Origin of the sequence: Streptomyces sp. NPDC048481 (assembly GCF_043200075.1) — a bacterium.
Lineage (GTDB): Bacteria > Actinomycetota > Actinomycetes > Streptomycetales > Streptomycetaceae > Streptomyces.
This window is the reverse complement of sequence record NZ_JBICXC010000016.1, coordinates 1-55724: the sequence shown is the minus strand read 5'-3', so window position 1 is coordinate 55724 and position 55724 is coordinate 1. Positions and strand designations below refer to the sequence as shown.

The 55724-nt window shown below is 71.9% G+C and carries 50 protein-coding genes and 3 pseudogenes (1 of these 53 running past the window's edge); 18 read left to right on the top strand and 35 right to left on the bottom strand.

The features are described 5' to 3' along the window. The 5 genes in view from purB to ACGFSH_RS32955 are tightly spaced (at most 51 nt apart) and all read right to left on the bottom strand, a layout consistent with a single transcriptional unit that may run on beyond the window. On the bottom strand, positions 1–75 hold the start of the coding sequence (purB, locus tag ACGFSH_RS32975; protein ID WP_393355005.1) for an adenylosuccinate lyase. Its footprint begins 1212 nt before the window's first position; only the first 75 of its 1287 coding nucleotides appear in the window; its start codon is at positions 73–75; its stop codon lies off the left edge, out of view. Between the two features lie 51 nt (positions 76–126). Then, a complete protein-coding gene (locus tag ACGFSH_RS32970) occupies positions 127–1620 on the bottom strand; it encodes a glutamine synthetase family protein (protein ID WP_393355003.1) in 1494 nt (497 codons plus the stop codon). Positions 1621–1647: 27 nt separating this feature from the next. Beyond that, positions 1648–3036 carry an amidase family protein gene (locus ACGFSH_RS32965; protein ID WP_329417809.1) on the bottom strand — a complete coding sequence of 463 codons (1389 nt, stop codon included), beginning with the start codon at positions 3034–3036 and terminating at the stop codon, positions 1648–1650. 11 nt (positions 3037–3047) lie between these two features. Then, positions 3048–5012, bottom strand: coding sequence for a hypothetical protein (locus ACGFSH_RS32960; protein ID WP_393355001.1), 1965 nt, complete (start codon positions 5010–5012; stop codon positions 3048–3050). Next, positions 5009–5338, bottom strand: coding sequence for a 4Fe-4S ferredoxin (locus ACGFSH_RS32955; protein WP_329417815.1), 330 nt, complete (start codon positions 5336–5338; stop codon positions 5009–5011). The genes ACGFSH_RS32960 and ACGFSH_RS32955 overlap by 4 nt, the downstream gene beginning before the upstream one ends. A 976-nt stretch (positions 5339–6314) precedes the next feature. Between ACGFSH_RS32955 and ACGFSH_RS32950 the strand changes: the two genes are divergently transcribed. Next, a complete protein-coding gene (locus tag ACGFSH_RS32950) occupies positions 6315–7397 on the top strand; it encodes a methyltransferase (RefSeq protein WP_393354999.1) in 1083 nt (360 codons plus the stop codon). Positions 7398–7493: 96 nt separating this feature from the next. Here ACGFSH_RS32950 and ACGFSH_RS32945 read toward each other — a convergent pair whose 3' ends face one another. The 8 genes from ACGFSH_RS32945 to ACGFSH_RS32910 all read right to left on the bottom strand — a co-directional run bounded on the left by ACGFSH_RS32945 (position 7494) and on the right by ACGFSH_RS32910 (position 15471). Next, the gene (locus ACGFSH_RS32945; protein WP_393354997.1) at positions 7494–9008 is read right to left on the bottom strand and encodes an FAD-dependent monooxygenase; all 1515 of its coding nucleotides are present in this window, start codon (positions 9006–9008) and stop codon (positions 7494–7496) included. Between the two features lie 59 nt (positions 9009–9067). After that, on the bottom strand, positions 9068–10570 hold the full coding sequence (locus ACGFSH_RS32940) for an FAD-dependent oxidoreductase (RefSeq protein ID WP_393354995.1): 1503 nt from the start codon (positions 10568–10570) through the stop codon (positions 9068–9070). A gap of 1 nt (position 10571) precedes the next feature. After that, on the bottom strand, positions 10572–11516 hold the full coding sequence (locus tag ACGFSH_RS32935; protein WP_393354993.1) for an aromatase/cyclase: 945 nt from the start codon (positions 11514–11516) through the stop codon (positions 10572–10574). A 124-nt stretch (positions 11517–11640) separates the two neighbouring features. Continuing rightward, on the bottom strand, positions 11641–12426 hold the full coding sequence (gene fabG / locus ACGFSH_RS32930; protein ID WP_393354991.1) for a 3-oxoacyl-ACP reductase FabG: 786 nt from the start codon (positions 12424–12426) through the stop codon (positions 11641–11643). A 15-nt stretch (positions 12427–12441) separates the two neighbouring features. Further along, positions 12442–12717, bottom strand: a complete 276-nt coding sequence (locus ACGFSH_RS32925) for a phosphopantetheine-binding protein (RefSeq protein ID WP_393354989.1) — start codon at positions 12715–12717, stop codon at positions 12442–12444. Positions 12718–12828: 111 nt separating this feature from the next. Further along, entirely contained in the window at positions 12829–13158 is a 330-nt protein-coding gene (locus tag ACGFSH_RS32920; protein ID WP_329417834.1) for a TcmI family type II polyketide cyclase, read from the bottom strand. An 82-nt stretch (positions 13159–13240) separates the two neighbouring features. Then, on the bottom strand, positions 13241–13936 hold the full coding sequence (locus ACGFSH_RS32915) for an antibiotic biosynthesis monooxygenase family protein (protein ID WP_393354987.1): 696 nt from the start codon (positions 13934–13936) through the stop codon (positions 13241–13243). A 50-nt stretch (positions 13937–13986) separates the two neighbouring features. Then, entirely contained in the window at positions 13987–15471 is a 1485-nt protein-coding gene (locus ACGFSH_RS32910; RefSeq protein WP_393354985.1) for an FAD-dependent monooxygenase, read from the bottom strand. Between the two features lie 165 nt (positions 15472–15636). On the opposite strand from ACGFSH_RS32910, the gene ACGFSH_RS32905 reads away from it, so the two are divergent. Beyond that, complete coding sequence (locus ACGFSH_RS32905) at positions 15637–16092, top strand: nuclear transport factor 2 family protein (protein WP_393354983.1); 456 nt, start codon at positions 15637–15639, stop codon at positions 16090–16092. A gap of 39 nt (positions 16093–16131) precedes the next feature. Here the strand turns inward: ACGFSH_RS32905 and ACGFSH_RS32900 are convergent, their stop codons facing one another. The 3 genes from ACGFSH_RS32900 to ACGFSH_RS32890 form a co-directional block, all read right to left on the bottom strand. After that, positions 16132–17052, bottom strand: a complete 921-nt coding sequence (locus ACGFSH_RS32900; RefSeq protein WP_393354981.1) for a phosphatase PAP2 family protein — start codon at positions 17050–17052, stop codon at positions 16132–16134. A gap of 121 nt (positions 17053–17173) precedes the next feature. After that, positions 17174–18130: a hypothetical protein gene (locus tag ACGFSH_RS32895; RefSeq protein WP_393354979.1), complete on the bottom strand. Its 957-nt coding sequence runs from the start codon at positions 18128–18130 to the stop codon at positions 17174–17176. Then, complete coding sequence (locus ACGFSH_RS32890) at positions 18127–18468, bottom strand: PadR family transcriptional regulator (protein WP_393354977.1); 342 nt, start codon at positions 18466–18468, stop codon at positions 18127–18129. The genes ACGFSH_RS32895 and ACGFSH_RS32890 overlap by 4 nt, the downstream gene beginning before the upstream one ends. A gap of 327 nt (positions 18469–18795) precedes the next feature. Between ACGFSH_RS32890 and ACGFSH_RS32885 the strand changes: the two genes are divergently transcribed. Together ACGFSH_RS32885 and ACGFSH_RS32880 are read left to right on the top strand one after the other, a co-directional pair. After that, complete coding sequence (locus ACGFSH_RS32885; protein ID WP_393354975.1) at positions 18796–19623, top strand: BTAD domain-containing putative transcriptional regulator; 828 nt, start codon at positions 18796–18798, stop codon at positions 19621–19623. A gap of 740 nt (positions 19624–20363) precedes the next feature. Then, positions 20364–21185 carry an AfsR/SARP family transcriptional regulator gene (locus ACGFSH_RS32880; RefSeq protein WP_329417855.1) on the top strand — a complete coding sequence of 274 codons (822 nt, stop codon included), beginning with the start codon at positions 20364–20366 and terminating at the stop codon, positions 21183–21185. Positions 21186–21210: 25 nt separating this feature from the next. Here the strand turns inward: ACGFSH_RS32880 and ACGFSH_RS32875 are convergent, their stop codons facing one another. Next, positions 21211–21444 carry a DUF6059 family protein gene (locus ACGFSH_RS32875; RefSeq protein WP_393354973.1) on the bottom strand — a complete coding sequence of 78 codons (234 nt, stop codon included), beginning with the start codon at positions 21442–21444 and terminating at the stop codon, positions 21211–21213. A 534-nt stretch (positions 21445–21978) separates the two neighbouring features. Between ACGFSH_RS32875 and ACGFSH_RS32870 the strand changes: the two genes are divergently transcribed. The 3 genes from ACGFSH_RS32870 to ACGFSH_RS32860 all read left to right on the top strand — a co-directional run bounded on the left by ACGFSH_RS32870 (position 21979) and on the right by ACGFSH_RS32860 (position 25952). Further along, positions 21979–22932, top strand: coding sequence for an SRPBCC family protein (locus ACGFSH_RS32870; RefSeq protein ID WP_393354971.1), 954 nt, complete (start codon positions 21979–21981; stop codon positions 22930–22932). Positions 22933–23075: 143 nt separating this feature from the next. Further along, the gene (locus ACGFSH_RS32865; protein WP_393354969.1) at positions 23076–24893 is read left to right on the top strand and encodes an acyl-CoA dehydrogenase family protein; all 1818 of its coding nucleotides are present in this window, start codon (positions 23076–23078) and stop codon (positions 24891–24893) included. Between the two features lie 96 nt (positions 24894–24989). Further along, entirely contained in the window at positions 24990–25952 is a 963-nt protein-coding gene (locus ACGFSH_RS32860) for a 4'-phosphopantetheinyl transferase family protein (RefSeq protein WP_393354967.1), read from the top strand. A gap of 51 nt (positions 25953–26003) precedes the next feature. On the opposite strand, the gene ACGFSH_RS32855 is transcribed toward ACGFSH_RS32860, so the two are convergent. After that, entirely contained in the window at positions 26004–26888 is an 885-nt protein-coding gene (locus tag ACGFSH_RS32855; protein ID WP_393354965.1) for a sigma-70 family RNA polymerase sigma factor, read from the bottom strand. 70 nt (positions 26889–26958) lie between these two features. Between ACGFSH_RS32855 and ACGFSH_RS32850 the strand changes: the two genes are divergently transcribed. After that, positions 26959–27432, top strand: coding sequence for a carboxymuconolactone decarboxylase family protein (locus ACGFSH_RS32850; protein ID WP_393354963.1), 474 nt, complete (start codon positions 26959–26961; stop codon positions 27430–27432). Between the two features lie 241 nt (positions 27433–27673). Here the strand turns inward: ACGFSH_RS32850 and ACGFSH_RS32845 are convergent, their stop codons facing one another. From ACGFSH_RS32845 to ACGFSH_RS32805, 9 genes are all read right to left on the bottom strand, one after another. Then, positions 27674–30355, bottom strand: coding sequence for an FAD/NAD(P)-binding protein (locus ACGFSH_RS32845; protein WP_393354961.1), 2682 nt, complete (start codon positions 30353–30355; stop codon positions 27674–27676). Then, on the bottom strand, positions 30355–30501 hold the full coding sequence (locus tag ACGFSH_RS32840; RefSeq protein ID WP_393354959.1) for a hypothetical protein: 147 nt from the start codon (positions 30499–30501) through the stop codon (positions 30355–30357). Before ACGFSH_RS32840 ends, ACGFSH_RS32845 begins: the two co-directional genes overlap by 1 nt. Positions 30502–30894: 393 nt before the next feature. Then, complete coding sequence (locus tag ACGFSH_RS32835) at positions 30895–32271, bottom strand: cell filamentation protein Fic (RefSeq protein ID WP_393354957.1); 1377 nt, start codon at positions 32269–32271, stop codon at positions 30895–30897. Positions 32272–32375: 104 nt separating this feature from the next. Then, positions 32376–33128 (bottom strand): alpha/beta fold hydrolase, encoded by a 753-nt coding sequence (locus ACGFSH_RS32830; protein ID WP_393354955.1) that lies wholly within the window; start codon positions 33126–33128, stop codon positions 32376–32378. Between the two features lie 42 nt (positions 33129–33170). Then, positions 33171–33728 carry a telomere-protecting terminal protein Tpg gene (gene tpg / locus ACGFSH_RS32825; RefSeq protein ID WP_393354953.1) on the bottom strand — a complete coding sequence of 186 codons (558 nt, stop codon included), beginning with the start codon at positions 33726–33728 and terminating at the stop codon, positions 33171–33173. A 3-nt stretch (positions 33729–33731) separates the two neighbouring features. Next, the gene (tap, locus tag ACGFSH_RS32820; RefSeq protein ID WP_393354951.1) at positions 33732–35915 is read right to left on the bottom strand and encodes a telomere-associated protein Tap; all 2184 of its coding nucleotides are present in this window, start codon (positions 35913–35915) and stop codon (positions 33732–33734) included. Positions 35916–35972: 57 nt separating this feature from the next. Next, a complete protein-coding gene (locus tag ACGFSH_RS32815; RefSeq protein WP_393354950.1) occupies positions 35973–38366 on the bottom strand; it encodes a Helicase associated domain protein in 2394 nt (797 codons plus the stop codon). A gap of 143 nt (positions 38367–38509) precedes the next feature. After that, the gene (locus ACGFSH_RS32810) at positions 38510–38893 is read right to left on the bottom strand and encodes a fic family toxin-antitoxin system, toxin component (protein ID WP_393354948.1); all 384 of its coding nucleotides are present in this window, start codon (positions 38891–38893) and stop codon (positions 38510–38512) included. Further along, positions 38890–39186, bottom strand: a complete 297-nt coding sequence (locus ACGFSH_RS32805; protein WP_393354946.1) for a DUF1778 domain-containing protein — start codon at positions 39184–39186, stop codon at positions 38890–38892. The genes ACGFSH_RS32810 and ACGFSH_RS32805 overlap by 4 nt, the downstream gene beginning before the upstream one ends. A 54-nt stretch (positions 39187–39240) precedes the next feature. Here ACGFSH_RS32805 and ACGFSH_RS32800 point away from each other — a divergent pair. Continuing rightward, positions 39241–39429, top strand: a pseudogene (locus ACGFSH_RS32800) (transposase); the annotation flags it as partial. Positions 39430–39717: 288 nt separating this feature from the next. Here ACGFSH_RS32800 and ACGFSH_RS32795 read toward each other — a convergent pair. The 3 genes from ACGFSH_RS32795 to ACGFSH_RS32785 all read right to left on the bottom strand — a co-directional run bounded on the left by ACGFSH_RS32795 (position 39718) and on the right by ACGFSH_RS32785 (position 43569). After that, positions 39718–40089 (bottom strand): hypothetical protein, encoded by a 372-nt coding sequence (locus ACGFSH_RS32795; protein WP_393354944.1) that lies wholly within the window; start codon positions 40087–40089, stop codon positions 39718–39720. Between the two features lie 230 nt (positions 40090–40319). Continuing rightward, positions 40320–41318, bottom strand: a complete 999-nt coding sequence (locus ACGFSH_RS32790; RefSeq protein ID WP_393354942.1) for a winged helix-turn-helix domain-containing protein — start codon at positions 41316–41318, stop codon at positions 40320–40322. A 790-nt stretch (positions 41319–42108) separates the two neighbouring features. Next, positions 42109–43569, bottom strand: a complete 1461-nt coding sequence (locus ACGFSH_RS32785) for an MFS transporter (RefSeq protein WP_393354940.1) — start codon at positions 43567–43569, stop codon at positions 42109–42111. Between the two features lie 175 nt (positions 43570–43744). Between ACGFSH_RS32785 and ACGFSH_RS32780 the strand changes: the two genes are divergently transcribed. After that, on the top strand, positions 43745–44395 hold the full coding sequence (locus tag ACGFSH_RS32780; protein WP_393355077.1) for a TetR/AcrR family transcriptional regulator: 651 nt from the start codon (positions 43745–43747) through the stop codon (positions 44393–44395). 77 nt (positions 44396–44472) lie between these two features. Here the strand turns inward: ACGFSH_RS32780 and ACGFSH_RS32775 are convergent. Next, positions 44473–45779 (bottom strand): annotated as a pseudogene (locus tag ACGFSH_RS32775) (RHS repeat-associated core domain-containing protein); the annotation flags it as partial. A 385-nt stretch (positions 45780–46164) separates the two neighbouring features. On the opposite strand from ACGFSH_RS32775, the gene ACGFSH_RS32770 reads away from it, so the two are divergent. Continuing rightward, positions 46165–46788, top strand: coding sequence for an HAD family hydrolase (locus tag ACGFSH_RS32770; RefSeq protein ID WP_393354938.1), 624 nt, complete (start codon positions 46165–46167; stop codon positions 46786–46788). Between the two features lie 80 nt (positions 46789–46868). On the opposite strand, the gene ACGFSH_RS32765 is transcribed toward ACGFSH_RS32770, so the two are convergent. After that, positions 46869–47039 carry a hypothetical protein gene (locus ACGFSH_RS32765; protein ID WP_393354936.1) on the bottom strand — a complete coding sequence of 57 codons (171 nt, stop codon included), beginning with the start codon at positions 47037–47039 and terminating at the stop codon, positions 46869–46871. A gap of 468 nt (positions 47040–47507) precedes the next feature. Between ACGFSH_RS32765 and ACGFSH_RS32760 the strand changes: the two genes are divergently transcribed. Next, positions 47508–47756 carry a DUF4913 domain-containing protein gene (locus tag ACGFSH_RS32760; protein WP_393354934.1) on the top strand — a complete coding sequence of 83 codons (249 nt, stop codon included), beginning with the start codon at positions 47508–47510 and terminating at the stop codon, positions 47754–47756. A gap of 491 nt (positions 47757–48247) precedes the next feature. Then, on the top strand, positions 48248–48649 hold the full coding sequence (locus tag ACGFSH_RS32755; protein ID WP_393355075.1) for a hypothetical protein: 402 nt from the start codon (positions 48248–48250) through the stop codon (positions 48647–48649). 11 nt (positions 48650–48660) lie between these two features. Here the strand turns inward: ACGFSH_RS32755 and ACGFSH_RS32750 are convergent, their stop codons facing one another. Further along, positions 48661–48933 carry a hypothetical protein gene (locus tag ACGFSH_RS32750; RefSeq protein ID WP_393354932.1) on the bottom strand — a complete coding sequence of 91 codons (273 nt, stop codon included), beginning with the start codon at positions 48931–48933 and terminating at the stop codon, positions 48661–48663. Positions 48934–49619: 686 nt separating this feature from the next. Between ACGFSH_RS32750 and ACGFSH_RS32745 the strand changes: the two genes are divergently transcribed. Both ACGFSH_RS32745 and ACGFSH_RS32740 read left to right on the top strand, forming a co-directional pair. Beyond that, complete coding sequence (locus ACGFSH_RS32745) at positions 49620–49958, top strand: DUF6199 family natural product biosynthesis protein (protein ID WP_393354930.1); 339 nt, start codon at positions 49620–49622, stop codon at positions 49956–49958. A 348-nt stretch (positions 49959–50306) separates the two neighbouring features. Continuing rightward, positions 50307–50720, top strand: a complete 414-nt coding sequence (locus ACGFSH_RS32740; RefSeq protein WP_393354928.1) for a hypothetical protein — start codon at positions 50307–50309, stop codon at positions 50718–50720. A 288-nt stretch (positions 50721–51008) separates the two neighbouring features. Here the strand turns inward: ACGFSH_RS32740 and ACGFSH_RS32735 are convergent, their stop codons facing one another. After that, on the bottom strand, positions 51009–51317 hold the full coding sequence (locus tag ACGFSH_RS32735) for a hypothetical protein (protein WP_393354926.1): 309 nt from the start codon (positions 51315–51317) through the stop codon (positions 51009–51011). A 257-nt stretch (positions 51318–51574) separates the two neighbouring features. Between ACGFSH_RS32735 and ACGFSH_RS32730 the strand changes: the two genes are divergently transcribed. The 3 genes from ACGFSH_RS32730 (at position 51575) to ACGFSH_RS32720 (ending at position 54499) form a co-directional block, all read left to right on the top strand. Then, complete coding sequence (locus ACGFSH_RS32730; protein WP_393354924.1) at positions 51575–52579, top strand: alpha/beta hydrolase; 1005 nt, start codon at positions 51575–51577, stop codon at positions 52577–52579. 686 nt (positions 52580–53265) lie between these two features. After that, a complete protein-coding gene (locus tag ACGFSH_RS32725; protein ID WP_393354922.1) occupies positions 53266–53742 on the top strand; it encodes a proteinase inhibitor I36 SMPI in 477 nt (158 codons plus the stop codon). Between the two features lie 538 nt (positions 53743–54280). After that, a complete protein-coding gene (locus tag ACGFSH_RS32720; protein ID WP_393354920.1) occupies positions 54281–54499 on the top strand; it encodes a nuclear transport factor 2 family protein in 219 nt (72 codons plus the stop codon). Here the strand turns inward: ACGFSH_RS32720 and ACGFSH_RS32715 are convergent. Next, positions 54484–54851 (bottom strand): annotated as a pseudogene (locus ACGFSH_RS32715) (DEAD/DEAH box helicase family protein); the annotation flags it as partial. The gene ACGFSH_RS32720 and the pseudogene ACGFSH_RS32715 overlap by 16 nt on opposite strands. Positions 54852–55724: the final 873 nt, after the last annotated feature.

Sequence of the window (55724 nt, the reverse complement as noted above, 5' to 3'; positions counted from 1 at the left end):
CCGCACCCAGGTGGCGTAGCGGGTGCGGTCGCTGAAGAGGTCCGCCATCTCGGGCAGCGTGTAACGGGCGATCATGCGAGGCCTCCGTCGGGAGTGGAACGGCACGGCACAGGGGCTCGACGCGGGTCAGTAGGCGCCGAAGTACTCACGCTGCTCCCACTCGGTGACCCGGCCGGGAGCGGGCGCCGCCTGCACGCACCAGGCCTCGTAGCGGCGCAGCTCGCTCTCCTTCAGCTTGACCAGGCAGGCGGCGAGCGGCTCGCCGAGCAGCCGGGCGGCGCGTCCGGCGCGGAACGCGTCGAGGGCCTCGCCCAGGTGCTGCGGCACCAGCCCGGCGCCGTCGGAGGGGGCGGGCGCGGCCTGGGCGGTCAGTCCCTCCAGTCCCGCGAACAGCTGCGCGGCGATGTTCAGATACGGGTTGGCGCACGGCTCGCCGATGCGGTTCTCGATGTGCGCCCCGCCGCCGTGGCCGACGACGCGCAGCATCGCGCTGCGGTCCTCCTGGCTCCAGCCGAGCCGGGTGGGCGCCAGGGCGTGCTCGGCGGCCAGCCGCCGGTAGCCGTTGACGGTGGGCACCGACAGCAGGCACAGTTCGCGCGCCCAGGACAGCAGCCCCTCCGCGTACGCCTTGCCCTGCGGGGGCAGCCCGCCGGAAGGGCCCTCGGTGCCGAACAGGTTGCCGCCCGTGGCGAGGTCGGTGACCGACTGGTTGAGGTGCCAGCCGCTGGGGTCGGCGGCGTCGAGGAGGGGCTGCGACATGAACGAGGCGTGGTGGCCGCGGCGGGCGCACCAGCTCTTGGCGACCGTGCGGAAGAGCAGCATGGCGTCGGCGGCGTCCAGCGCGGACATCGGGCTGAATGTCGTCTCGACCTGGCCGGGCCCCGACTCGTGCTCCATCGACCGCAGCGGCAGGCCGAGAGCCAGCAGGTGCAGGGCGAGCGGGTCGGTCAGGGGGGCGACGGTGTCGTAGTGCGCGTCGAGGTTGAACTGGTAGCCGGCGTTCAGGGCCGCCACGCGCGGCGCCCGCCCCTGGAGTCCGAAGCCGTTGCCGGTGTTGCCGGGCTCGTCGTCGAGACGCCGGGTCAGGTACCACTCGACCTCCAGGCCGAGGACGGCGGTGAGGCCGTGCTCGGTGTACCGCTCGACGACGCGGCGCAGCACGGCCCGCGAGGACAGCGGGTGCGGGCTGCCGTCGCGCAGGTACTCGTCGCCGATCACCCAGGCGGTGCGCGCGCCGCCGCCGGGCAGCCGCTGGAAGGTGAGCGGGTCGGGGACGAGGACGAAGTTGCCCGCGCCGGCGATCTCGTCGACGCCGATGCCGTGCTCGCCGAGGAAGTCGACGGCGACGGCGTGCCCGGTGTCGAAGACGAACGGACCGGGGCTGAAGTTCATGCCGTTGCGCAGCACGGAGCGGAACGCGGCGGCGGTGAGGGTCTTGGAGCGGGCCAGTCCGTGCGGGTCGCCGAAGACGAGGCGGACGAAGTCGAACTCGCCCAGGCTCGCCTCGATCCGCTCGGCGGCGGCGGTGCGGGCCTCGTCCCACAGCCCGTGATCGGCCACGAACGAGGGCCGCCCGACGCAGTCCTGCGCGGCGGGCGAGGACCATGACCTGACGTGCATGGGGAACGTCCTTTCCACAGCGTTGAGTTACCGGGCGGCCGCGGGCTCCAGGGCCCGCGCGGCGGGCGGCGCGAGCGTGCCGAGATCCGACTCCAGCCGTCCGGCGAGTGAGAGGACCAGGTCGTCCCCGCCGACGGGGCCGACCAGTTGCAGGCCCACCGGAAGACCGGAGCGGGTGAGTCCGGCCGGCAGCGACAGGGCGGGCTGGCCGGTCATGTTGAAGGGGTACGAGGCGGGCGCCCAGGCCAGCCACCGCAGGTCGCGCGGATCGTCCGCCCAGGGCGGGCCGACGGCGTCGGCGGCGAACGGCTCGACGGGCACGGTGGCCATGGCGAGGACGTCGTAGCGGTCCATGACGGTGCGCAGGGTGGCGCGCAGGCCCTGGCGGACCTCCTCGGCGCGGATCACGTCGGCGCCGGTGAGGGTGCGCCCGTACCGGATGACCTCCAGGCGGCCGGGGTCGGCCCACTCGTCGTCCTCGGGGCGCGCCCCGGCCGCCTCGGACGCGGCCAGGAGGTCGACGAGCGCCGGGTACAGGCGGTCGCAGCGCACCTCGACGTCCTCGACCGCATGCCCCTGACCCAGCAGGGCCAGGCGGGCCTGTCCGCCGACCCGGCGCACCTCGTCGGCGGTGCCGTCGTAGTCGATCCAGCCGATCCTGAGGCGGCGGTCGGCGCGCGGCGCGTCGAGCGAGCCGAGGCCGGAGTCGGGGTCGGCCGGATGCGGGCCGGACATGATCCGCCCGAGCAGCGCCGCGTCGGCGACGGTACGGGCCAGGGGACCCTGGTGGGCGAGCCGGTCGGCGCTGTTGGGGACGTACGGGATGCGGCCCAGGGTGGGTTTGTAGCCGACGACGCCGCAGAACGCGGCCGGGATCCGGATCGATCCGGCGCCGTCGGTGCCCAGGGCTGCGTCGCACAGGCCCGCGGCCACCGCCGCGGCGGCGCCCCCGCTGGAGCCGCCCGCGGTCAGGCGCGGATCGTAGGGGTTGCGGGTGGGCGGGGCGACGCGGCTGACCGTCGAGGCGCTCCAGCCGTACTCGGAGGTGGCGGTCTTGCCGACGACGACGGCTCCGGCGGCGCGCAGCCGGGCCACCGCGGGAGCGTCCTCGCGGGGCCGGGCGTTGGGCAGCAGCGAGCCCCGCACGGTGGGCAGGTCGCGGGTCTGGAGCAGGTCCTTCACCGACACGGTGACGCCGAGCAGCGGCAGCGTCCGCCAGGCGGCGGCGCCGAGCCGGCGGATCCGCGCGTCGGCGCGCTCCGCCGCCCGCAGCGCCTCCTCGCCCGCGACGGCGACGTACGCGTCGAGCGTGTCCCGCTCGCGGGCGGCGGTCAGGACGGCGCTCGTGTGCTCGACGGCGGACAGTTCGCCCCGCCGCAGGAGTTCCCTGGTGTGGCTGACGCCGCGGGCGGTCATTCGCTCTCCCCTCAGGACGCTCGGCGGACCTGGCCGGCCAGCGAGTCCGAGCGTGCGGGCCCTCGGCCCGTGACGGTCGCCCAGTGCCAGGCGGAGTCGAACGCGGTGACCTCCAGAGCGGACCCGGCGGCGACCAGCCGGGCGGCGAGCGAGGTTGCGCGGGCGACGAAGCCCGACACCCGGTGCGCGGCGAGCACGTCCTGCTCGCCGAACGGGTCGCCGGCGCAGCGCAGCAGCCTGAGGTCCATGAAGCCGTCGAAGCGGCGCCCGTCGACCTCGACGGCCTGCGGGGAACGCACCGAGAACCGCACGTTGTTGTTGACGTGCCCGTGATGGTGCTGGTCGGAGAAGAACGCGACGTCCGGGATGACGGGCGGCACGAAGTGGTCGCGGGCCGTCACCTCGGGCGCCTTGGGCAGGTTGCCGGCGACGAAGTGCCAGGAGTTGTACTGCATCCGCGAGGACATCGCCCAGGCGGCGTCGGCGAGCGCGGCCTCGGAGCCGCCGAAGTGCGCGGCGGCCTCGGGGCGCGGCACCACACAGCAGAAGAAGTGGGTGATGTCCCAGTCGCAGATCTCCGCCCAGTTCTCGCCGCGCAGCGCGCGCACCAGGCCGGGCAGCGAGCGCATCCCGCGGCTCATCGCGAAGTCGGCGCCGAACGCCGTGACGGCCGCGGCCACGCTCTCGTACACCAGGGACTCCAGGCCGGTGCCGAAGTCGCCGTGCGGGCGGGCGAGCCATCCGGGGTCGGCGGCCAGGTCCCGGCCGAGGCCGGCGAGCGTGTCGCCGGCCAGCGGCAGCCGGGCGCGCAGCTGCTCGACGACGGCCGACTCGCGCGCGCGGGCGACCGCTCCGGGCGGGGAGGCGACCCGCTCCACCTTGTGCATGAGCGCCCCGTGGATCTCCCGGTACAGCTGGGCGTCGCGGCTCACCGACCCGCGGCGCTCGCGCAGGGCGACGGCGAGCCGGTCGAGGTCGACGACGCGGTCCGAGGCGGGCGCGGGCACCGGCTCGCCGCCCGGCACGGCGTTGTAGGCGCGACGCACCCGCTCCAGCGTGTACGCGACGTGATCGACGGTCAGCTGGGTGCCGTTGGCCTCCTCGACCCGGCCGAACCCGGCCGAGCGGATGAGCAGCGTGAGACAGACGACGAGCTGGACGTCGTGGTCCGACCACAACTCGAGCGGCAGGCCGTGCAGGGCGCTCAGGGCGCAGTCGGGGTGCCCGGGCCACAGGGTCTTGCCGGTCAGCGTGTTGCGGCCGCGGAAGTTCGTGTACTGCGTGTCCTCCTGGTAGAGGACGAACGGGGCGGTGCGCAGGGCCGCCTCCCGGGCCTGCGCGACGAGCGCGTCACGGCCCTCGGGGCCCTGTCCGGCGAGCCAGGCGCGGCAGTCGGCGACGGAGGCGTCGCGGCGCTCGCGGGCGCGCTCCAGTTCCCGCCGGTAGGCGGCGAGGACGGCGCGGCTCCACGGCACCCGGCGCACACCGCCGACCAGGTCGCGGGGGTCGAGGGGGCGGGCGTCGGGAGTGCGCACGACGATACGGCCGCTCGCCGCGAGGCCGATCTCCCCACGGAACGCGGGCGGTTCGCCGGCACCACCGCTGCCACCGTCCCCGCCGCCACTGTCTCGTGCGCTGTCGCCGTCGTCGCCGTCGTCGCCATCGCGCCAGCTCAGACCGCACAGCGCGGTGAGGGCGGCCTGCTCGGCGGAGTTCAGGGCCCGCAGCTGGACGTCACCGGGGACGTGCCCGTCGAGGGTCAGCAGCACCTCCACGGCCGACCGCAGATCGGCCGCCCCGGCCGCGCGCCGCCAGACACGCCGGAGCAGTCCGGGAAAGCCCGCGTCGGCGCCGGTGACGCGGTCCGGGGTCGCGGTGCTCCCGGCCGGGAGGCCGAGCCGGCTGGGGCGGCGGCTGATCCGCTTTCTCGCCTGCACCGCGCGGCGGGACTCGGGGCGCCCTGCGGAGTCCTTCATGCGGCACTCTCGGCGGTCAGCTCGACGTGGTTCCACATCGCGTCGTCGGTCGGGGTCCAGTCCTCGTCGACGTAGATGCAGTCGACCGGGCACTCCAGGACGCAGGAGGGACAGCCCGAGCACAGTTCGGGGACGATCACCACGTCCAGGCCGCGGTCGAAGATCGCGCCGAACTCCGCGGGACAGCCGCGCAGGCAGCTGTCGCAGGTGATGCACTCGGACGGCTCGATGCGCCGCGGCGGCTTCTTCCAGTTGTCGGCGCGCGAACGCCGGGCGATGCGCTCGGCGCGCTCCGACAGCGCGGCAGACGAGGCAAGCTTCTTCACGGGAGTGGCCCCCTCCGGGACTCTTCTCGGCCACGGCCGAGACGGACGGAGCCCATCGTCACCGCGCCCTCTCGACTGCCCCCGGAGCGCGAGTGGGGACCGACTGGAGCTGCCCCGCCCCCGGCGGACCGCCACGTACGTCGCCCCGTAGACCGTCCCCTGTGTCCTGCCCTCGGCGGTGTAGGGGCCCCTCACCGCGGCGACCCCGGGGGGCGTCGGCGATCCGCTCCAGCGCTTCGGTCATCGCCTCCCGTGCCGCGGGCGCGGACCGCCGCTCAGGGCCGCTCCGCCCGCGGGCCACAGCAGGCCGCCGCCCAGGGCCCCGAGCCCGGCTCCGCCCGGCCCACGCGGGACGGGCATCGCCGTCCACGGTCCGCGCGGCGCAGGCATCGGCACCGCCGCCGTCGCAACAGCAGCAGTCGGCGGGCGTGGCCCGGCCGCGCCCGACTGGCCGGCAAGAGCCTGCGCGGGCGGATGGGCGAACCCCGCGCCCGCGGCCTGAAGGCACCGGAACTTCAGCGGGGCGTCGAAGGCCCGGCCGATCGGCAGCCGGGGCACGCCCTGGCGCAGCGCGCAGCCGAACGACCAGGTGCCGCCGGTGGACGGGCCCGGGGTGCGCGCCGCGCTCCTGCGGCTGCTGCACGACCCGCAGGTCCGGGCGCCCGGCCGGGCGTGCGCCCCGACGACCCGCCGCCCACGACCCACCCCGGCCCCGCCCCGTATGGGCCCCCGGCCCCGTATGGGCCCCCGGCCCGTACGGGCTCCGGCGCGCCGTGCGGCACCGGCACCGGCACCGGTACCCGCGCCGCACGGCATGGGCACCGGTGTGGCTCCAGGCGTTCGCGAGTGTGGCCCGGCCGTGCCACCGGACCCTCGTGTCCGGGGCGTGCCCGGCCGTCGCCGGCCGCGGGCGCGCCGACCTGCCCGCCGCGGGCGGACCACCCGGCCGCTCGCCGCCCACCACACGGAGGAACCCATGCCGCTGCCGCCCGCCCGTGTCGTCCGAGCCGTCGAAGGCGTGCGCACCGCCCTGCAGAGGCTGGCCCGCAAACTCGCCCCCGCACCGTTCTCGCTGCTCGAAATGGTCCAGGGCGCCATGCTCAGCCAGGCCGTCTACGCCGCCGCCGAACTGCGCGTGGCCGAGGCGCTGCGCGACGGCCCGCTGCCCGTCGCGCGGCTCGCCGGACGGGTCGGCGCCCACCCGGAGACGCTGCACCGGCTGCTGCGGCTGCTCGCCTCCAACGGGATCTTCACCGAGCGCAAGGACGGCAGCTTCGCGCTGACGCCGATGGCGGAGGCGCTCCTCGAGGACGCCCCGATGTCCATGCGCGGCATCGCGGTGCTCATGGGCCACCCCGTCCACTGGGAGGACTGGTCGCACTTCGTCGACGCGGTGCGCTCCGGCGAGCCCAGCCTGCCCAAGCTGCGCGGCATGACGGCCTTCGAGTTCCTGGAGGCCAAGCCGGAGTACGGCGAGGTGTTCATGAAGGGCATGGGCGCCATGTCCGCCACCGAGACCGAACCGCTCCTGGCCGCCTACGACTTCTCCCGGTTCGGCACGGTCGTGGACTTCTGCGCCGGGCGCGGCGAGCTGCTCGCGGGCATCCTCAGGAAGTCGCCGGGCGTGCGCGGGATCCTCGCCGACCCGCGGGTGGAGGAGAACGGCGCGGCGCGGTATCTGGCCGAGCAGCAGGTCGCCGACCGCTGCGAGGTGGTCGCCGCCGACCTGTTCGGGCCGGTGCCCGAGGGCGGGGACGTCTACGTCCTCAAGCACATCGTCCACGACTGGCCCGAGGAGAAGGCCCTGGAGATCCTGCGCAACGTCCGGGCCGCGATGCGGCCGGGCGGCACGCTGCTGCTGATGGAGATGGTCGTGCCGGACAAGGCGAACTCCGCGCACGCCTCGAAGCTGGTGGACCTGTGGCTGATGCTGCTCGTCGGCGGCAAGGAGCGCACGGCCGCGCAGTACAAGGGACTGCTGGCCGACGCCGGCTTCCGGCTGGAGCGGGTGGTGGAGACCGCGGGGGCGATCTCGGTCGTCGAGGCGAGCGTCCGGTAACGGTCCGCCGGTGGCGGTCCGCGACGACGACGAGGGGCGCCGCCCGGTGGTCCGGGCGGCGCCCCTCGTCGTGTACGTGTGCGGCCGGTGGCGCGGTCAGCGCCCGGCGGGCGTGCCGAACCAGCGGGCGAGGGCCGCGTCGAGGCCGTCGGCGCCCCCGGCCCCGGTCCAGGCGACGTGCCCGTCGGGACGCACCAGCACCGCCCCGGCGCCCGCGAACACCGCGCCGTCCGGCGCGCAGGCCGTCGCCGTGACGACGTCGACGCGGTCCGACCACGGCGCCGCCGCCTCGCGCACCCGGGCGTCGTCGGCGAGGTCCAGCAGCAGACCGCGGCCGGCGTGCAGCAGCCGGAAGGTGTCGGTCGGGCCGTCGGGAACGGTCAGCGCGGTCCTGGCCAGCCGGCGGCCGAGCAGCGGGTGCGCCCCGTCGCCGTCGTCGCCGAGGTCGTAGCGGATGTCGAGGTGGGAGACGACGCCCGCCAGGTGGCGGCGGACCACGTCGTGGCCGGTGAGTTCGGTCAGGATGCTGCGCAGCGGCTCGGCCTGGTCGCCGCCGAGGAAGACCATGCCCTGCGCGCGGGTGTTCATCAGCAGGCGGCGGCCCACCGGGTGGCGCTCGGCGTGGTACGTGTCGAGGAGCGCGTCGCCGGCGCGGCCGGTGACGACGGCGGCGAGCTTCCAGCCGAGGTTGGCGGCGTCCTGCACGCCGGTGCTCAGCCCCTGTCCGCCGGCGGGCAGGTGGATGTGGGCGGCGTCCCCGGCGAGCAGCACCCGGCCGCGCCGGTACTCGGTGGCCTGGCGGGTGGCGTCGCTGAAGAAGCTGACCCACTCGGCGCCGCCGCCGCTGATGTCCTCGCCGGTGATGTGCTCCCACGCCTTGGCGACCTCCTCGAAGGTGACCGTGTCGTCGGCGCTGCGCGCGGCGGCCCCGTGCGGGCACACGATGATGCGGTGCACGCCCTCCTTGAGCGGGGCCGCCATCACCATGCCGTTGGGCAGGGTCTCGCCGAGGTAGCGCGGCTTGAGGTCGACGCCGGTGATGTCGGCGAGGAACATGGCGCGGGTCGCCTCGGTGCCGGGGAAGCCGATCCCGGCGAGCTTGCGCACCGTGCTCTTGCCGCCGTCGCAGCCGACGAGGTAGCGGGCGCGCATGCGCCGCACGCCGTCCGGGGTGCCGACGGTGACCTCGGCGTGGTCGCCGTCCAGGAAGCCGTCGGCGAGGGCGAGGACCTCGTGGCCGTGGTGGACGACGGCGCCCAGGTCGGCGGCCCACCCGGCGAGGACCGCCTCGGTCTGGCTCTGCGGGATGCCGCGGGCGCCGAAGTGCGCGCCCTTCAGGGAGGTGAAGTCGAACTGCACGCCGCCGAAATGGCCGACGGCGCTGACCTCCAGGCTCTCGCCCTGCCCGAAGCGGGGGAGGATGCCGCGCTGGTCGAACACCTCCATGGCGCGGGCGGTGAAGCCGAGACCGCGGGACTGGCCGGTGGGCTCGGCCAGCTTGTCGAGGACGATCACCTCGGCCCCGCCCAGGCGGAGTTCGCCCGCGAGCATCAGCCCGGTCGGACCTGCCCCTACGACGATGACGTCGGCGTCCATCGTGGTGTCCTGCATGTCGTGGATCCCTCTCACTCAACTGTGGTCCGTGCTCGGTGCGGGCGGGGGGCGGCGCCTCAGGGGGACCCGAACCACCGGGCGACGGCCTCGGCGAGTCCGTCCCCGTCCCGGCCGCCGGCCCAGGCGACATGGCCGTCGGGCCGCACCAGGACGGCGGACGTGCCGTCGAGCGGCGAGCCGGGCGCCGCCTGCGCGGCGACGGTGTCGACGCGGTCGGCGGGGACGTCCACGCGCGGCGGCGGCCCGTCCAGTCCCAGGAGCAGCCCGCGCCCGGAGCGCAGCAGGTCGGCCGGGGTGCAGAGGATGTCGCCGGTGCGCAGCCGGGCGTACGGCAGCCGGGCGCCGCGCAGCGGATGCGCGGGGCCGCCGACGTCGTAGCGGACGTCGAGGCCGCTGATCATCCCGGCGAGGCGGGCGCGCGCCTCCTCGCCCGCGACGAGTTCGGCGAGGACCGTGCGCAGCGGCTCCACCTCGGGGCCGCCCAGGAGCAGCAGGGCCTGGGCGCGGATGTTGCCGAGGACGGCCGCGCCCACCGCGGCGCGCTCGGCGCCGTAGCTGTCGAGGAGGGCGGCGGGGGCGGTGCCGTCGACGGTGGCGGCGAGCTTCCAGCCCAGGTTGTAGGCGTCCTGGAGGCCGAGGTTGAGGGCCTGCCCGCCGATGGGCATCTGCCGGTGGGCGGCGTCCCCGGCGAACAGCACCCGGCCGTGCCGGTAGCTCGTCAGCAGCCGGTTCTCGTCGTCGAAGTGGTTCACCCACAGGGGCGTGCCGCCGGTGATGTCCTCGCCGGTGACCCGCTTCCAGGCGGCGGCGACCTCGTCGAAGTGCGGGTCGCCCGTGCGGGCGCGGGCCGTGGCTCCGAACTCGTGGACCATCACCCGGGTCACGCCGGCCGGGTTGCGGGCGGCGACGGCGAGACCGCCGGGAAGCCGCTCGAAGCGGCGGTCGGCAATGTCGATGCCCTCGACGTCGGCGCGCAGCAGCTCGCGGGCGGCGGGGACGCCGGGGAAGGCGGCGCCGGTCAGGGCGCGCACGGTGGAGTCCTGGCCGTCGCAGGCGACGAGGTGGCCGGCGCGCAGGGTGACGAGGGCGCCGTGGCGGTCGGTGGCGGCCGCCTCGACGTGGGAGCCGCGGTCGTCCACGGCGTGCAGGGTGTGCCCGCACCGCAGGTCGGCGCCGAGACCGAGGGCCCACTCCTCCAGCACGGACTCGGTCCTGGCCTGCGGCACCTTCCACTGGCCGGGGTAGGGGCCGGGCAGCGTCAGGTCGAGGGGGATGCCGCCGAAGTGGCCGCGCGGCTCGCGCGGCGGGCTGCCGAGGTCGGCGAGCAGTCCGCGGCTGTCGAGGAGTTCCATGGTGCGGGCGTGCAGGGTGGAGGCGCGGGACTGCGTGGTGGGGCCGTGGCGCCGCTCGACGAGCGTCACCTGGATGCCGCGCAGGGCCAGTTCACCGGCGAGGAGCAGACCGACGGGGCCCGCGCCGACGACGATCACCTGGGTGTCGACCGTCCGGGCGGGCCCGGTGGGCGCCGGCGGGTCGTTGCGGTGCGGGGCGGCGGCCATGTCAGCGGTTCCGCTCCGCGTACTCCTTGGCGTGGCCGAGGGTGGCGAGGCTGTTGGTGCTCAGCGCGCTGTGCACGTAGGCGCGGGCGTCGGCGACGGTGGCGTCGGGGCCGAGGACCGCGGCGATGTTGTCGGTGTTGAGGGTGACGGTGTGCTGGGAGCTGGCCGTCGCGCCCCCGTCGCCGCTCTCCTCGAAGGTCCACATGCCGGTGTGCAGGGTCATCAGCGCCGGCAGGGTGACCTGCTTGTAGGCGATGCGGTGGTGGCCGAGGACGACCCGGTAGGACTTGGTGGTGTGCGTCGAGCCGTCCTTGGCCCGCGTGTCCATCTCCAGCTCCTGAAGCCCCGGGGTGTCCTCGGCGAAGCGGACGCGGGCCACGTGCGGAAGCCGCTCGGTCCACCGCCCGGCCTCGTTGACGAAGGCGAACGCGTCCTTGGCCGAGCCCTCGATCCGCACGGTGTCGGTGAAGGAGAAGGTCAGCTCCTGCGCGTCGGCGGCGTGGACCCGCTCGACGTTCTCCTTCAGCGCGGCCAGCTCGCTGGTGCTGTTGCGGTCGACGGCCCGCTCGATCCACAGCAGGTCGTGCGGGTCGTCGTCGACGGCCCGGTAGTCGTGCAGCAGCCGGACACGGGAGGCGCCCTCGTCGAGCGGCTCCACGATCCAGGTCCCGCCCATGGCGGCGACCGGCGGCGCCGGCACCTCCTGGCGGAAGGTGATGCGCAGGCCCTCCGGGTCCAGGACGCGGCGCGAGGTCCACGTCTTGGGCTCGCCGTTGGCGGTGGCCCAGATGCGGATGCGCTCCTCGTCCGCCCCGCCGTCCTCCCGGTCGACGAAGATCGTGGGCGGGAAGATCCGCGGCCACTCGGTCACCTCCGCGAGGAGGCGGTAGACGGCGGCGGCGGGCGCGTTGATGGTGATCTCGTGCTCGACCTCACGAGTCGTCATGACGGCTTCTCCTCGGTGGTACCGGCGGTGCGCGGGGCGGCGGGGAGCGGGAGCTCCGGGGGGTGGGGCGGACGGACTCGGGGCGGGCCCGGAACCAGGGGCGGGCCCGGAACCCGGGACGGTCCTAGAAGTTGCCGAGTCCGCCGCAGACGTTGAGGGCCTGGGACGTGATGGACGCGGCGGTGTCGGAGGCCAGGTAGCCGACCAGGCCGGCGACCTCCTGGGGGGTGGAGTAGCGGCCGAGCGGGATCTTGGCCTGGAACTTCGCGAGGATCTCGTCCTCACTGGTGTCGTAGGCCGCCGCGTAGCCCTGGCGCACCCGCTGGGCCATCGGCGTCTCGACGTAGCCGGGGCAGACGGCGTTGACGGTGATGCCGGTCGGCGCCAGCTCGTTGCCGAGCGCCTTGGTGAAGCCGACGACGCCGTGCTTGGAGGCCGAGTAGGGGGCGCCCAGGACGACGCCCTGCTTGCCCGCGGTGGAGGCGATGTTGATGATCCGGCCGCGGTCCTTGCCGCGCATGCCGCCGGTCGTCAGCACCTCGCGGGTCATCCGGAAGACGCTGTTGAGATTGGTCTCGATGACGTCGTCCCACAGCTCGTCGGTCAGGTCGGCGGTGGGGCCGCCGCCGGAACGCCCGGCGTTGTTGACGAGGACGTCGACGGTGCCGAACGCGGCGACGGCGCTGCGCACGAACTCCTTCACGGAGCCGGCGTCGCGGACGTCGAGCCGGCAGCCGTCGACGTCCAGGCCCTCGTCGCGCAGCGCCTTCACGGTCAGCCGCACGGACTCGGCGTCGCGCGCGCCGATGAAGACCCGGTGGCCCTGCCGGGCCAGCAGGCGGGCGGCCTCCAGGCCGATCCCGCTGGTCGCCCCGGTGACGAGGGCGACCCTCGCGGTGGTGTCGGACATGGGTGTGTGCTCCCCTCAGGCGGCCTGGGCGGCGGCCAGGCGCAGCTGGGCGTTGACGGCTTCGATCAGGTCGCGCGGCGCGAGCTCGTCGCTGAGGTCGTCGTCGTCCAGGACGATGCCGTACTCGCGCTCGATGCGGCCGCCGGTCTCCAGCAGGGCGATGGACTCGTAGCCGAGCACCTCGAACGCGGTGTCCAGGATGTCTCCGCCGAGGTCGATGTTCTCGTCGGCGCCCGCGGCCTCGAGAAGGATCCGCCGGAGGTCGTCGAGGGTGAACTGAGTGCTGGCCATGGGTACTTCCTTCGGTCTCGGGGCTGGCGCCCCAGCTGATCTGTTTCGTGGTCGCGGGCACGGTGACCTGGTGTGCCGGCGGGGACGGACGGCTCGGCGCGCGCCGCCCGCTCAGGCGGTCGCCTCCCACCGGTAGAAGCGCCGGGCCATGGCGTCGGCCGGGGAACGCCAGGTCGCGGGGTCGTAGGGCTCGATGAACGGCTTCAGGTCGTCGCTGATCCGCACGAAGCGCGGGTCGTCCTTGGCGCGCTGGATCAGTTCGCCGCCGTTGTCCTCGTCGAAGTCCTGCAAGTGGAAGTACAGGCCGTTGAAGGCGAACAGCTGGCGCCGCCGGGTGCCCATGCGGTGCGGCATGTCCGTGGCGTCGAACTCGGCGAACAGCTTGGCGACGTCCGCGCTCGAACCGGGCGCCATACGGGCCACGATCAGCGTGCTGTGCATAGGTTCTCGCTCCTTGGCAGGGGTCCGTGTGTCGCGTGCGCGCCGTCGGCGCGGTCGCCGCGGGTCCGGCGGGGGGCCGTGGCTACGCGCCCGCGGCGCGGGTGTGCACCACGCGGTAGGTGTTGGAGTCGCGCTCGACCGTCAGCTCGGCGATGCGCTCGTCGTTGGCGCGACGGGCCTGCGGCTTGCTCTCGTCGGGCACGCCGTGGAACGCGTCGTAGCTCTCCTTGCTGTCCCACTGCGAGTACACGACGGCGAAGGCGCCCTCGACGAACATGGCGCGCAGCCCCTTGAAGACGCTGTGCGAGCGGTAGCCCGGAACGTCCACCAGCCACTGCTGGCCCTCGCCGAGGAGCTTGATCAGGTCGGCCTGGTCGGCCTCGCCGACCCGGTAGACCTCGATGGCGGTGTAGTCGTCGCGGTCCGGCGAGACCTCGATGCGGCCGGCCAGATCCGGGCGGGTCTGGGTGAAGGCGATCTCGTTCTGCAACAGCCGGATCGCGGTGGTGATCTCCCGGAAGACGGGCAGCGTGCGGTGCCTGAACTCCTCACCGGAGTACCGCTTCTCCAGGTCCTCGCCGCTGCGCCACTGGATCAGGTTGGCGGTGCCGGGGCTGTCCTGCCCGGCGTGCACGGTGGAGGAGATCCATCCCTCGTAGGCCGCCGCGTCGACGATCTTGCCCATCTCGGTGAGCAGCTGGGCCTGGTGCTCGGGGGTGTCGGTCGTGAACAGGTTGAGGACGGTCAGGTAGTTGTCCTCGGTGGAGATGATCGGCATGGTTCCTTCGCTTCCTCAAGGATGTGACGTGCGGTGGGCAGGGGCGCCGGTCAGTCGGCCGGGCCGAACCAGCGGCCGAGCGCCCTGGCGAGCGGCATGCCGCTCGTCCCGGCGCCGGGGCCGTCGTGCGGGCCGCCGGCCCAGGCGATGTAGCCGTCGGGGCGGACCAGGAGGCCGCCCGAGGCGGTGTCGCCCTCGGGGCCCTGGGCGGTGACGATGTCGACGCGGTCGGACCATCCGCGGGCCGCGGCGCGCAGTTCGGCGCTGTCGGCCAGGTCGAGCAGCAGACCGCGCCCGGACTCCAGCAGGGTGAGGACGCTGCGCTTGACGCCGTCGACGGTGATCTGCCGGTCCTCCAGACGGCGGCCGAGCAGCGGGTGGGGGTCGCCGCCGACGTCGTGACGGATGTCGAGCCCCGTGACCATGCCCACCAGGTGGCGCTGCACCTCCTCGTGCCGCACCAGCTCGCCGAACACCTGGCGAAGCGGGTCGACCTCGTCGCCGCCGAGGTAGAGGGTGCGCTGGGCGAGGGTGTTGGCGAGGATCCGGGCGCCGACCGGGTGGCGCTCGGCGTGGTAGGTGTCGAGCAGCCCTTCGGGGGCCCGGCCCTTGATGGCGAGGGCGAGCTTCCAGCCGAGGTTGACGGCGTCCTGGACGCCGGCGCTCATGCCCTGGGCGCCGATCGGCAGGTGGATGTGGGCGGCGTCGCCGGCGACGAAGACGCGGCCCCTGCGGTACTCGGCGGCCTGGCGGCTGACGTCGGTGGTGGAGGACACCCACAGCGGCGTGGCGCCGCTGATGTCCTCGCCGGACAGACGCCGGAAGGCCTCGGCGACCTCCTCGAAGGTGATCGGGCCGGGGGCGGTGCGCAGCGGCTGGGCGCGGTCGTAGTAGATGACGCGGGCGCGGTCCGGGCCGAGCGGCAGCACCATGACCATGCCGCCGGGCACCGGCTCCCCGCTGAACCGCGGGCGCAGCTGCACTCCGGCGACGTCGGCGAAGCGCAGTTCGACGGTGGGCGCGGTGCCGGGGAAGTCGATTCCGGCGCTGGTGCGGACCACGCTGCGGGCGCCGTCGCAGCCGACGACGTAGCGGGCGCGCAGCGTCTTCTCGCCGTCCCCGGCGACGCGGACGGTGACCCCGTCGTCGTCCTGCTCGACGCCGGTGACCTCGACGCCGCGGCGCACCTGCACACCGCGCTCGGCGACCCAGCCGGCGAGCATGCCCTCCGTCCGCGACTGGGGGATGCCGCGGGCGCCGTAGGAACCGCCGGGAAGGACACGGTAATCGAGCGGCACACCGCCGAAATGACCGAAGGGAATGACGTCCACGTCACCGAGCCGGGAAATCAGTCCGCGCTGGGCGAATTCCTCGATCGTGCGCGCGGAGAACCCGAGAGCACGCGATTCCCTGATGGGCTCGGCAAGCCGGTCGACGACCAGGGCGGAGACTCCAGCAAGACTCAACTCACCTGCGAGCATGAGTCCAGTAGGCCCTGCTCCGACTATGATCACGTCCGCGTCAAAGGTATTCATCCGCCCTCTCCCGACTGGTGTTTGACGAGTATTGCCGGGCCACGGGAGGACGGTAAAGAGAAGGTGTTACAGGCTTCGCGCAATCCGATACAGAACTCTGTCGCCAATGTCAGATCTTCGGCAGGAACCTGGTCCCGGGAGAGAGCCCGGCACCATGCTCGGGCGGTGACTTCCAACCAACTCGCCGCCTCGGCCACGGCAGCCGACGCCGCTCTGGTCGGGGAACTGCTGGGCCGTTATCTCCTCGCGCTCGACGACGACAAGCTCGACGACGCCTGGGCCCGGGGCCTGTTCACCGAGGACGCGGTCGTCACGTTCCCGATGAGCCGGCACGCGGGACGCGCCGGCCTCGCCGGCTGGCACCGCGCCTCCCTGGCCGCCTTCACCCGCACCCAGCACCTGGGGTCGCCGCCGGTGGTGACCGTCGAGGGCGACCGGGCCGTGTTCCGCGCCAACGTGCTGACCACCCACGTCCACCATCCCGGCACGGACCGCCCGCCGCTGTTCCGCGCGGGCACGCTCGCCTCCGGCGAGGCCCGCAGGACCCCGGCCGGATGGCGGCTGAACGAGCTGTCGTTCGAGGTGCTCTTCACCGAGGGCGAGCCCCCGAGCCGAACCTGAACCTGGCCCCGGCAGACCCCGAGGGGGCGGGTCGCGTGGTCAGCCCCGTGCGGGGGGCGTGCGGCGGGCGGTGCGTGCGGGCCGCCCGGCTGCGGCGTGCCGGACCAGGGCCGCACAGATGAAGCCCGCCGCCCCGGAGACCAGCGACCTGGTGAGGGTGTCGTCGCGTGCGCCGGAAGCGAGGGCGACGGCCAAGGCCACCGTCAGGGTGACGACGGTCAGCGCACGGGGGCTCCGCGTGGCGCCCGGCGCAGCGGCGGACGGCAGCAGCCAGGTCGCGAGGGCGTACCAGACACAGGCCAGCAGCGTGGCCCCCAGCACTTCACCGGGCCGGTGCCCGCCCATGGTCGCGCTGGCGGCGGCGATGCAGGCGACCCACAGCACACCGGCCGTGGCGACGTAGGGGCGTATGCGGGGGGAGACGACGAGGACGGCGGCGAGCGTCAGCGCGGCCGGGATGGAGGTGTGCCCGCTGGGGAAGCCCTGGTCGAGGAGATTGGCGGGCGCGCCCACCAGGTCGGGCCGGGGCAGGGTCGATTTCAGCACCTCGTTGCCTCCGGTCGTGAGAACGACGACCCCGAGCGCCGCGAACCCCGGCCACCAGCACCGCCGCACCAGGGTGAGGACCACGATGACGGCCAGGCCCACCATCAGGGTGGGCTTGGCGCTCAGTTCCATCGGCGGCAGGGGCGTCGAGCCGTACTCCGCTCCGGACAGGGGGTAGATCCACGCTTCTTCGCCGCCCTGTTTCCCGAGACCGAACAGGGCGTTCTCGGCCCGTTGCCCCCACGGGGTGCAGACGGCGAGCAGATACACCGTCAGGAACCCCAGGGTGTACAGCAGAGCCGGCATCCACGGCCGTGCCGGACGCGACGGGCCGGGGGAGCCGGGGGCGTCGGGGGCCTGCCCTGAGGCTCCCGCACGGTGCGCGGGCAGGGTCGGGGAATCGTGCTGAGTCATCGCTCTGGTTCTTCCGTCGAGGGGAGTCAGGTCAGGGATGTCGCGTGGCACGTCGTGTGGCACGTCGTGTGGCGCGTTGCTGCACGTCTGGCGGCACCGCGCGGCCCGCCGGGGCCCGTTCCTATTCGGGGAGTGCCTGGCCCTGCCGGCGCTGGGCGGTGATCGCCAGGGCGGGGAGGGGCGCGATCAGGAGGAGGAGAACGACCAGGTCAGGCAGGGACTGCATGAAGGCGTCCGGCCGGACGACGATCGCCTGCGTGCGGACGGCCGCGACCGCCGCGACGGGGATCAGCCAACGGTGGTCGCCCGTGGCCGCCGTCGCCACCCACGCGCCGAACAGCGCGGCCACTTCGAGGACGAACAGACCGCGCTGGAAGGCCGGACTGACGGAGATGACGTGCAGGCACCCGGCCACGAACATGGCGAGCACGACGGGGACCAGCCAGCAGTACGAGCGGCGTCGCAGACGGCCCGGCCGGCAGAGCGCCAGCACGGCGCACGCGGCGCACAGCGCCCCCGAGAGCGCCAGGTCACGGGCGGTCAGCGGGGCGCCCAGCCCGTAGTAGCTCAGGCCCGCCTTGCCCTCGCTGCCGAAGAGGGTCCGGCCGTGGGACGTGGCGCCGGCCCAGATCATGGCCGCCGCGGCCGGCAGCGCGAGCCACGCTCTGCCGCGCAGCAGGGCGACCAGGCAGGCCAGCGGCAGCAGCCCGTAGGGCAGCAGCCGTACCCGGGTGGGACCTGCGGCCCACGGGTACCAGCCGGAGAAGCGGAAGGCGATGGCCTGCTCTTCGGGGTCGATGTGCAGGGCCCAGTGCCACACATCCTGCAAGTACGGGACCAGCGCCAGCGCGGCGAGGGCCAGGGCGGCCAGGTGGATGCCGTCCAGCCACCACGGCCGCGTGATGTCGTCGACGGTGGCACGGGCGCGGGCCCGCACTCCGGAGCGCACCAGGGCGGCGACTTCCCGCGGCGGGGGCCACGAGCGGTCCGGATACGCCTCGGTCAGGCAGGCCAGCAACTCCCTGCCCTGATGGGAACGGTAGGCCCTGGGATAGGCGGCGAGCAGCAGACGGTTCATGCCGGGGCCGCTCCGGCGTTCCGCGCGCGTCCGATGACGACGGCCGCCGCCTGCTGCATCCGCAGGGCCTCCCGGCGGAGCGCCTCGGTGCCGTCCTCGGTGAGCCGGTAGTAGCGCCGCGCCCGCCCGTCCACGATCTCCTCCTGGCCGGCGGTCACCAGCCCGGCCCGCTCCATGCGCTCCAGCGCGCCGTAGAGCGTGGCGACGGCGATCCGGAGGCGCCCGTCGGTGGCCTGCTCCGCGGCCTTGATGATGCCGTAACCGTGCAGCGGACCGTCCATGAGCGCGGCGAGGATGAAGTACTGCGGTTCCGTCAGGAGCGGGTTCCGTCTCGTCATGCGACGAGAATATATCGACCCTCGATATATATCCGCCAGTCGACCACCAAGACGACGGCGTCGCGCCGCCCCGCACCCGGCCGCCGCGCCCGGATGCCCAACTGCCGCTCCGCGAAGGCCTGGAGAGCGGGGCTGGAGAGCGGGCCCGGAGGCGGCCCGCCGACGGTGGAACACGAGTGCGGACATCTCCACTTCTCATTGACAAACCGACTATGCTGTTTTTTACTCGTGCTCAAGCAAGAGCCGTGGGACCCCGTCCAAGCTTCCGAGCGACGGTCCCCATGGCATGGATCCGTACGCAACCGGCACCGGACGAAGGGGGAGACAGTGGACATCGAGGTTTTGGGCGCGCTGTCGGTACGCGAGCACGGCATCTCCGTCACACCGACGGCCCCCAAGCCGCGGCAGGTGCTGGCCCTGCTCGCCCTGCACGCGGACCGCGTGGTCCAGGTCTCCTCCCTGATCGAGGAGCTGTGGGACGACGAACCGCCGCGCAGCGCCCGCACCACGCTCCAGACGTACGTGCTGCAACTGCGCGAACTCATCGGCGAGGCGCTGACCCAGGCGGGCGAGCAGGGCGTCACCGCCAAGGACATCCTGGTCACCCTCCCCGGCGGCTACCGCCTGAACACCCGCGGCGGCCGGATCGACTTCCGCGAGTTCGAGAAGCAGGCCGGAGCGGGCTACCGGGCCATGGACGCCGACGACTTCTCCGGCGCGGCCCGGCGGCTGCGCGAGGCGCTGGCGCTGTGGACCGGCCCCGCGCTCGCCGACGTCACCGCCGGCAGCCGGATCGGCCTGGAGGTCAAGCGCCTGGACGAGGCCCGGCTGTGCGCACTGGACCAGCGCATCGAGGCCGACCTGCGCCGCGGCCGCCACCGCGAGCTGCTGTCCGAGCTGACCGTCCTGGTCAACCGGCACCGCATGCACGAGAGCCTGCACGGCCAGTTCATGGTGGCCCTGCACCGGTCCGGGCGGCGGGGCGACGCGCTCAACGTCTACCAGCGGCTGCGCACCACGCTCGTGCGCGAGCTGGGCCTGGAGCCGTCGGCGACGCTCAGCCGCCTCCAGCGCTCCATCCTGATGGCCACCCCGGAGACCGTCCCGGCGCGCGACCCGGAGATCCTCGGTCAGCCCATGGTCCGCGTGGGCTGACCACGTCCCGCCCCCTGCGCCCAACGGCCGGTACCCGAACGGCCGGAACCACCGGGCCCGCACACCCGCCGCGCCCGCACAGCCGCCGCCGGACCGCTGCCCCCTGGCGGCGGTCCCGCGCCGCGAAGGGCGAAGGACGCCCCGGGAAGGGCCCCGGGCCCGAACTTCCTCCAGGGCCGGCCCACGCCGCGGTCACCAGGCGGTGGAAGACGTCCCCGCGGGTGAAACGGCGGGTGAAACGGCGGGTGAAACGGCGGGACCAGGCCGTGCGCACCGCATTCCCTGGTGGATTCGCATTCGCATTCCCTTCCAATGACGGGCTGCGTCGGGGAAAAGTGCGCACGCCTCTCGAGCGGACTTCCGGGTTCCGTCGAGGCCGCGTCAGGCGGCAGGCGGTGCGGGACGCCAGGCCGTTGCCAGGCGGCGACGAGTTCCATGACGCGAAAAGCCGAAAGCGGGGTTCCGCTTGGCAGAAGACGGTCCGTTCTCCTTTTCCCGGCGGTCAGGCCGTATCAGGGAAATGTCGGAACGAACCGGCAGAAGGGGACCGCAAGAAGGTCACTCGATGATTCCTCGACGATATCCGAGGGCCGGATCGCGGCGGGATACGGTGCGCCTCGTACCCGCGTCGCGGGAAAGGGCGACCGGCCCCCGCGTGGCGCAATATCGACGAACCTCGGGCACCGAATCGCACACCGGATCGGAAACCGACACAGCCGTCGAGGTACGGGGAGGAAACCATGAAGATCTGTGTTCTTGGTCCACTGAGTGCCGACGTCAACGGGATGTCGATCGTCCCGACGGCCGGGAAGCCGCGTCAGATCCTGGCCCTGCTCGCCCTCTATCCGGGCCGGGTCATGCCCGTCCCCACGCTCATGGAGGAGATCTGGGGCCCCGACCTCCCCCAGAGCGCGCTCACCACCCTCCAGACCTACATACTCCAGCTGCGCCGCCGCCTCGGCACCGCCATGGGGCCCGAAGCCCCCGGCACCGCCAAGGACGTGCTCGCCACCCGGCACGGCGGGTATCTGCTCCAGATACCGGCGGACGCGGTCGACGTCCACGCCTACGAACGTCTCGTGACGGAGGGCCAGCAGGCCTTCGAGAAGGGCGACGACGAGTCGGCGGCGCGCACCTACCGCCAGGCGCTGGACCTGTGGCAGGGGCCCGCCCTGGTCGACGTACGCGTCGGGCCGGTGCTGGAGATAGAGGCGATGCGGCTGGAGGAGAGCCGGCTCGTCACCCGGGAGCGCCGCATCGACGCCGACCTGCGGCTCGGCCGGCACACCGAGGTCACCGCCGAGCTGATGGATCTGACCGCCCGTCACCCCGAGCACGAGGGACTGCACTCGCAGGCGATGGTGGCGCTGTACCGCTCCGGCCGGCAGGCCGCCGCACTGGACGTCTACCACCGGCTGCGCCGCCGTCTGGTCGAGGAGCTGGGCGTGGAGCCGTCGCCGCAGTTGCAGCGGCTGCACCAGGCGATGCTGGCCGTCGACCCCCAGCTGGACGTGATGTCCGGTCCCCGGCGCACCTCCACGTTCGACCTGTACGCGGCCTGACGACGCGGCGCCGACGCCGGGCAGGTCAGTCCGCGAGGTCCAACTCCCGGAGCAGGGCCCGTTCCAGCGGTGTCAGGGGGACATCGGGGCGCAGACGCTCCGGGTGGCCGGGCGGGGGCTCGTGCAGGACCCCGGCGGCGCCGTCCCGGGCCGCCTCGCCCGCCACGTAGGCGGCGCCGGCGGCCACCAGGCACTCCCAGAAGCAGGCCGCCAGGGCACGGGCGGCCTGTCGCACGCGCCGGGCACCGGAAAACGCCATGAGGACTCCTTCGGGCAGCGGACCGCCGTTCCCGCCCGTCAGGTTGGGTCCGTGCGCTCGTGAACCGCCTGACGTCGTCTCGAGCGCGGCACGGGCCCCGGCGGAGCCAGGAGAATCCCCCGGACCGCCCCCGCCCCCGCCCCGGACCGTCCTGCTTCGGACGCCCCCGCCCCGGACAACCCGCCCGCACACCCCGCCTGCCGACCGGAAGCCTCGTCCGGTCGGCTTTCGTGTGCCTTCGTGTGCCCAGAGGGAGAGGGGTTGGGAGTGGGCTGGGCCGCGGAGAGTCGGTCGTCGTGCTCGGGCGCGGGTCGAGCCGGCGTCGAGCGGAGAGCCGCGCGAAGGCGGGGCCGACGCGCGTGCTGGCGATTCGAGCGGGGGTCGAGCGGCCGCCGAGGTGTTCTCCACCCGATCAGGACACAGTCCATGGCGAGCCTGTACGGCCGGGCCGGTCACGGCGGCCCTGGCCGACGGGCCTTCCGGACGTCCGAGACGAGAGGGGTGTGGCCGATGTACCTCGCGCCTGTGCACCGTATGGCCCAGCACACGGAGGTGGACGCCCCGGCCGGCGTGCTCTACGGCCTGATCGCGGACGCCCTGCGCTGGCCGGTCTTCCTGCCGCCCACGGTCCACGTCGAACAGCTGGAGTTCGACGGGGAGTCGGAGCGGCTGCGGATGTGGGTCACCGCCAACGGCGAGATCAGGTCCTGGACCACGCGGCGCGTCCTGGACCCGGTGGCGCACCGCGTCGACTTCCGCCAGGAGGTGCTGCCCCGTCCGGTGACGTCCATGGGCGGCAGCTGGACGGTCGAGCCGCGGGGCCCCGAGCGGTCTCTCGTCACCCTGCACAACGACTTCGCGGTCGCCGACAACTCGCGCGCGGACGTCGACTGGGTCAAGCGGGCCACCGCCGAGAACACACGCGCCGCGCTCGACAACCTGCGGCGGCTCGCCGAGCGCTGGCGCGGCCTGGACGCACTCGTCCTGTCGTTCGAGGAGTCGGTGCGCATCGACGCGCCCGTCGAGCCGGTCTACGAGTTCCTGCACCGCTTCGGCGACCGCGGCGACGCCGTGCCCGGCGCCACGAGGATCGGCATCTGCGAACGCGGCCCCGGCGTGCAGCTGATGACCGTGGAACTGGCCGGGGCCGACGGCACGACGCGCACCACCGAGTCGGTGCGGATCGGCTTCCCGCACGCCGGACGCATCGTCTACAAGGACATCCGCGACACCGAGCAGCCCGCTCTGCTCGCCGCGCACACCGGGGAGTGGTCGGTCGAGCCCGACGTCGGGGGCACGGGCGTCACCGTCGTCGCGCGGCACCACGCCGTGCTCGACGAGGACGGGGTGCGGGAGCGGTACGGCGAGGGGGCCGAGGCGCTGCGCGTCGCGCGGGAGGCGCTGCGCGCGCGGCTCGGCCGGGAGAGCGTCGCCGCGCTGCGGATGGCCGGGGAGCACGCCGCGAGCGCACTTGCCGGCCGCGCCTGAGCCGCGCGGCCTTCCGGCCGCCACGCGCACCCCGCGCACCACGCGCACCGTGCTCACCACGCGCATCGTGCTCACCGCGTTCACCGCGTTGAACGGTCCGTCCGTCCACCACTGGCCGGACGGGCCGATGTTGGAGGTCCCACGTGAATGACAACCTGATCGCGGGCGCGGGTGCGCCCGAGGCCGCGGTGCGGCCCGCCGTCCCCCGCCACCGCGAGGTTCCCGGTGACGGCGCCGCACGGGCCCGGTACGTCGAGGACCTGCTCGGCGACCCCTTCGCCGACGACAACCCGCACGGGCAGCGGGCGCTGCTCGCCGCCGACGAGCGGCGCGAGGCGCCCGCGGCCACCGAGGACCTGCTCGACCGCTTCGGCCTGGCAGCGGAGTTCGTGCCGCGGGCGCTCGGCGGACGGCTCGCCGGCGTCGAGGACCTCGCGCAGGTGATGCGGCCGGTGTTCCGGCGGGACGTGGCGCTCGGTTTCGGCGCCGGGACGACCGCGCTGTTCGCCGCGTCCGTGGTGTGGACGGCCGGCGACGGACGGCAGCGGCGGGACACCGCGCGGCGGCTGCTCGACGGCGGCCGCATCACCATCCTGCACCGCGAGTTCGCGCACGCCAACGCGATCCTGCGCGGCGAGTACAGCGCGCGCCCCGCGCCGGGCGGCGGCTTCGTCGTGGACGGCCGCAAGGAGGTCGTCATCAACGCCGACCGGGCCGACGCCTTCGTCGCCTACGTGCGCACCGCCCCCGGCGACGGCCCGGACAGCCACTCCGTGTTCCTGCTGGAGACCGACCGGCTCCCGGCGCACGCCGTGCACCGGCTGCCGCGCACCCGCACCCACGGCATGCGCGGCGCCCACTACGCCGGACTGGACCTCGAGCACTGCCCCGTGCCCGCCGACGCCCTGGTCGGCGACCTCGGCGAGGGCATCTACCTGGCGCTGCGCACCTTCCAGGTCAGCCGGGCCGTCGTGTCCGGCGGGGCCCTGATCGGCGGGATGGACAGCGCGCTGCGCTACGCCGTGCGGGCCCTGAGCGAGTCCCGCCGCGGGCTGGTGCTGCGCGGGCGCCGGGGCCGGGTGCTGGCCGGGGTGTTCGCCGACCTGCTCGCGTGCGACAGCCTCGCCGTCGCCGGGATGCGGCTGCTCGACCTGGCCCCCGAGCACGCCCTGGTCCCCTCGGCGGCCGTCAAGTACGCCGTGTCCGCGCTGCTGCACGAGGACCTCGACGAACTCGCCGCGGTGCTCGGCGCCCGCGGCTACGAACGCTCCCCCGAGTACGGCGGCTTCCAGAAACTCGTGCGCGACCTGCCGGTGGCCGGGCTCGGACACGCCGGGACCGCCGACACCCAGGCCGTGCTCGTCCCCCATCTGCGCACCCTGGCCCACGCTGCCTGGCGCGAGGAGACCGGCCACGAGGCCCCCGCCGCGCTCTTCACACCGGGCGGCCCCAGCGCCGCACTCGACTTCCCGAGGCTCGACGCCGAGCCCCGCGACCCGCAGAGCGGCTGCGACGGGCTGCTGGCCGTGCTGCTCGGCGCCGCCGACCGGCTCGACGGCGGGCGGGACCGCGGGCCCCGGTGGGCGGCGCTCGCCGACCTGGCCCGCGCCTTCGCCGCCGAGGTGCACAGCCTCGCCGACCGGTGCGCCACGCTCTCCGGACGCGCCGGCGCCCCCGGGGAACTCGCCCCGGCCGCGTACGTCCTCGTCGACCGGTACTGCCTGCTGCTCGCCGCCGCCGCCTGTCTCGCCGTCTGCGAGAACGCGGCCCGCGACACCCCGGAGGGCTCCCTGCTCGCCGAACCCGACTGGGCGCTCCTGGCCCTGACCCGGTTCGGCCGCCGCCTGGGCCTGGAGGTGCCCGAGCCGCCGGACGGCGTCACGCAGGATCTCGCCGCCGGCCTCGTCGACCGGTACCGGCGCGGGCGCAGCTTCGACCTGTACGGAATGCGGCTCGCGTGAGCCCTCACCTGGACAGAAACGATTCGGCACCGCAGGGGACGACCCGGCAGCCCGGCGAGCACCCGGCGGGAACGACCACGGAAGGAGGCGAACGCCATGCACCCCGGTGAGTTCACGGACGGGGCCGGCGCCGGCGGGCGCGCCACGGACGACATCGACGCCCGCGACACCGTCGGCGTCCTCGCCGCCCTGGAGGGCATGAGCGCCCTCGGAGCCGTCGCCACCGCGCGCGGCTGCGCCGTCGCACCGCCCGTGCACATCCCGCGCCCCGACAGCTCCTGGCTGGGCGTCAGGGAGAACCTCCTGGACCGCGGCGCCACGGTCGCGTACGCGACCTGGACCGAATGGCTGCCCGCGGTGCTCACCACACCCCGTCTGAAGCCACTGCTCGGCCGCGACTGGAACCGCTACACCGGCACCCAGGACCCCGCGGTCCGCAGCCGGTTCGCCGCGTCCCGGCTGCTCATCAAGTACACGGCGGCGGCCGCGCTCGGCATCGGCCCCGAGGACATCGACATCGCCTACCGGCTCGGCGGCCGCCCGTACCTGCGCGGACTCGACCAGGTGGAGGTGGGCCTGACGCACACCGGCGAGCTGATGGCCGTGGGCATCAGCAGGATGGGCCGGATGGGCCTGGACGCCGAGCGCGCGGACCGCCGCTTCGACGTCGACCTGATGCGGCGCCGGATGTGCACCCCGGCGGAGAGGGCGGAGCTGGACGCGCTGCCCGCGGACCGGCGGGCGGCGTGCCTGCTGCGTCTGTGGACGCTGAAGGAGGCCTACACCAAGGCCCTCGGCCAGGGCATGCGGCTGCCGTTCACCGAGTTCGGCTTCGACCTCGCCCTCGGCGGACTGCGCACCCCCGACGGCGCGGCCGCCCTGGGCGACGAGTGGGCGTTCGCCACTCACCCCGTGCTCGGCCGCTACCTCGTCAGCGCCGCCTGCCAGGACGCAGGCCTGGACCCGGCCGGCGACACCTCGGTCGGCACCATGCTGGACCGACGCCTGCTCACGGCGATGACCCCGGCCGGGGACGACTCCCCGACGGTGGACATCTGATCTGGTACGAGGCCCCGGCTCGGACGGTGAAGCGGTCGGGCCGTCAGGCCGTCAGGCCGTCAGGCCGAGCGAGTTCAGACGGTCGGGATCGCTGAGGACGTCGAGCCCGGCGATACGGCCGCCCCGGATGGTGAACGACATGACCGACAGCGGCCGGCCCCCGCGAAACGAGACGACGCCCGGCGCGCCGTTGACCAGGACGTGCCGGGCGTCCGCCGCGAACCGGGCGAAGGCGACCGCCTGGGACGCCACGTCGGCCGCCCCGCGCCGCACAACGCTCGGCACGAGCGTGCCGCCGTCGGAGCGCGCGACCACGTCCGGCGCGAGCACCGCCAGCAGCGCCTCGAAGTCGCCGCCGCGGGAGGCGGTCAGGAAGGCGTCCAAGACGTCGCGCCTGCAGGCGACGTCCGTGTCGGCGGCCGGGGCCGCGCCCTGCACACGACGGCGGGCGCGGCTGGCGAGCTGCCGGGTGGAGACGGTCGTCCGGCCGAGGACGGGGGCGATGGCGTCGAAGGGCACGTCGAACATGTCGTGCAGGACGAAGGCGAGGCGCTCGTCCGGCGAGAGCGTCTCCAGAACGATCATCAGCGCGATGCCCACCGAGTCCGCGACCAGGATCTCCTGCTCGGGGTCCACGCCGGACGCCGAGGTGACCACCGGGTCGGGAAGCCGGACCGCACCGTCCCGCTCCGGCAGCGGATCCTCGCGCCGCGACGCCCGCGAACGCAGCATGTCCAGGCATATCCGGCCCACGACCGTGGTGAGCCAGGCCCCCAGATTGCGCACGTCGCCGGCGTCGGCGCGGCTCAGCCTCAGCCACGCCTCCTGGACGGCGTCCTCCGCCTCGGCGAGCGAGCCCAGCATCCGGTAGGCCATCGCCCGCAGCCCGGGCCGTTCCGCCTCGAAACGGTCCGCCAGAAATAAGTTCGCGCTCACCTGTCACATCCCCGCGTCCGGATCCGTCGGTCCAGTGACAGACGCTAACGGATCACCTGGAGGGCATCAGATGAACAAGGCCGCCACCACCGCCCGGATGAAGAACCCCGCCATGGTCCTGCCGGACGCCATGAAGGGCATCCAGGGCATCTACAAGGCCATGTACCAGGGCGGCGTCTCGCCGCAGATCCTGGAGCTGGTCCACCTGCGGGCCAGCCAGATCAACGGTTGCAGCGCCTGCGTGTTCGCCGGCGTGACGGGCGCGAAGAAGCACGGCGAGAGCGACGAACGCCTGCACGCCGTGGCCGCCTGGCGCGAGGCGCCCTTCTTCACCGACGAGGAGCGCGCGGCCCTGGCCCTGACCGAGGCCGCCACCCGGATCGCCGACCGCAGCGGCAAGGCCGTCCCCGACGAGGTGTGGAACGAGGCCGCCGACCACTTCAACGAGGAGCAGCTCTCCGCGCTCATCCTGATGATCAGCCTCACCAACTTCTTCAACCGCATCAACACCACGATCGAGGAGCCCGCCGGCGCCACCTGGTGACCGGAACCGGAACCGGAACCGGATCCCGCCCGCCCCGACCGCCGGCGCGCGCCGAGGGCGGCGAAACCCCACCACCGTCGCTGCGGCGGCCCGAACGCACCCCGTACGGACCGCCGCAGTTGAACGCTCACGAAGACCGAAGACCGACGACAGCCGACCGCCGCGCAGTCACCGCCCGAACACCTCACAGCCGACCCCGACGAACGGCGGACGCGCGCGGACCACGTGCTCAGCCCCTCACTCAGCTACCCACCAGCCCCCCGCGCAGCGCCCCGCTCAGCCCAGGCGCCGACTCCAGCCGCCGCCGGTCGAGCGGCGACGGGCGCCGGTCCAGCCGGGCGGCGAGCAGCCGTGCCGCCCGGTCGCACTCGCCCCCTGCGACCAGCGCGTGCAGCAGCGTCTCCTCCACCACCTCCTGCTGGGCCTTGCTCGCGCCCGTCAGCGCGACCAGGGGCAGCAGCGGCGTCAGCCGCCGTACCGCGCGAAGCCAGTCCTCCCGGACCACGTCCGCCAGCGCGTCGCACAGCGGGGCGATCACCCGCGCGAACACCAGATGGTGGTGGGCCAGCGCATGGGCGCGCAACCGCCCCAGCGCGTCGAGGTCCCCGGCCGCGGCGAAGGCCACCGCACTGTGCAGGGCGGCGAAGCCCGTCGCCGGCGCGTCGAGCCAGTGCCGTGGAGCCGCGTCCAGCAGCTCGGCCACCGGCAGCCGGCCGCTCCAGCTGTCCGTCATGCGCGCCCGCCACAGCAGCGAGGCGGAGTCGACCAGCAGCCGCCCTCCGCTCACCCGGGAAGCGGTCAGCTCGCGCCGGTAGCGGCGCATCAGCGCGGGAGGGTCGTCGAGCGACAACTCGTGCAGGGCCACGTGCCAGGCGACGTGGGAACGGTGGGCCGCCCCCTCCCCGTACCGGGCCAGCCACCCCTCCAGCCAGGCCAGACCCGCCCGGTGCTCACCGGTCTCGTAGTACACGTGCGCCCGCGCGTGGACGGCGTGCCCGGCGCGGGGCTGCGCGGCCAGCGCCCGTGAGGCCAGGGCCTCGGCCTCCTCCCAGCGCTCCTGCTCCTGCCGGACGAAGGCGAGCTGACCCAGGTACCACCAGTCGTCGCCGTACGTCCCCGACAGGCCCTCGACCAGCGCCCAGGCCTCCTCGGCGCCGGTCACCCCGTTGAAGGAGACGGTCGGCACGGCCGCGCTCACCGCCAGCGCGTCCCGCGGATGCCCGGCGATATGGCCCAGCAGGGCCGCCTTGCCCCGCTCCTCGGTACCGGTCAGGCAGGCGTCCACGGCGGCGACCAGGCCGCGTTCGCGCTCGTCCGCCCGCACGGCCGCGGCCCGGCGGGCGGACGCGAGCGCCGCGGGCGTCTCCTCGGCGCTCCCGCACGCGTGGTCGAGCAGCGCCAGCGCCGCGTGGGCGACGGCGAAGCCCGGGTCGACGCGGACGGCCTCGGCCAGCAGCGCCTCGGCGCCCAGACTGCCCGCCAGGATCCGCCCCAGCGCCCGGTCGTACAGCTCCGCCGCCTCCCGCGTGGTGCTCAGGCGCAGCCCGTAGCGGTCGGCCGGGGCGGGGGCACGGCGGTCGGCGAGCGCGTCCAGCACGGTGCCCGCGACCTCGGCGGCCTGCGCACGGATCTCCGGCATCGCCGTGGTCTCCAGCAGGTTCCCGCGGCGCGCCGCGCCCAGCGTCCACAGCCGCGCGGCCGGGACGCCGGCCGCGGGCGTCAGACGTCCGTCGGCGGCGGTGTCGAGCCCCAGACCGGCGGGACCGGTCCGCCCGTACCCGCGCTCCAGCAGGCAGCGGACCAGAGGATCCGCCGTGCCGTGCGAACCCGGCCGGGCCCCGGTGCAGTTGACGACCGCACCGACCCGCAGCCGGGTGCCGTCGCCGAGGGCCACCTCCACCGCGTCGTCCACCGGCACGGCACGCACCACCTCACCGGCGCCGATCCGCAGCAGGCCCGCCGCCAGCAGCCCGCGCAGCGCGGCAGCGGTCGCGGGAGCCATCCGGTGACGGTGCACCTCCCAGGTGCGCAGGTCCTCGTCGAGGAACCGGACCCGGTCGGCCACCGGCAGCCGCTGCCACAACGCGGCCGTCAGCGGGCGCAGACCGTCCAGGGCGGGCCGCCAGTCCCCGCAGGCCCGGCGGGTGGCGGACAGATGCCGCAGGACGCCGCGGCGCAGCGCGTCGAGACCGCGTGAACCGTCCAGGTCCGGCGGTTCGACCGGCGGAGCGGCGGCGGGCAGGTGCTCGTGCGGAAGGAGCCCGTGCCGCGACACCGCGTGCAGCACACGGTCCGGACGGGCCAGCGTGGCGGCCAGGTCGACCATGGTCAGACCGGTGCCGACGAGGAGGACGTCCCCCTCCCCGGCGAGGCCGTCGAGCGCGCCCGGAGCCCACGGATCGGCCACGAACCGCCCCGAGGCCCGCAGTTCGGGACCCGCCCAGTCGCGTGCCGTGGCGAGACCGCCCAACGCCAGCACGGCCGCGTCCACCCGCAGCTCACCACCGCCGGCGAGCCGCAGAACCGGCCCGGACCCCCGCTCGCGGACGGCGACGACACGGTCCCGCACCCGGTGCAGCCGCCCGCGCCCGCACGCGTCCACGGCGCGCTCGACGACATCGCTCAAGTACTGCCCGTACACCCGACGCGGAACGAAGTCACCGGGCGCGGCCAGCGGGTCGCGTTCCCGCAGCCAGCACAGGAAGTGCCCGGGGTCGTCGGGGAAGGCGCTCATGCGGGCGGCGGGCACGTTGAGGAGATGGCGCGGATCGGACGTGCCGTAGGCGACGCCCGGCCCGGTCCCGCTCCCCGGATCGACCAGCCACACCTCCACCGCCCGCCCGCGCCGGGCGGCCTGCCGCAGCAGCTGCACCGCCGTCAGCGATCCCGCCGCACCCGCCCCGACGACCGCTATGCGCCGCATCAGAGCCGCCCTCCCTCGACGACGGCACCGCTCACGTGGACGGCGGCGGAGGCCCCGCCCGTCACGGCATCGGCGGCGAGGGGCGCGCCCTCGGCCCGCTCCAGCTCGGGACGCCGACGACGCGGCCCCCGGTCCAGGTTGCGCATACGCACTCCTCACGCCGAACGCCGAACGGAGGCTTGTGGCCTCCCCGCCTGGCCGCATCCTCGACGGCCCCGCTGGAACCCGGGTCGAAGTCCGCTCGCGAGCCCCTCGAACCCCTCTCACCGAGCGCAACAGGACGGCCGCGACCGCCCCCGCACCGGAGCGCTGCTCCGCGTGGACGCGCGTTGAGGGCGAAACGCCCTGATCGTGGGAACCGGATGCGCGAAGCGTGGGAAGGGCGTGGAGACCCCGAGACGGCCGGCCCACGCGCGGTCGCACGGGGGCGCGCGCGGAGCACGTGCAGGGGGACGGACCGCCTGCCGCAGCACGGGCGCGGAAGCCTTCACCGGGCGGGCACCCTGCTTGCCGTCGTCAGGCGCGCAAGGCAGGGCAGGTCACCGCCTGTGGTCCTCCGCCGCGACCTTGCGCCGGGTCTGCGCGATGTGGCTCTCGACGTACCGCGTGAGGATCAGTGCGTCCTGCGGGTCGTCGGCCTGGAAGCTGACGCGACGCAGCAGACCGACCCCGTCGAGGGCGACGCCCTCGCGGGCGAGGACGAAGACGAGGGTGAGGAACGCGGACCGAGCGTTGCCGTCGTCGAAGGGATGGAAGAAGCACACGTCGAGACAGGCACGTGCGGCCCGGGCGGTGAGGGAGAGAGGCCGCTCGGTGCTCCGCGCGCTCTCGGCCAGGCAGGCGTCGAAGCGGGCCCTGGTGTCCGGGCCGATCCCGTAGCGTTCCCGGCCCCCCTTGGCGAAGGCCGGCAGATCGCGGAACGACGGCGGCCGCGGTGTGCCCAGCACGTGCTGCTGCCAGCGCTGGAGCAGCGCGAAGTCAACTCGGGAGCCGCACGCCGCGTCGGCCCGCAACAGCTCGAGGGCGGTCAGCAGACCTCGGGCGCGGGCGGGGTCCAAGGCGCCGTCGAAGGCCCGTATGTCCTCCGCCGCGCCGTCGCACGACGGGACCACCGGCTCCTCCCCTCCGCCTTCCGGAGCCGTCGGCCACGGCACGGTGCCGCGCACCGCGAGCCAGCGCTCGAGGTGGTCCGGCGCCGGCCCGGCGGACCGTGCGCCGTCGTCCGGCCGCACCGACAGGGCGAGCTGCTCCGCGACGTCGTCGACCAGCACGATGCCGGGGCCGGTCCAGCTCGCGAACCGCCCGCCGACCGCCTCGTCGACCAGCTCCTGTGCGCGGTCGGGCGCGACGCCCCAGCGGCTGAGGAACCAGGTGAGCACTTGACGGCAGTGTGCGTGCCAACCGCTGCCGCAGCCGGTGCGGTCGCTCACTTGGAGGATCAGGTTCCGGGCGGCACGCTCCCACAGGATCCGCTGGTCCTCGATGCCGGCCAGGTCCAGCGGGTACGCCTCGAACCACCCGGCGAGACTCTCCACCCATTCGCGCCATTCGCGCAGCGCCGCGACGACACGGGTGAGCGTCTCCTCAGGGGTGGTGATCGAGTCCCGGGGACAGCACCAGTTCCCGACCGGTCCTCCGTCGAAGTCGCCCTCGTCGTGCGCCCAGCGCCAGCCCACCGTCCAGCGGCCGTAGTGCTCGGCGAGGGCATGCGACATGGCTTCGGCCCAAGGCTGCCCCTCACTCCAGCTCCAGTCACTCATCGCCCGGTCACCGAAGGGAATGTCGGGGCGGCTCGGCACCCTCCGCGCCGGCCCGAGCGACCGCACCACCCGCGACGCCGACGCCCCATCGAAGCAGTGCCGGGCGGGATCAACATCGTCCCAGGTCAGAAAGCGGGGAGCCAGCTCGACAATCACCGCGCAAGCCTGCCCCTCCACCCGCCGACGCTCAACCGGATTACCGCAGGGCCCATTGCCGGGCGAAGCGGCGCCGGTCCCGTGTGCCGAAGCGCGCCGAAACGTCACCTCGGGGGGCGAAGAGGAATCTCGTCATCCGTCCGGAGCGACGGCCGTGCGGCCGGGCCGTCTCCGGGCGGCTGCAAGAACCTCATGACCACCTCCACGAACTCCGTCGGCTGGGTGTGGTGGATGAGGTGCCCGGCCGGAATGGTGACGACGCGCCCTCGAGGGACGCGGCGGGCCACCTCGGCGATGCCCTCCTGGGGGACATGGCTTCCCGGACCGCCGGCCACGGCAAGGGTCTCCGCCGTGATCCTGCTGAGATTCCCCAGCCACTCCGGATCAGGCGTGTCGATCTGCCGTCTGACGGCCAGCACCATCTCCCAGTCGAACGTCAGCTTCCCCTCCGGCCTGAGCGGTGTGGACTGCTCGCGGGGTCGTGGCACCGGGACATCCTCCAGGACGAGCCGGTCCACACGCCGCGGATACTCTGCGGCGAACAGATAGGCAACGATCCCGCCCATCGAGTGCCCCATCAGATCCACCCGGTCGAGAGCCAGGGCGTCCAGGAAACCGAGCACGTCGTCCCGCATCAGTTGCAGCGAGTAGTCCCCCGGCCAGTCGCTTCGGCCATGACCGCGAAGATCAAGGGCATGGACCCGTCGGCTGCGGGCCAGGACGGGCGCCACGACACCCCAGTCCGAAGCATCCTCGCCCAGTGCGTGCAACAGGACGAGCGGCGGAGCTTCCGGCGGACCCGAGACCTCATAGGCGAGCCGAATCCCACCGACGTCGACCGAGCGGTGATCAACCATGTCCGTAACCTAGCCGGGGGACCACCCCGGCTCGTCCTGCGGTCAGTAATCGAGGTCGAGGTAGTCGATGTCGTTGAGGGTGACGTCGCTGAGGCCGGAGGCGCGGGTCCCGCCGTCCTGGAAGTACACGTCCTTGAAGCCCTCGGCGATGATCGCGCGCAGCTCCCGGTCGCCGGACCCGGCCTCGCGCGCGTCGAACAGCCGCTGCGCGTAGGGCGGAGGGAGATGCACCGTGAGACGCCGGAACCGCCCGTCGTCGGTGGTCCCGACGGGCGCGGTGTAGCCGAACCTGGCCCTGGTCTCGACGGTGATCCCGCGAGTGGTCGCGGCCTGCTTGCGACGGCGCTTGCGCACCTGCGGCTGCCACCGCCGCCGCACGGCGGCGTCGATACGGTCCGCGATCGCCTGCGGCGGATGCCTGCGTTCACCGGTGCGGTAACGCTCCACCGACCGCTGGCTGATGCCGAGTTCCGCCGCGACGGCCCGGGTCGTCTTGAGCTGCTTGACCAGGAAGTTGATGCGGCCCTTGAGGGTCTTGGGCGGCTGGCGGGTGAAGTGCTCCTGGTCGGCGCGGTCGATGGCGTCGTCGATCTCTGCCACGGGTCACTCGCCTTCGTCGAGGACGGCGTCGCCGCCCTTGATGTGCCGGGCCGGATTGAAGCCCTTCTCCATGAGGTCGACGGCCCACAGCATCGACTGGACGCCCTCCAGCTTGGCCAGACCGGGTGTCGGACCGAGCCGGAACGCACCGGGCTGCGCCTTGCCCGAAGCGGCGTAGGGCAGGAAGTCCAGCGGACTCGGCCCCGGCGACGGGTAGACGACGCAGTCGGACAGAACGGCGAGCGGGAACAGGCCGGTCATCTTGGCCATGTTGGTCAGCTTGCGGTGCATGTTCACCCGGGCCTTGCTGATGACGGCCGCACGGATGTCGGGACGCCAGGTCGGCCGCTGCAACGCCGGCCACCGCTCACCCTGCTGGTACCGCCTGCCCTGAGGACGCTCGCGCAGCTTGCCGATCCCGCCCTTCACGGTCGCCTTGACGGCCGCGAGGACCGCCGCAAGGGCCGGATCGACCTCCTTGTGCCGCTCCATCGCGGCGAGGAACTCACGGTCGTCCAGATCCTTCGTGACGCCGAGGTCGGCGAGGGTGTCGACATAGGCGGTCTTCAGCCGGTCGTGCCACGGATCGAGATAGGCGCCGGTCTCCCGGCGCAGATAGGCCTCCACAGGACGGACGTTGAAACCCAACTCCTGCGCATAAGCCACCGTGTGCGTCTGGTACCAGGCGGGCCCCGTAGGCCGCTCCCCGCTCGGCGTGAACGGCGACGGCAGCCGCGGATCCACCTCCACGTGCGACAGATCCACCAGCCAGGACCCCGGGATCTTCGGATTGAAGGCCGGCGCGCGGAAATGGTCGGGCGCGGACAGACCGACGACCAGACGGGACGCGGCGGCCAGGAACGCGGTGTTGAGGTCGAGACCGACCGCATACGGCAGCGTGCACTCCTCGTCTCCGAGCAGATCCACCGGCCGCACCCACTGATAGGCCTCCTCGTCGAGGAACCCGCCCGTCCACCCGCTGCCCACCACCACGGGATGCTCGGGCGTCGCCTCCGGCGGTGCGGGATCCACCGGCTCCGTCCCCAGCGAACCGGGATTGTGCCCCGCCACCCAGTTCCCGCTCGCCTCGTCGCGCACCGCGCGCGTGGGCGGCCGCAACGCCGTCATCAGCTCCAGACCGGAGACGGCCGTGGAACCGCGCGGCGTGATGACACGCGTGGCGTAGACGGTCAGGGCGCGGGCGATCTCGGCCGGCTCCCGTTCCGCGACACCCGGCCAGGCCCGCTCGTCCAGAGCGCCCCACGACAGGACCGCCAACTGCACACACTGCCGCTCACGGCCCTGCACCTTGCGGTAGATCCTCGGCCAGGGACCGAACCCGCGCTGAGTGAGCCGCCACTTCGCCTTTGCCACCTCCTTGACCACCGGGTGATCCTCCGGCAGCCGCAACGACCGACGCTGCTCGTGGCCTTCCAGGCGCTCGGGGAGACCGAGCTTCACGGCGGCCGACGCGGTGAGCACGATCAGCGGATCGGAGTCCTTGCCGTTGCGGTTCAGCTTCGGTGCGCCGAGCCCCGACTCGCGCAACGTCCACTCCACGAGCTCCACCACGGTCGTCGCGGGACAGTCCAGCACGAGCCCGTCGACGCCGTAGGCGCAGCCGTCGCCGTCGAGGACGGCGAGCGGCCCGTGCGGAAACCGCGGATCGACGGCGGCCGCGTGCTGCGCCGTCCCTTTCGCGGCCGGCCGCCGTACGGTCGTGGCGGAACGCGCGCGCGCCGCCGGTGCGGGAGCCGGGGCCGGTGCGGAGGCCGGCGCGGCAGGAGCCGCGGAGCCGGGGGAGGCCACGGCGCTCCCGGACGCGGCAGCCGGAGGATCCTGGGGGACCTGGGAGCCCTGGGGGACCTGGGAGCCCTTGGGGACCTGAGGGGGCTGGGCGACCGGGGTCGACGTACCCGGCGTGAGGATGCCGGGGGCGGCGGGATACTTCGCCGCCCACCCGTTCAGCAGCCGCTGATAGGCGTCCAGACGCGGCGACTTGGGCTCGCTGCGCCCGTTCTCCCAGTTCTTCACCGACTGGGTCGTCGTCTTCAGCGCGCCGGCGAGGCGGGCCTGCGTGATACCGGCGGCCTCCCGCAGCCGGGCACGTTCCGCCGGCGGCGGCAGATGCGGCTCCTCGTTCAGCAGAGCGTCGACTGAGGCGAACAGTTCTTCCTCGGATGCCATTGCCTTGCACCTTCACATCGGACCCGGTACCGCTTAACCGTAAACTTATCCCATTCCTTAACCTTGCCGTGCCCAGTCCAGCCCCAGCGTGGCGAGCGCGGCGAGTCGGTCCCCGGTGAGTTTCGCGCGCCGCGTCTTGTGATTGGACAGAAACACTCCGAGCCTGACCTCCGTACCGTCGTCCAGCCGCTCGACATGGCTCCTGGGGATCGTCAGGGACCCCTCGCGCATCTTGTACTGGGTGAGGGCGGCGATGCCCCGCTCGAAGGCGGTCATGCCCGGCACGGACGGCTTCACCGTCTTCTGCGCCTGCCGAGCGGCCGGCGCCGTGATGCCCAGCTCCTCGAGCCGCTCCCGCTGCCCCTCCGCCAGGGCAGCCCACACCTCGGGCCTGCGCTGCCGGGCCAGCCACCGCCCGATGTCCATGCCGTGCACGGTGAGCCCCGGCAGGACCTCCGTCGCCCCCTCCTCGTCGCGCACCAGCTCACGCAGCGCGGCGTAATGCCGCTGCCAGTCCGCCGGCCACGCCGGATTCCAGTCCGGGTCCACGGCCTCCAGCGCCGCCCGCCACTCGGGATGCCCGTCCAGAGCCCCAGGCCGGCGCAGGTTGGACAACCACTGACCCACGGGCCGGTCCAGCGCGGCGGCCGAGCGGGGCGCGCACAGCGTCCAGTGCTGCTCGTAGTACGCCTTGGCGGCCTGAAGATTCGCCTGGAACCGCTCGTCGGCAGGCGACCACAGCATGCCGAGCTCCTCCAGCCGCGCCACCCGCCGACCACCCAACTGACCGGCCCCGTAAGCCCTCCGCTGCTCCGCGACCCACTGCCCCAACGGGTACGCGCCCTCCTTGTGCCCGTACGGCACCTGGGCGTGCTGCTCGCGCTCGGCGAACTTCTTCAACGCCGCCCAGCCCCGCGCCCAGTCCTGGCGCTCGGTGTCGATGACGTTGAACGACACCCAGTCCGCGATCATGACCGGATCCCGGGGAGCGGCGAACCGCAACAGCAGACGGGAGTCGTCCTCCCCCTCCCCGGGCGGCGGACCGATGAACAAGGACGGCTGCGCCACGCCCCGCTGCGGCTCCTGCGGGATCGCCAGCAACTCGACCGCCTCCTCGTCGTGCGCCCGCAGCCCCTCCAGCACCTTCACCAGCGGCCGGTACGACCCCGAGGTGAACATGTCCTCCGGCCGCTCGCCCGGCTGAAGGAACACCGGCACGATCAACGAAGCGAGCTTCCCCTGCCCCGGCGTCTGACGCAGCGCCCGACCGATGGCCTGGACGATGTCATGCGGGGCGCCCTTCGGATCCAGCAGAGCGATGCTGTCGACGGCCCTGATGTCGATGCCCTCCCCCAGCACACGGCAGTTGGACAGCACGGCACGCCGCCCCGTGGTGCCGAACGAGCCCAGAACCTTCCGCCGATGCTCGGGCGCGTGCTCCCCGCACAGCCAGTCGGCCCAGATCCGCTCCGGATACTCCCGGGGCCGCTCCGCGTACAGGGCCGCCGCGACCCGCTCCAGCCCCTCGGCACAGGCCTGCGCCTCCATCGTCCGATGATGGAACGTGATGCAGGTCTGCAGATCATGCTGCGCCATGGTGTGCAGCAGCGCGGCCTGCAAGGCCCCCAAGCGCTGCCCGCGGACCTCCTCCGTGCCCCGCTCCAGACTCATCAACCGCTCAGGGGTGACCACCGGATCCTGAAGCTCGACGACGATGATCTGATACCGGGCCAGCAGCCCACGCGACACCGCGGACGCGAGCGACAGCTTGTACAGGACGGGCCCGAAGACCTTCTCGTCGTCCATCGAAGCCGCCATCTCCCGCGGCAGCGGATCACGAACCCCCTCGGGAACCTCCCGCTCCAGGCGCTCCTGCCAGATCCGCGGCGTGGCCGTCAGATACAACCGGCGGTCGGCCGGAACAACGCTCTGATCATGAACGTCCGCCCACGCCTTGCCCATCGACCCACTCGTCCGATGCGCCTCGTCGACCACCACGAGATCCACCGGATCCAGCCGCTGCCCGTAGGCCCCCTCGAAGGCCTCCGCGAGCACGCCCAGCGACGCATAGGTGCCGTACATGGTCACCGGCCCGGAACCGTGCCACAACGCCAGCTGAATCGGATTCGTCGTGGCCCGCACCTTCAGGTTCCACAACTCGGGATCGTCCTGAAGCGAACACACCGCAACCGCCGGCCCCCGGTGCCCCACCTCGTGCCACGCCTTCACCGTCTGCGCCAGCAGATCGAGCGTGGGCACAAGAACAAGAACGCGCCCATGAGGCACCAACCGCCTGGCCGCCGCGGCAGCGATGACGGTCTTCCCGGTCCCGCAAGCAGCGTGCACCTGCCCCCGCAGACCAGCGGAGGGGATCCCACCAGGCGGCACGTCGAGCCCCCGCACGACGGCGGCAACGGCCTCGACCTGATGATCACGCAGTTTCACGGGCATTGCTTTGTGCCCTCCTCGCCCACCGCTCCCGGCCGGTCACCCACGGCTGCCTGCTGCTTTCCTAGAGAAAACACTGTACGCACCAGCTGCCCGCCACTCGGAGCCGAAGGGCGGCCCGTCACCCGTCGGCCGGCTGCCGCGGGTCAGACGGTGGTCCAGTCGCGCAGTCGCCGGGCGATCCGGGCGACGCCGAGCGCTCCGGCGCCTGCGTCGCGCACCAGCGCGACCGCTTCCTTGGGTCCGTAGGTGAGGCTGTGCCCATTGAGGAGCAGGTAGGCCTCGGTCGCGTGCCAGGCGAAGGCCTCGTTGGAGTGCTCCAGGCACGGCAGTTTCGCCAGGGTCTGCAGCAGGGCGGCGGCCTTCAGGCAGGGCGAGCCGTAGATGTCGCGTTCCATCGCCCGGGCGTTGACCCGGGCGGCCGCCGCATACAGCGGCCCCAGATCGTCGACCTGGGGATCGCCGTCGAGCAGCTCGGCGGCGTGCAGCAGGAACGTCACGTCGAGCGGATGGAGTTCGTACTCGCTCACGCGGCGTGGCCCTGCTCCCGCTGCTGAAGCTCCCGCAGCGCCTCCCGCTCGCTCTCCCGCTGCTCCGCGCTCGCGTCGATGCTGCCGGGCTCGGCCGCGAACGCCGCGCCGCTGCGGGCCATGGACGCCTTGAAGCCCTCCAGGAACCGCTGCTCCACCGCGGTCGCCCGCTCGTAGGCGGCCGAGAGGATGTACTCCTGCATGCTCACCCCCGCCTGCTTGGCGGCCGCCGCGATGGCCGTCCGCTGCGCGGGGTCGGGGAAACGCAGATTCATCGCCTTGGGATCCGACATGGCACCAACGGTACCAGCGGTACCGTCCATGGTCGATGCGGGCCGGGACCCCTTTCGCGCGGCATCAAGCCGCTGATCGCCCGACGCGGCGTCGCCCACGGGGTGCGTCGGGTGGTGGAGCGCACTTTCGCCTGGTTGCACCAGTTCAAGCGACGCCGGATCCGCCACGAGCGACGCGCTGGCCTGCATCAGGGCCTGCTCGAACTCGCCTGCAGCATCACCTGCCTCCGACGACTCCGGACCAAAGCTGACGATCAGTCAGTCACCGTGCCGCGTGTCGAGGGGGCGAGCAGCTTGGTGACCATTCCACGGAGGATCAGCTGCTCGACCGGGGTGAGGGGCTTCAGGAGGTCACCGGTGATCTGCGGGACATGTGCTGCCAGGGCGCGGGCTCGGTTTGCACCCGGGACGGTAGGCCGCCGAGCCTTGAGTGCAGCGGGTGGCAGCAGCGGCGCCACCCACTCCTCCTGGTCCCCCAGGCGTTCCCCCTGGCACCGGCCTGCCTGGGCCGTGAGACGGCGGATGCCCAGGTCACCGCGGCCGGTTGAGCGTGATGGAGTTGATGGGGGTGAGGTACGTGTAGGTCCACTCGTCCTGCGCGAGGTGCTCGCCGCAGTTGGTGCCGCCGTAGTTGTTGCACAGGTCCGCGGTGGCGCCGCCGTACTGGTTGTTGAGGACCCAGTGGTACCCGAACTGGTTGCTCAGGTTGTGGGCGCCGTAGCTGGCGTACTGGTTGGTCGGGTGCGGGTTTTCCTGCGGCCAGACGTTTTCGGGCCAGATGCACACATTGCCGGAGAGGCATCCGTACACCGTGCTGTTGCCCGCCGGCGCGGCCTGAGCCGCCCCGCTCATCGTCACCACCGCGGTGGCCGCGGTCGCGAACGCCGCGGCGGCACTGAACATCTTCCGCATGTTTCCCCCTGGTGGGTCTCCTGCGTCGCCGCAGGCTTCGTGCTGACGGGATCAGCCTGGCACGGGGACCTCCAGGGTCGGCACGTTTCGATGGTCCTCGAAACGTTGGGGGATGTCCTCTGTCACCCGCGCAAAGGGATGCCGCAGCGAGAACTCAACAGAACGAGATCAAGATGCAGCCGACCAACCAACAGCGCGGGTTGGCAGGTCCGGTGGCCCCGTCAGGCGAGGGAGCTCTGCCCCAGCAGGGCGATGCCCAGTGAGGTGACGGTGTGGAGGACCGTCTTGCCCTCGTGCCGGGTGGTGATCAGGCGGGCATTGCGCAACACCCTCGCGTGGTGGCTCGCGGTCGCCGGCGAGATGTTCAGGCGGTGGGCCAGCTCCGTAGTGCCGCATCCGCCGACGGTGCCCCTCAGCACCGCGGCCCTGGTACGTCCCAGCAGGTCGTCGAGTGACGGGGCGGTGGACTCGCCGATGCCCTCCCACAGCGCGGTGTCGAGCGAGGCCCCGCTGAGTGTGGGGACGGCCAAAATGGGTGCCCGGGCCGGATCCATCGGCGGATACAGAAGTTCGACATGCTGTGTGGAGAACACTGTCGGCGCGATGACGAGACCCCGCCCGTTCAGATGGATGTCCGCGTCGTGCGGGTGGACCACTTCGAGCACCGGCGGCCGCCAGCGGACCAACGGATCGCAGAGTGTGGTGAGGAGTCGCTCGACCCCACCGTCGGCCATCGTGCCCACGTACGCGGCACGGACCTCGCTCAGATGGGAACGCACCCTGCTCCAGTAGGGGGCGACGGTGATCCTGTGGCAGGCCCTGAGCGCCGCGGCCACCTGGATGCGGGCTTCCCGGTCACCGTCCACCAGGTTCCGGGCCCAGGACCGGTGTGCGGGGTGGAAGTCGATGTTCCCCAGTTCGATGCGCATCAGGGCGCGGGGGGCCGCCATCAGGTTGTCCACCGCCTCGTCGATGGATGCCGTGTCTCCCATCAGGCTCATCGCGTCGAGCAGCGGGCCTCGTTCGGGCATCAACGCGGCAAGCGGGCGGGCCTGTTCGCCCAGCCGTCCACGTACCGATACGTGCCAGCGGCGGAAGGCGAGACCGGTGTCGCGGTCTGCCAACAGCTTCACACTGTCGAACGTCTCCGCTGCCACGCCGATCGTCGTGGCCACGCGAGTACGGGCCAGGTCCTCCGCCGTGAAGTGAATGCGTTTCACCGAGCGCCCCGTCGTCGAGTCACTGTTTGGCCCACAGCAGTCTCAGTCCCGGACGGGAACCAAGCAATGATCAATCTGGCCACAGCCGGTCCGTCCCGGACCTCAAAAAGCCTCACCCGGAGCACGTGGGCCGGCGTCTTCAGATCGTTCAAGCTGCCGGGTACCTCACTGGCCTCAAACGGCGGTGGCACAAACCACCGCCACGGTGATGGCGTCCCGGACTACGGGCCGCGCACCCAGGACTGGTCAGTCCCACTCTGATGCCGACTGGTCGACTCGGTTCACATGGAGCCCCGGATCTGCCTCGTCGGTCATGGCGCCAAGATACGGAGGTTGCCGCAGGCCGTCTCAGGCTTTTGCAGCCGACGTCCCCGACCCGATGAGACCGACCAGAAGACGTTCGCCCCGCTCCGGGCAAGACCCCCTGCTGATCGCTCCGCCATCTGCTCGCCTACGGCCGCGAGTTCCACGGCCGGCGCCTCTACGGACTCGAAGAGGCGTCAGGCCCCGGAGCGCGAAACGCGCCGGGGCCTGACGGTGTCCGGGAGCAGCCGGCGCGTGTGCAGGAGTGTGGCGCAACGACCTCAATCAGCGGGTCGGGGCGGGCGATTGCGCCAACCTGCAGGGTCGGATGCCGTCATTCGGCCGTGGAGGATATTCGCCCTCGATGGTCCCGTCAGGGGCGCAGAAGCCGAAGCACGTGCACACAGGGTTCCATCCATGCGGCCGGGGTGAATGGGCCGGCGTCCGGCCGCCGCAGGCTTGCTCGACCGGTCTCGACCGCGATGGTTCAGGCCTGCTCTTCGACGGAGTGGGAGTCGGTGAGTGTGAGCGCACCGCCTGCCGCGATCAGACCTACGACCACCGCGAGTACGGCGTATGTGACCCGCTCGCCTCGGAAGAAGGACTGCACGAGGTCGCTGCTCCATACGCCCGCGGGCAGTCGGGTCGTGACCAGTGCGGCGATCAGGGTGCCGACGACAGCGGTGCCGACGCTGGTCCCGACCTCTTGGGCGGTGTCGTTGAGGGCGGCGCCGATCGACGTGCGGTTGGCCGGCATCGCGTCGACCAGGGCGATGGCGCAGATCGTCATGACGGTGCGCAGCCCGATCGTCATCACGACCATGGAGACGGCGATGGCGGCGTATCCGTGGTCGACGCCCCAGGCGAGGCCGGCCAGGGCAGTGGCCAGACAGGCCGCGCCGACCAGGCAGGCGACCCGGTGCCCGAACCGCTTGCCGAGCCATTCCGACAGCGGCGTCGCGACGATCATGGTCACGATGATCGGCAGGTTCGCGAGGCCTGCTCGCACGGGGCTCCACCCGTAGGCGTACTGGAAGTGGAGGATCAGCCCGAACATCACGCCGGCCATCGCGATGGACGTGCCGGTCTGGGCGATGGCCGCGCCGCGGACGGTGCCGCTGGAGAAGATCTTGAGGTCCAGCATGGGCGCGGCGCTGCGGCGCTCGTGCCACACGAACGCGACGCCCGCCGCCACGGCGCCGAGGATCGACGTGACGGTGGCAGAGGAAAGCCAGCCGTGCTCGACGCCGCTGGTCAGGGAGTAGCAGGCCAGGCCGATGGTCAGGAGGCTGAGGATGGCGCCCGGCAGGTCGAGCCGGTCCTTGGTCAGGTCCTCGGGCCGGTCGGCGGCCACCCCGAGGCGTACGCCGATGGCCGCGACCAGCGCGATCGGCGCGTTGACGACAAGCAGCCACTCCCAGCGCACATGGGTGAGGGCCGTGCCGCCCAACAGCGGGCCGAGGACGAAGCCGGACATGCCGACGACGATCATCAGGGTCATCGCGCGCATGCGCAGCGCCTGATCGTCGAAGAGCCGGAAGACGAGGGAGTTGGTGATGGGCGCCATGGCGGCGGCGGCGATGCCGAGCCCTGCACGTAGCGCGATGAGCTGCCCCGCGGAGTCGACGGCGACGACGCAGAGGCTGAGCAGCCCGAACACGGCGAGGCCGACGAGCAGCACCCGCCGTCGCCCGAGCCTGTCGGCGAGCGATCCTGCCGTGAGGAGGAGGCCGCCGAAGGTCAGCGAGTAGGCGCCGGTGACCCATTGCAGAGCGGTCGTGCCGCTGCCGAGGTCGCGGCCGATGGTGGGGAGCGCGATCGAGAGCAGCGTGTTGTCGACCATCTCGACGAAGAAGGCCAGGCAGAGCGCGGCCAGGGGGACCCAGGCCGCGCGCAGCGACGGATAGGTCCGGCTTGAAGTTGGAGCGAAATCGGTGGCGGCGGTCATGGCCGGCCCCCCTCCCTGAACGCCGCAACGAACGACGTTCGATTCTGGAACGTGGTTCGATACTAGAACGACGTTCGATACGAGTGCAAGCTGTGATTGGATGGATGCCATGACAGGCCCGCGAACGCTCCCCTCCAAAGGCTCTCCCCGTGGGCGTAAGCGTGCTTCGCACTCGCTGGAGGCTGTCCTCGGCGCAGCCGTGGCCCTGCTCGACGAGGCGGGCGCACCGGCACTGACCTTCCGCGCGCTCGCCGCCCGTCTCGGCACCGGCGTCGGCACCATCTACTGGTACGTCTCCAACAAGGACGAACTGCTCGACCGCGCCACCGACCACGCGATCGGGGAGGCCCTGGCCCTCGTCGAGGGGCATCCGGAGAGCGACGACCCGATCGCCGACCTCCGTGCCATGGCCATCACGCTGTTCGACGCGATCGTCGACCGGCCCTGGCTGACGGCGTATTTCATGCGCAATACCGACGTGCAGGGCAACTCGCTACGGCTGTACGAGAAGCTCGGCCAGCAGACCCTGCGCCTCGACCTCACGCCGCGGCAGCGTTTCCACGCAGTGTCGGCGATCACGGGCGTGGTCATCGGCACAGCCGCCGACCTGGGCGCGGAGATCCCTCAGGAAGTGCTCGACGGCCACATGGACCGCGACGCGTACCTAGACCGCTTCGTCGAGCAGTGGCGGTCGCTCGACAGCGTCGAATTTCCGTTCGTGCACCAGATCGCCGACGAATTCGCGGGGCACGACGACAGGGACCAGTTTGTCGCCGCACTGGAGCTGACTTTGTCAGGCCTCCGCCTTCAGGCCGGAACCAAGTGACCCAAAAGCTCGCTGTGCCGCCGTCCGCGCGCCGGCCCGACCATTAACCTGCACCCGGCCGTCGAGCAGCGGCAAAAGCCTATGGCGGCGCCTCGGTCGTTTCCGAAGGGTGTCGTGTAGCGCTTGGTGAAGGTTTGGCCGGCGTCCGGGTTCAGGGCAAGCGATGAGGTGTTGTGCTGATCGCCCGTCAGGTAGCTGAGCTTGTTGGCTCCCGACTGGTTGGTCCGGACGGCCGCCGTGACAGCGCCGGCGGCGTAGTACCGCTGGGCCCACGTGGTGCCGTTGGCCCGCAGGTGCAGTTCGGTGGAGCCGGCGTAGAGGACGCGCTCGCCGCTCTCCGTGTTGCGGATCAGCAGGTTGCCGTCGGCGGAGTACAGGTAGTCGGTCGACGTCCCGTTCTCCGTGAGCTTGCTCAGCTTGTCCTCGGCCGACCAGTCCAGGGTCTGCAATCGGCCTTGGTCGTAGTGCCGGTCAGGGTGTGGGGTTGTGTGGTGCTGGTGTAGCAGTAGGTCGTCGTCGCGTTCCCGCTGCTCTTGTGGACCGTCTCACTGGTCCGCTGGCCCGCGGTGTTGTATTCGTAGCTCGACCAGTACGGGGCTGGCCCGGAAAGGCTCGATGCACTCCGGGTGTCGGAGCATTTTTGCGAGGCGGGCGTCCAGGCCTCGGTCAGGCGCTGATAGCCGTCGTAGGCGAAGCACTGTGTGTCGGCTGAGCTGCTTCCGCCCAGTAGGGTCGGGTCGCTGATCGCGGTGACGTTGCCGGTCTCGTCGTAGGTGTAGTTGAGATCTTGCAGCATGTAGCCGTGGGTCTGGTCGGTCACGTGGCTGCGGGTCTGGCGGCCGGTGCCTTCCTCGAAGTCGTTGGCGATGTAGATGTTCTTGCTGTCGGAACCGCCCGTGCCCAGCGTCAGGAGCTGGGGCTGGGCGAGTGCCGAGTAGTCCACGTCCAGCAGGTAGCCGGTCGCGCCGGCGATCGAGGTCAAGGCGCCCACGGCGTTGTAGTCGTAGTCCACGCGCTCGGCCGGCAGCCCGCCCAGTGCGGGGTCTTTCGTCTGCTTGAGGGTGCCGTCGATGTTGTAGTACGTCTCGTACGCCAGCGTGGCTGGTGAGCCGGCCTTCACGAACGGGTCGCTCTGCGGCAGGTCCAGCTGGGTGGCGGTCGCCCGGCCCAGGTCGTCGTAGGCCGTGATGGTCTGCTTGTAGGTCGCGCCCGCTTTGCCGCCCACATACCGGGTGGAGGAGCTGGGCTCACCCTTGAGGGGGGCGTCATAGGTGAAGCCCGCGAGCTGTGTTGCGTCGGTCTTGGAGCCTTGCCAGGTGCCGGTGACGCGGCCGAGCTCGTCATAGCCGGTTAGCACCGACTCGTTCCGTGAGTCCGTGGACTCAGCATGTTGTGCCGCTTGGCGGCGGCGACCAGCGGCTCCCTGGCCGCCTTGATGACGTTGGTTGCGTTCTCTGTCAAGTTGTTGTGTTCAGTCTTCGGCTGCCCTGTCCTGTGCGGGTGATCGCTGCGGCGGGCAGGTGGCCCGAAGCGACGCGGAGGACTTGATCGGCCGGGAAGCCGATCTGCGTTGCATTTCGCATGGCCAAAGGTGTGGAACAGACGCCGCGAGTCCAGCGGAATGGCGTGGCGGCTTTCAACAGGACTGTCACAAGTGTGCCCGCTTCTTGACCTTGCCCCGGGGTGAAGGCCAACGGTGTGCAGGGACCACATGAGCGAACTGCGTGCGTGCCTGTGGCTCGACCACGCAATGAACGAGGGGGAATCCGTTGGATTCACGCTGCGTCATTCTCGATATCGGTGGCGTACTGGAGATCACTCCCGAGACAGGGTGGGTTGGACGCTGGGAAAAGCGGCTCGGGCTGTCGGCGGGTTCTGTGCACCAACGACTCGGAGATATGTGGCAGGCGGGAAGCGTCGGGTCGGTCAGTGAGCGTGAGGTGCACGACCAGGTGGCTGCCCGCCTCCGTCTCGATGCGGCTGGTGTGGAAGCCTTCATGGCCGATCTATGGGCCGAGTACCTGGGCGCGCCGAATGACGAGCTGATCACGTATGTGCAGGGTCTGCGCGCGCGTTGCAAGCTGGGCATCCTGAGCAACAGCTTCGTCGGTGCCCGTGAGCGGGAGATCACCGCGTACAACTTCGACAAGCTGGTCGATCAGATCGTCTACTCTCACGAGATCGGGGTGTGCAAGCCCGACCCACATGCCTTCGATGTGACCTGCACCAAGCTGGGAGTGCGCCCAGAGGACTGCCTCTTCATCGATGACGTCGCGGTCAACGTCGAGGCGGCCCGGAATACCGGCATGCAGGCGCACTTGTTCGAGGACAACGCGGGGACCATCGCGCGCATCGCGGAACACCTGAACGAAGCGGCTTCGTTCTCCGTCTGAACTCGACTGGCCTGGCAGTTACTCGCCGATCGGAAGCGCCACCAGCCGAGGGCCAGACCTGTGCCACGCTCCGCCGGACGCTACTCGGTGCGCAGCGCCGTGGCCGTACGTGCCCTGGCGGCCCAGCCCGCCGGGATCAGCGCGCCCAGCATCGCGATCACGACCCCGCCGAGCCCCAGCAAGAGCAGCTGGAAAGGCCCGTACACATCGAGGACAAACGACGGCAGGCTGGTGCCCACGGCACGCCCCATCCGGCGTGATCGGCGGGCTGCTCGGCGTCCCTGCGGGGTACGCGCTGCACCACGTCGTCATGCCAGCCCCGAGGAAGGCGGACACAGCAGTTGCCGAGTTAACCCAGTAGTCGCCGACCGCCCTGGCGGCGCGGGTCAGTCCGAGCAGGGCGGCGAAGACGGCGGGACGATGCATGCTGGAGGTCTCCTGATCTCACAGAGGGTGAGGGAGCGGGGTGGCCGGCCCTTTGCCGATGCGCGGCCACCCGGCGGTCCGACCCGGGCCGGTGTGGCCGGGGTCGGATAGTTCAGAACAGGGGCTCGTTGTCCGGTCAGGCCGGGACGGGCAGGAGCCGGACACGACGGGCGAGGAGAGCGCCACCGCCGACGGCGCTCTGGCCGGCGAGGAGACGGACGCCGACGACGGCGACGAGGGCTACCCGCCCTTCATCCTGCTGCTCGACTCCCCGCAGTACGACGAGGAACTACGTGCCCCTGACCGAATGGGTCGAAGGCGTCCTCATACCCGGCTACCTCGCCGAACCCTCCGCCGACGCCCGCTGGTGCCACCTGTGGTTCGACGACCCCGTCGCCGTCGCCCGCCTGCACGCCTGCTGGCTCGCCTGGCAGGAACTCACCGACCCCGCCACCTGCGGATACACCGGCCCCAGCGTCTGGCACCGCGACCACCTCGACCCCTGCCTGCGCGAACTGCGGGCCTCCACCGGCCCCTTCTAGGGCTGCACCAAGGGCGAGAACCAGATCAACCACCGACTCCCCGGACTCGTGCCCAGCGCCTGGCGAAGCCCGCAGAGCGGGACTTGACGATGCGGTACACGTCCTCCAGGGCAACGCAGTGAGCTCCGGCAGCGGACAGCTGCCGGGGCCTGGTGCTGCCCATCGCGCTGTTACCCCGTCTGAACTGGGCAAGTGCCTGAAATTCGCCCTCAAATGAGGGCCCAAGAGTAGAAGCGGGCACCCCAGTGCCCAACCGGCGGCGGCTCGGTGGCCGTGCCTTCCCCACCTCGTCCTCGACGGTAGGAGCGGGTCCCCCGACATCGCGGTCCCGCACTGGCATCCCGCCTGAGCCGCACGTGTCTAACAAGCGATGAGACAGCGGTCAGGACAGCGGGGTTAGTGGCACCCGTCGATCTAGGCCCGCATGTTCAGGAGTCGCGTCTTCGCCGTAGCTGTCGGCCGATCGTCACCCTGTGTCGGTGCTCTGCGGCATGATGATCGGCGTGGACACCGAGATACTGATAGACGTCTGGCAGCGGGTTCTCGCCGACCCTCGCAAGTCGTGGGTGCTGTTCGAGCACGGCACCTGTGTCGTGCTGACCGCTCCGGAAGGGGAGCTTGCTGAACAGGCAACCGACCTCCTGAAGAAGTTCGGCCCGGCGCATGCCGGATCTTCGGCAGGAGACTTTGGGGTGATCGACCTCAAGGACGTGGAGGGATGGGTCGTCACCGGGCATCACAACGACGTCCTTACCTATGTCGGCCCCGATGAGCCTCAGGATCAGTCGCAGATCGCTGTCGGGCTGTTCGGACGTTCCAAGCGGCACAGGGACGGCACCGAGCTTCACGTCGTCCACGTTGAGGACAAGCGAGGTTCGGTGGCCCCAGCGTAAGTAGCCGCGCTTCACCGCTGGTGGACGCCTGGGGTGTATCGCCTCCAGGTCCCGCCGGCTTCGGTGACCAGGCGGGTGGCGGTCTTGTCGTGATAGCCGAGTGTCTTCGCGATGACGGGGGCTGGGGCCTGGAGGACGAGCCGGCGGATCGCCGAGGTCCTGCCGCGCTGCGGCGGGACGCCGATCTCACTCAGGTGGGCTTGGAAGGCTCTCGGTGTGCCAGGCGTCACCTGCTCGACGAAGGAGTCACCCAGTCCAGCATGGCCACCGGTCTGGGCATGCACCGCTCCTACCTCAACACCAAGATCAAATCCTTCGGGGAAACCGCCGCTGGCCGCACCGGCGCACACGATAGGCACCCACCTCCCGCCAGAGGGCTCCGCTCATGCCGCGAAGCTGCGGGCCTCCACCTGCAGCCGGGCACCGGGGGATGCCGTGCTGGCCCGGTAGAGCCCGAACGTCGGCATCCCCCGACGCTCAGGTCAGCACGAGGAGACGGACGCGTGGACCAGGCTGAGCAGCTCGCGGACCAGGCCGCCGGCCAGCAGGCGGGGGCGGCGTAGAACGCTGCCTGCCCCAGGCCCTGGACCAGACGACGGCGGGCGCGTCGTCGCTTCAGAGCAGGACGGTGCGTACGGTGGGACATGACGCTCTCCAATCAGGGGATGAGTCGGCTGCCCCGCAGCCGGGGCCCGCTTCGTCGTGCGTCCGCGCCGCAGTGGTGCACCAAGGTGCAGCACCTACGGCAGGGGGGTGGTCAGGTCGGCTGCTCGACCACGGTGTTGCGCCGGTTGTCCCAGCGCGTGCAGTGCGAGGTGGTCCGGTCGTCGGTCAGCCACCGGACGGTGATCTGCCACGACGGCCAGGTCCCCAGCGGGCGGTCCCGCTCGATGTCGCTAGGCGGCGCCGTTCGCGCCGACGCGGTAGCGGCCGCCGTTGCTCCTGGAGACGCAGCCGGAAGGACCGCGGAATGGCGGAGAAGCGCAGCGAGTCCGCCGAAGGGAGCGTCGTCCGTTATCTGAGGCGGTGTCAGGGCATTCGGAGATGCATGAATCGTGATGCGGTATTGCAGGCCGCCTCCGGTGGCGGCAGTCCAGTTTTCATCCCGATCTTGTGTGCCTTGCTGGCCATGGGGCTGGTTCAAGTCGTACGTCCGCAGCTGCTGTGGAAGATGAATAGGAACCTGCAGCGGGGATGGGTGAAGGACCCGGACGCGACCGAGCCCACCAGCAAGGGATACGCCATGCAGCGGGTGACGGGGCTGCTCTTCCTGGCGGTCGCCACATGGATGCTGGTGCAGCAGATCTGACCGGAAGCCAGACGCCCCGCGGGCCTGCACCGGGGGAGAGTAGGCCGCTTTGGCGGCAGAGTTGCGGGCAAAGCGACCAGGGATGGGAGGCGCATATGGAGCAACGCCCGGATTCTCGTGTTCCACCGTCATGGACGAGGCCGGGTAACCGGTGGGGACCGCGGTTGTACTGGCCGATGCTGTGCCTGAGTATCGGCCTGCTGGTGTGGCGGGTGATCGATGGTGACAGTGCGGTGCGCATCGTGGTGGCAGCCGGCCTGGTCCTGATGTGGATCTGCCTCATAGCCGCCAACCGGGCTGCACGGCGCAAGCAGGCCAGCCGAGTCTTGTACGGGAAGACGAGGGGGGATGGCGGTGGAAGCGGTGAAGTGGTCGGTGGATCGTGAGCGCTTGTCCCGGTGGGTTCCTGAGGGTGAGCGGATGACGGCCGGTTGCGCGGTGACGTACGGGCGCACGCTGTGGGGCCTGATCCCGCGGCGTGCCTCGCTTCTGTTGACCGACCGCCGGGTACGAGTACTACGCCACCGGGGCAATGACCTCCGGTACGCCATACGCGGTGTCTGGTTCGAAATGATGCACGGCGAGGCCGTGGCGGTGTGCAGGAATCCGCAGGTGCGAGTGGAGTTCGACAAGGGGCAGGAGATCGAACTGCGCCGGCACGGTGGCGGGGTGGAGCGTCTGCGGATCAGCCAGTGGGATGCGGTGCATGCCGAGGCCCTGTACGCGGCGTTCCCTGGCGAGGGCAGCGATCCGCAGTCCTGAACACTGCCGTGAGAGCCGGGGCGCGCACTGGGCCGGACCGCTCAGGCCGGTGGCCTGCTTCGTCTGCGCCCCCAGAGCCCTCCTTGTTGCCGCTCGGGCCGAAGGCCCGTGGCCAGGCACCGCGCAGCGGGTCCGGCCTTGGTGGCGCGCAGCGCCACAGGGTGTTGCCGGTACCGTACGTGCGGCGGCCGCACCCGGGGTCGGGGCAGCGCCAGATGCTCTCGCCGTCGACCGTCATGAGAACGGTCTCGGTCGAGCACTCCGGGCACGGCGGGGTGCTGGTCGTCGTCATCCCTGCCCTCCGGTCAGCCGCTCCACGGCGGCGGCGAGTTCGCCGCGCTCGGCGGCCTCGTCCGCCTCGGTCAGTCGTCGCAGGGCGTCCGCCACGGTGACCTTCGGGTCGACGCGGGCGGCCTCGGTGAGCGGCTGGTTCAGCGCCTCGTAGCCGGTGGTGTAGCCCTCGTGGTAGCGGCAGAGCCCGTCCGCCACTTCGTCGCAGGCCGGGCAGTTCTCCCAGTCGGCGGCGTCGTACGGCTCGATCTCCATGGGCACGTCGGCGGTGGCGGGCAGCTCCAGCGCGGCGTGCGGCCGGGCCACGCCGAGGACACGCTGAGATCAGTCCTAGGGCAGGGCGCGCACCTTCATGGCCTGCGAAGGCTTTTTCTTCCGGCCACGTCCGCTGAACCCCCTCCTGAGCGATCAAGGTTCGGGACGCCGTTCGAGGCCGGAAGAAAAGAACAAGCTCAGAACCACCCCCACACCCCAACTGACACCAGGGCTGAGTACTTGCTACGCGACCGGCGAGATGTGGAAATCGAATGACGCGAAGGGAACAGGGGCGCTACCGTCCGCGCATGGATCTTGAACCTGGTCAGGCCGTGCCCGCCGTTCCCGTTCCCCTCGATGTCGAGGTTCAGGTCGCCTATGACGCCTACCTGGCGGAGGAACCGGACTTGGTGCCGATGAGCCTTGAGAAGCTGTCGGTGATCCGCGCGGGGGTCGACGTCGCAGTGGCAGCGCTCGAGGACCTCAGCCATGGTGGACGCTTCGTCGTCTCCCAGCCTTCGGTGCCTGGACTGGACGACGCCCCCGAGATCCCGCTGCTCGTGTGCACGCCCTCCGGCGCGGCGCCCGCATCGCGGCCTGCGCTCTACTTCATCCACGGCGGCGGCTTCTACTGCAGCGATCACCGCATCGGGCTCGACCAGATACTCGACACGGCCGAGCAGCTCGGGGCCACGCTGATCTCGGTCGGCTACCGGCTTGCGCCCGAGCACCCCTACCCCGCCCAGATCAACGACGCGTACGCCGGCCTGCTGTGGGTCGTCGACCACGCGGACGAGCTCGGCATCGACCCCGAGCGCATCATCGTCACGGGCCCCAGCGCCGGCGGCGGCCTCAGCGCCGCGCTCGCCCTGTACGTACGCGACAAGGGCGGTCCCCGCCTGCTCGGCCAACTGCTGACTGCCCCCCTGCTCGACGACCGCAACGACAGCGCCTCGGCCCTGCAGATGGACGACGTCGAACTCTTCGACCGCAGCCACAACCGGTTCGCCTGGAGCTCGCTGCTCGGCGACGCCCAGGGCGGAGCTGACGTGCCGCAGTACGCCGCGCCCGCCCGCGCCGCCGACCTGACCGGCCTGCCGCCCACGTTCCTCGACGTCGGCTCCGCCGAGTGCCTGCGCGACGAGATCCTCGCCTACGCCGACCGGATCTGGCAGGCCGGCGGCAAAGCCGAGCTGCACGTGTGGCCCGGCGGAATCCACTCCTTCGACCGGAAAGCCCCCGAGGCGCGGATCAGCAAGGCCGCCGTCGCGGCACGCCGCAACTGGATCGAGCGCCTTCTCGCCACCAACTGACGGCCGAAATCAAGATCCGGACTGGCCCGGTGAACGCGTCAGGCTAGAGCTTCCGCTACCTGCCGGTGCCCCGCGCGGCGCCCGAACCAGGACGGCGCCCGCTGACCCTCCTCAGCTTGGTCTGTTTCTTCCGGCCTCGAACGGCGTCCCGAACGGGAGGGATTCGGTGAAGGTGGTGCCCGATGGTCGATACCGGCGCCGGGAGTCAGGCTGGTTAGATAGGCGTCGCGGTCGGCGTCAGCCAGGTGGGCGAGGCACGCTGTGGGGCCGGGGACGTGGATGCCGCGGCAACCGACGGGGTCGGCAGCAGGGTCTGCACCGTGTGTGCAGTGCGGCCAGGCTGGCGGTTCGGATGTGCCCATGTTGTGGCAGCTCCACGGTGTCCCGGTGTCACGGTGCCCGTGGGGACGCACCGGGGGCCGGGAACGGTTCAGATGGATGCTGTGAGAACCCCTCGCCGCCCTCTGGGCACCGGTCCCCGCCCCCACGCCCCCCTCACCCACGAGGGCCCCGTGGCAACCCCCATGTGCGCCCCTAAAGCTGGCGATCACTTTGGTCAGGATTTTTCAGCCACGCGCCTCAGTCAACTTGACCAAGATCCGCCCATCTACAGATCACTCTGAGGCGTCCTCTAGGCAGAGGCCTGGGTACTCCATCCAGGCGCGCTGAACAGAGAGTGGGACCACATGACCATGAAGCTCCATCGGGAAGCAGCGACGGTCACTTCGATACCTGGACCGGCTGGTACAGCTGCCGGATCCTGGAAGAGAGGTGCCATGGTGCTCGCATCGATGGCGCTCATGGCAGGAGGCGCGCTTGCAACGGCGAGTCCGGCCTCGGCAGCTACCGGTGGGTGCGCGGATGGCAACCTCTGCCTGTACGCCGGCACGCAGTTCAACGTGCCCAAGCTCACGACCGGGAAGACTTACGAGTGCTTCCAGCTCGCGCACTACCGACTGGACGGCAACCCCTACTACATCTATTCGTATGTGAACAACTCACCAGTGAAGGCCGATCTGTATTCGGGGACTTCAACCCTCGACGTCTTCGAGTACACGGGAACCATCGGCTCCGGGAAGTTCAGCAGCAACACGCAGCAGAACTTCAATGGTGCGGACCTCATCTGCACTGGCGGGCGGGCCCCCTACTGGAGCCAGGCGTAGGACTCTCCTGCTAACCATGCCTGTCGCCACGTCACGCAGATCTGCAAGTGAGCGTCGGGCACGGAAGAGCGGCAGCTCGGGCCCTTCAGTGGTGTCCGGGCTGCCGCGCATCACCCGAAAGTGGGTAACAGCCGACGTCCCTACCGACAGACCTGGAGCCCGTCTGCGCTGCCTGGCCGGGCACAGAGGGCTCGGTGGCTGAAGCAGCGGGGTAGGCGCCCAGGACGGCCGCGAGCCGCGAGCCCAGTGGCAGAACGGGGTCACGTCTCGGGGGCTTTCCGTCCGCTTCCAGGCCTGCTGGCCAGATTCCACGACTACCGCCTCGCTAAGGGCTGTCCCGTAAACCGTGCTGCTGCTGACGGTGACAGGGCGCAGGTGGAGAAGTCGGTGGCAGGCCGAGGCCCGGTAAGGGACGATCACGACGTACACGGCCCTGCTCTACCGGACGCGCCCGAACGCGTTGAACGGTGTTGTGCCCTGCTGACGTCGGATCGATGCTCTGCTTGGCGCTTTCCCCGCCGGGCTGGAGAGAACGCGTGTGTCGCTCGCTCTTGAAGATCGCTTGGCCATCATCGAACTGGTCTCGTTGCACGGTCCCCTCGTTGACGACGGAAGCCTTGACCGGTTGGACGAGCTGTTCACCACCGACGTGGTCTACGACCTCACCGGCTTCGGCCAGAAGCCGCTGTCCGGGGTGGCAGCCATCCGAGAAGCGGCATGGGCGCTGGGAGCGGCCAACCCTGTGGCCGGCCCCTGACCGTGCCACAGTGCCAACTGGATCGGGTTCGTCGTGGAGCGCACCTTCACCACCACAACTGCGGATCGTCTTGAAGCGAACACACCGCAACCGCTGGCCCCTTGTGCCCGGCGTCGTGCCACGCCCTCACCGTCTGCGCCAGAAGGTCCAGCGTCGGCACCAGGACAAGAACGCGCCCCTTGGGCACAAGACGCTTCGCCGACACCGCGGCCATAATCGTCTTCCCCGTGCCACACGCCGCGTGCACCTGCCCACGCAGACCGTCGACGAGGATACCGGCCGGCGGAATATCGAGGCCGCGTACGATAGAACTCACGGCCTCGATCTGGTGGTCGCGCAGTTTCACAGTCATGTATCGAAGCCTTCTTTTGCGAAAGAATTCGACGACTAATCCTGAAGGAACCCTCCGCGTGACGAGAGGGACGGGGATGTGGTGTCTGACCCCAAACACTACACAGCGCATCACTATGATGCATCATCTTCGCCACCTTCCCACACCCGGAAGCCGATGCAGTGGAACGTCACCCCCGAACACTCGGTTCGCCGACGCACCGTGGACACGGGTGAAACTCGGCCAGACGACCCATCCCCGCCTCCCCCAGAAACGCCAACTCCGATACCCGGTATGGACGTTGCAGGGCGGCAGTCGCGGGCAGTCGGTGCACAGGAGGGAGGACCTATGAGGCAACACTCCAGTCCGCGCACGCCGCCGTTATGGGCCAGGCCAGGCAACCGGTGGACACCGTGGGTTTTCTGGCCGCTGCTCTGCTGGAGCATCGCTTTACTGGTGTGGCGGCTGATCGACGGTGCCAGCGCGGTTCACATCGTGGTGACGGCCGGCCTGGCCCTGCTGTTCGGCTGCCTGTTGGCGGCCAACCGAGCTGCGAGGCGCAAACAGGACAGGCTCTGAACCACTGCCGATGTGACTGTGGCCTGGTCGGCCACAACACCCGGCCCTGCAGGCGTTGTGGCCGACCAGGCCACTCAAGCGGAAGAGAAGCAGACTCCTACCAGCCAGCCCGGCGAAGCCGGTTGGGCGGGAGCGCAGCGGACGTCCCGGCACCCGCGCTTGCGCGGGTGCCCACGATTCGCGCTTGCGCGAATCACCCTGCCCTGAATTTCGCTTGCGGAATTCCATACCCCCGCTTGCGGGGGAATTCGAATTGCGCTTGCGCAATTCGTCTCTTTATGCCCCGGCTTGCCGGGGCATAACCCGCTCCGCGGG

Excerpts from the sequence above, each read along its gene's own strand:
- ACGFSH_RS32740 (WP_393354928.1), top strand. The coding sequence starts at position 50,307 with ATGGCGGTGGAAGCGGTGAAGTGGTCGGTGGATCGTGAGCGCTTGTCC.
- ACGFSH_RS32815 (WP_393354950.1), bottom strand. The coding sequence starts at position 38,366 with ATGCCCGTGAAACTGCGTGATCATCAGGTCGAGGCCGTTGCCGCCGTC.
- ACGFSH_RS32910 (WP_393354985.1), bottom strand. The coding sequence starts at position 15,471 with ATGAATACCTTTGACGCGGACGTGATCATAGTCGGAGCAGGGCCTACT.
- ACGFSH_RS32890 (WP_393354977.1), bottom strand. The coding sequence starts at position 18,468 with ATGACGAGACGGAACCCGCTCCTGACGGAACCGCAGTACTTCATCCTC.
- ACGFSH_RS32880 (WP_329417855.1), top strand. The coding sequence starts at position 20,364 with ATGAAGATCTGTGTTCTTGGTCCACTGAGTGCCGACGTCAACGGGATG.
- ACGFSH_RS32945 (WP_393354997.1), bottom strand. The coding sequence starts at position 9,008 with ATGCAGGACACCACGATGGACGCCGACGTCATCGTCGTAGGGGCAGGT.
- ACGFSH_RS32840 (WP_393354959.1), bottom strand. The coding sequence starts at position 30,501 with ATGCGCAACCTGGACCGGGGGCCGCGTCGTCGGCGTCCCGAGCTGGAG.
- ACGFSH_RS32960 (WP_393355001.1), bottom strand. The coding sequence starts at position 5,012 with ATGAAGGACTCCGCAGGGCGCCCCGAGTCCCGCCGCGCGGTGCAGGCG.
- ACGFSH_RS32860 (WP_393354967.1), top strand. The coding sequence starts at position 24,990 with ATGCACCCCGGTGAGTTCACGGACGGGGCCGGCGCCGGCGGGCGCGCC.
- ACGFSH_RS32850 (WP_393354963.1), top strand. The coding sequence starts at position 26,959 with ATGAACAAGGCCGCCACCACCGCCCGGATGAAGAACCCCGCCATGGTC.
- ACGFSH_RS32965 (WP_329417809.1), bottom strand. The coding sequence starts at position 3,036 with ATGACCGCCCGCGGCGTCAGCCACACCAGGGAACTCCTGCGGCGGGGC.
- ACGFSH_RS32915 (WP_393354987.1), bottom strand. The coding sequence starts at position 13,936 with ATGCCGATCATCTCCACCGAGGACAACTACCTGACCGTCCTCAACCTG.
- ACGFSH_RS32950 (WP_393354999.1), top strand. The coding sequence starts at position 6,315 with ATGCCGCTGCCGCCCGCCCGTGTCGTCCGAGCCGTCGAAGGCGTGCGC.
- ACGFSH_RS32895 (WP_393354979.1), bottom strand. The coding sequence starts at position 18,130 with ATGAACCGTCTGCTGCTCGCCGCCTATCCCAGGGCCTACCGTTCCCAT.
- ACGFSH_RS32755 (WP_393355075.1), top strand. The coding sequence starts at position 48,248 with ATGATGATCGGCGTGGACACCGAGATACTGATAGACGTCTGGCAGCGG.
- ACGFSH_RS32805 (WP_393354946.1), bottom strand. The coding sequence starts at position 39,186 with ATGTCGGATCCCAAGGCGATGAATCTGCGTTTCCCCGACCCCGCGCAG.
- ACGFSH_RS32845 (WP_393354961.1), bottom strand. The coding sequence starts at position 30,355 with ATGCGGCGCATAGCGGTCGTCGGGGCGGGTGCGGCGGGATCGCTGACG.
- ACGFSH_RS32830 (WP_393354955.1), bottom strand. The coding sequence starts at position 33,128 with ATGGTTGATCACCGCTCGGTCGACGTCGGTGGGATTCGGCTCGCCTAT.
- ACGFSH_RS32940 (WP_393354995.1), bottom strand. The coding sequence starts at position 10,570 with ATGGCCGCCGCCCCGCACCGCAACGACCCGCCGGCGCCCACCGGGCCC.
- ACGFSH_RS32725 (WP_393354922.1), top strand. The coding sequence starts at position 53,266 with ATGACCATGAAGCTCCATCGGGAAGCAGCGACGGTCACTTCGATACCT.
- fabG (WP_393354991.1), bottom strand. The coding sequence starts at position 12,426 with ATGTCCGACACCACCGCGAGGGTCGCCCTCGTCACCGGGGCGACCAGC.
- ACGFSH_RS32785 (WP_393354940.1), bottom strand. The coding sequence starts at position 43,569 with ATGACCGCCGCCACCGATTTCGCTCCAACTTCAAGCCGGACCTATCCG.
- ACGFSH_RS32730 (WP_393354924.1), top strand. The coding sequence starts at position 51,575 with ATGGATCTTGAACCTGGTCAGGCCGTGCCCGCCGTTCCCGTTCCCCTC.
- ACGFSH_RS32875 (WP_393354973.1), bottom strand. The coding sequence starts at position 21,444 with ATGGCGTTTTCCGGTGCCCGGCGCGTGCGACAGGCCGCCCGTGCCCTG.
- ACGFSH_RS32935 (WP_393354993.1), bottom strand. The coding sequence starts at position 11,516 with ATGACGACTCGTGAGGTCGAGCACGAGATCACCATCAACGCGCCCGCC.
- ACGFSH_RS32970 (WP_393355003.1), bottom strand. The coding sequence starts at position 1,620 with ATGCACGTCAGGTCATGGTCCTCGCCCGCCGCGCAGGACTGCGTCGGG.
- ACGFSH_RS32765 (WP_393354936.1), bottom strand. The coding sequence starts at position 47,039 with ATGGGGCGTGCCGTGGGCACCAGCCTGCCGTCGTTTGTCCTCGATGTG.
- ACGFSH_RS32745 (WP_393354930.1), top strand. The coding sequence starts at position 49,620 with ATGGCGGAGAAGCGCAGCGAGTCCGCCGAAGGGAGCGTCGTCCGTTAT.
- ACGFSH_RS32920 (WP_329417834.1), bottom strand. The coding sequence starts at position 13,158 with ATGCACAGCACGCTGATCGTGGCCCGTATGGCGCCCGGTTCGAGCGCG.
- tap (WP_393354951.1), bottom strand. The coding sequence starts at position 35,915 with ATGGCATCCGAGGAAGAACTGTTCGCCTCAGTCGACGCTCTGCTGAAC.
- ACGFSH_RS32870 (WP_393354971.1), top strand. The coding sequence starts at position 21,979 with ATGGCCCAGCACACGGAGGTGGACGCCCCGGCCGGCGTGCTCTACGGC.
- ACGFSH_RS32900 (WP_393354981.1), bottom strand. The coding sequence starts at position 17,052 with ATGACTCAGCACGATTCCCCGACCCTGCCCGCGCACCGTGCGGGAGCC.
- ACGFSH_RS32925 (WP_393354989.1), bottom strand. The coding sequence starts at position 12,717 with ATGGCCAGCACTCAGTTCACCCTCGACGACCTCCGGCGGATCCTTCTC.
- ACGFSH_RS32795 (WP_393354944.1), bottom strand. The coding sequence starts at position 40,089 with ATGTTCAGTGCCGCCGCGGCGTTCGCGACCGCGGCCACCGCGGTGGTG.